This window comes from Mesorhizobium japonicum MAFF 303099 (assembly GCF_000009625.1).
Classification (GTDB): domain Bacteria; phylum Pseudomonadota; class Alphaproteobacteria; order Rhizobiales; family Rhizobiaceae; genus Mesorhizobium; species Mesorhizobium japonicum.
In genome coordinates, this window is sequence record NC_002678.2 from 6,388,230 (window position 1) to 6,444,495 (window position 56,266).

At 62.1% G+C, this 56,266-nt stretch carries 52 protein-coding genes, 1 tRNA gene and 2 pseudogenes (1 of these 55 running past the window's edge); 29 read left to right on the forward strand and 26 right to left on the reverse strand.

From position 1 onward, the window contains the following. Window positions 1–24: 24 nt before the first annotated feature. From MAFF_RS31420 to MAFF_RS31435, 5 genes are all read right to left on the reverse strand, one after another. A complete protein-coding gene (locus MAFF_RS31420; protein WP_010915065.1) occupies window positions 25–1,101 on the reverse strand; it encodes an endonuclease/exonuclease/phosphatase family protein in 1,077 nt (358 codons plus the stop codon). Window positions 1,102–1,167: 66 nt separating this feature from the next. After that, on the reverse strand, window positions 1,168–2,631 hold the full coding sequence (locus tag MAFF_RS31425; RefSeq protein WP_244420658.1) for an AMP nucleosidase: 1,464 nt from the start codon (window positions 2,629–2,631) through the stop codon (window positions 1,168–1,170). Between the two features lie 116 nt (window positions 2,632–2,747). Continuing rightward, a complete protein-coding gene (locus tag MAFF_RS31430) occupies window positions 2,748–2,942 on the reverse strand; it encodes a hypothetical protein (RefSeq protein ID WP_010915067.1) in 195 nt (64 codons plus the stop codon). Between the two features lie 39 nt (window positions 2,943–2,981). Next, complete coding sequence (locus MAFF_RS40155; protein ID WP_010915068.1) at window positions 2,982–3,137, reverse strand: hypothetical protein; 156 nt, start codon at window positions 3,135–3,137, stop codon at window positions 2,982–2,984. Window positions 3,138–3,360: 223 nt separating this feature from the next. Further along, window positions 3,361–3,702: a DUF2147 domain-containing protein gene (locus MAFF_RS31435; protein ID WP_010915069.1), complete on the reverse strand. Its 342-nt coding sequence runs from the start codon at window positions 3,700–3,702 to the stop codon at window positions 3,361–3,363. Between the two features lie 438 nt (window positions 3,703–4,140). On the opposite strand from MAFF_RS31435, the gene MAFF_RS31440 reads away from it, so the two are divergent. After that, window positions 4,141–4,407 (forward strand): sel1 repeat family protein, encoded by a 267-nt coding sequence (locus MAFF_RS31440; protein WP_010915070.1) that lies wholly within the window; start codon window positions 4,141–4,143, stop codon window positions 4,405–4,407. A 422-nt stretch (window positions 4,408–4,829) separates the two neighbouring features. After that, entirely contained in the window at window positions 4,830–5,951 is a 1,122-nt protein-coding gene (locus MAFF_RS31445; protein WP_032929495.1) for an ABC transporter substrate-binding protein, read from the forward strand. A gap of 71 nt (window positions 5,952–6,022) precedes the next feature. Here the strand turns inward: MAFF_RS31445 and MAFF_RS31450 are convergent, their stop codons facing one another. The 11 genes from MAFF_RS31450 to MAFF_RS31500 all read right to left on the reverse strand — a co-directional run bounded on the left by MAFF_RS31450 (window position 6,023) and on the right by MAFF_RS31500 (window position 18,078). Next, window positions 6,023–6,961, reverse strand: a complete 939-nt coding sequence (locus MAFF_RS31450) for a Csu type fimbrial protein (RefSeq protein WP_032929497.1) — start codon at window positions 6,959–6,961, stop codon at window positions 6,023–6,025. A 14-nt stretch (window positions 6,962–6,975) separates the two neighbouring features. After that, entirely contained in the window at window positions 6,976–9,399 is a 2,424-nt protein-coding gene (locus tag MAFF_RS31455; protein WP_010915073.1) for a fimbria/pilus outer membrane usher protein, read from the reverse strand. Further along, a complete protein-coding gene (locus tag MAFF_RS31460) occupies window positions 9,371–10,087 on the reverse strand; it encodes a fimbrial biogenesis chaperone (RefSeq protein ID WP_044551566.1) in 717 nt (238 codons plus the stop codon). Before MAFF_RS31460 ends, MAFF_RS31455 begins: the two co-directional genes overlap by 29 nt. Before the next feature lie 25 nt (window positions 10,088–10,112). Further along, the gene (locus MAFF_RS31465) at window positions 10,113–10,610 is read right to left on the reverse strand and encodes a Csu type fimbrial protein (RefSeq protein ID WP_010915075.1); all 498 of its coding nucleotides are present in this window, start codon (window positions 10,608–10,610) and stop codon (window positions 10,113–10,115) included. A 448-nt stretch (window positions 10,611–11,058) separates the two neighbouring features. Further along, complete coding sequence (locus MAFF_RS31470; protein WP_044549809.1) at window positions 11,059–13,023, reverse strand: acetyl/propionyl/methylcrotonyl-CoA carboxylase subunit alpha; 1,965 nt, start codon at window positions 13,021–13,023, stop codon at window positions 11,059–11,061. Between the two features lie 175 nt (window positions 13,024–13,198). Continuing rightward, the gene (locus MAFF_RS31475) at window positions 13,199–13,567 is read right to left on the reverse strand and encodes a hypothetical protein (protein WP_044549811.1); all 369 of its coding nucleotides are present in this window, start codon (window positions 13,565–13,567) and stop codon (window positions 13,199–13,201) included. A 122-nt stretch (window positions 13,568–13,689) separates the two neighbouring features. Then, on the reverse strand, window positions 13,690–14,220 hold the full coding sequence (locus MAFF_RS31480; protein WP_010915078.1) for an O-acetyl-ADP-ribose deacetylase: 531 nt from the start codon (window positions 14,218–14,220) through the stop codon (window positions 13,690–13,692). 1 nt (window position 14,221) lies between these two features. Beyond that, window positions 14,222–15,829, reverse strand: coding sequence for a carboxyl transferase domain-containing protein (locus MAFF_RS31485; protein ID WP_044549814.1), 1,608 nt, complete (start codon window positions 15,827–15,829; stop codon window positions 14,222–14,224). A 2-nt stretch (window positions 15,830–15,831) separates the two neighbouring features. Continuing rightward, a complete protein-coding gene (locus tag MAFF_RS31490) occupies window positions 15,832–16,995 on the reverse strand; it encodes an isovaleryl-CoA dehydrogenase (RefSeq protein ID WP_010915080.1) in 1,164 nt (387 codons plus the stop codon). Window positions 16,996–17,067: 72 nt separating this feature from the next. After that, window positions 17,068–17,709: a TetR/AcrR family transcriptional regulator gene (locus MAFF_RS31495; RefSeq protein WP_010915081.1), complete on the reverse strand. Its 642-nt coding sequence runs from the start codon at window positions 17,707–17,709 to the stop codon at window positions 17,068–17,070. Between the two features lie 84 nt (window positions 17,710–17,793). Continuing rightward, window positions 17,794–18,078 carry an acylphosphatase gene (locus tag MAFF_RS31500; protein ID WP_010915082.1) on the reverse strand — a complete coding sequence of 95 codons (285 nt, stop codon included), beginning with the start codon at window positions 18,076–18,078 and terminating at the stop codon, window positions 17,794–17,796. A gap of 179 nt (window positions 18,079–18,257) precedes the next feature. On the opposite strand from MAFF_RS31500, the gene MAFF_RS31505 reads away from it, so the two are divergent. After that, window positions 18,258–18,788 carry a MarR family winged helix-turn-helix transcriptional regulator gene (locus MAFF_RS31505; RefSeq protein ID WP_010915083.1) on the forward strand — a complete coding sequence of 177 codons (531 nt, stop codon included), beginning with the start codon at window positions 18,258–18,260 and terminating at the stop codon, window positions 18,786–18,788. Here the strand turns inward: MAFF_RS31505 and MAFF_RS31510 are convergent. Together MAFF_RS31510 and MAFF_RS31515 are read right to left on the reverse strand one after the other, a co-directional pair. Then, the gene (locus MAFF_RS31510) at window positions 18,785–19,897 is read right to left on the reverse strand and encodes a pyridoxal phosphate-dependent aminotransferase (RefSeq protein ID WP_010915084.1); all 1,113 of its coding nucleotides are present in this window, start codon (window positions 19,895–19,897) and stop codon (window positions 18,785–18,787) included. The two genes, MAFF_RS31505 and MAFF_RS31510, sit on opposite strands and share 4 nt — an antisense overlap. 399 nt (window positions 19,898–20,296) lie before the next feature. After that, a complete protein-coding gene (locus MAFF_RS31515) occupies window positions 20,297–21,448 on the reverse strand; it encodes a porin (RefSeq protein ID WP_010915085.1) in 1,152 nt (383 codons plus the stop codon). 471 nt (window positions 21,449–21,919) lie between these two features. On the opposite strand from MAFF_RS31515, the gene MAFF_RS31520 reads away from it, so the two are divergent. From MAFF_RS31520 to MAFF_RS31530, 3 genes are all read left to right on the forward strand, one after another. Then, a tRNA-Ser gene (locus MAFF_RS31520) sits at window positions 21,920–22,010 on the forward strand. A gap of 256 nt (window positions 22,011–22,266) precedes the next feature. Then, window positions 22,267–23,421 carry a porin gene (locus MAFF_RS31525; protein WP_010915087.1) on the forward strand — a complete coding sequence of 385 codons (1,155 nt, stop codon included), beginning with the start codon at window positions 22,267–22,269 and terminating at the stop codon, window positions 23,419–23,421. A 240-nt stretch (window positions 23,422–23,661) separates the two neighbouring features. After that, the gene (locus tag MAFF_RS31530; RefSeq protein ID WP_156315037.1) at window positions 23,662–24,729 is read left to right on the forward strand and encodes a tyrosine-type recombinase/integrase; all 1,068 of its coding nucleotides are present in this window, start codon (window positions 23,662–23,664) and stop codon (window positions 24,727–24,729) included. 451 nt (window positions 24,730–25,180) lie between these two features. On the opposite strand, the gene MAFF_RS31535 is transcribed toward MAFF_RS31530, so the two are convergent. Continuing rightward, a complete protein-coding gene (locus tag MAFF_RS31535) occupies window positions 25,181–26,080 on the reverse strand; it encodes an alpha/beta fold hydrolase (RefSeq protein ID WP_010915089.1) in 900 nt (299 codons plus the stop codon). 269 nt (window positions 26,081–26,349) lie between these two features. Beyond that, on the reverse strand, window positions 26,350–28,380 hold the full coding sequence (locus MAFF_RS31540; protein WP_010915090.1) for a lytic transglycosylase domain-containing protein: 2,031 nt from the start codon (window positions 28,378–28,380) through the stop codon (window positions 26,350–26,352). A 303-nt stretch (window positions 28,381–28,683) separates the two neighbouring features. Here MAFF_RS31540 and dapA point away from each other — a divergent pair, with 303 nt between their 5' ends. The 3 genes from dapA to MAFF_RS31555 all read left to right on the forward strand — a co-directional run bounded on the left by dapA (window position 28,684) and on the right by MAFF_RS31555 (window position 31,122). Next, window positions 28,684–29,565 (forward strand): 4-hydroxy-tetrahydrodipicolinate synthase, encoded by an 882-nt coding sequence (dapA, locus tag MAFF_RS31545; protein WP_044551576.1) that lies wholly within the window; start codon window positions 28,684–28,686, stop codon window positions 29,563–29,565. A gap of 246 nt (window positions 29,566–29,811) precedes the next feature. Then, window positions 29,812–30,291, forward strand: a complete 480-nt coding sequence (gene smpB, locus MAFF_RS31550) for an SsrA-binding protein SmpB (protein ID WP_006202221.1) — start codon at window positions 29,812–29,814, stop codon at window positions 30,289–30,291. 87 nt (window positions 30,292–30,378) lie between these two features. After that, complete coding sequence (locus MAFF_RS31555; RefSeq protein WP_044549817.1) at window positions 30,379–31,122, forward strand: glycoside hydrolase family 25 protein; 744 nt, start codon at window positions 30,379–30,381, stop codon at window positions 31,120–31,122. Between the two features lie 31 nt (window positions 31,123–31,153). Here MAFF_RS31555 and MAFF_RS31560 read toward each other — a convergent pair whose 3' ends face one another. Beyond that, window positions 31,154–31,516, reverse strand: a complete 363-nt coding sequence (locus tag MAFF_RS31560; protein ID WP_010915093.1) for a winged helix-turn-helix transcriptional regulator — start codon at window positions 31,514–31,516, stop codon at window positions 31,154–31,156. A 110-nt stretch (window positions 31,517–31,626) separates the two neighbouring features. Between MAFF_RS31560 and MAFF_RS31565 the strand changes: the two genes are divergently transcribed. Further along, window positions 31,627–32,640, forward strand: coding sequence for a zinc-binding alcohol dehydrogenase family protein (locus MAFF_RS31565; RefSeq protein WP_032929513.1), 1,014 nt, complete (start codon window positions 31,627–31,629; stop codon window positions 32,638–32,640). A gap of 7 nt (window positions 32,641–32,647) precedes the next feature. Here the strand turns inward: MAFF_RS31565 and MAFF_RS31570 are convergent, their stop codons facing one another. Further along, on the reverse strand, window positions 32,648–33,304 hold the full coding sequence (locus MAFF_RS31570) for a uracil-DNA glycosylase (RefSeq protein WP_010915095.1): 657 nt from the start codon (window positions 33,302–33,304) through the stop codon (window positions 32,648–32,650). A gap of 11 nt (window positions 33,305–33,315) precedes the next feature. Then, window positions 33,316–33,897: an NYN domain-containing protein gene (locus tag MAFF_RS31575; protein ID WP_010915096.1), complete on the reverse strand. Its 582-nt coding sequence runs from the start codon at window positions 33,895–33,897 to the stop codon at window positions 33,316–33,318. 322 nt (window positions 33,898–34,219) lie between these two features. Here MAFF_RS31575 and rpoZ point away from each other — a divergent pair, with 322 nt between their 5' ends. From rpoZ to MAFF_RS31660, 17 genes and pseudogenes are all read left to right on the forward strand, one after another. Then, entirely contained in the window at window positions 34,220–34,621 is a 402-nt protein-coding gene (gene rpoZ, locus MAFF_RS31580; RefSeq protein WP_010915097.1) for a DNA-directed RNA polymerase subunit omega, read from the forward strand. Between the two features lie 128 nt (window positions 34,622–34,749). After that, window positions 34,750–36,978, forward strand: coding sequence for a RelA/SpoT family protein (locus tag MAFF_RS31585; RefSeq protein WP_010915098.1), 2,229 nt, complete (start codon window positions 34,750–34,752; stop codon window positions 36,976–36,978). A 30-nt stretch (window positions 36,979–37,008) separates the two neighbouring features. Continuing rightward, a complete protein-coding gene (gene pyrE / locus MAFF_RS31590) occupies window positions 37,009–37,587 on the forward strand; it encodes an orotate phosphoribosyltransferase (RefSeq protein WP_010915099.1) in 579 nt (192 codons plus the stop codon). A gap of 46 nt (window positions 37,588–37,633) precedes the next feature. Beyond that, window positions 37,634–38,035 (forward strand): VOC family protein, encoded by a 402-nt coding sequence (locus tag MAFF_RS31595; protein WP_010915100.1) that lies wholly within the window; start codon window positions 37,634–37,636, stop codon window positions 38,033–38,035. Between the two features lie 262 nt (window positions 38,036–38,297). After that, the gene (locus MAFF_RS31600) at window positions 38,298–38,897 is read left to right on the forward strand and encodes a DUF2062 domain-containing protein (RefSeq protein WP_010915101.1); all 600 of its coding nucleotides are present in this window, start codon (window positions 38,298–38,300) and stop codon (window positions 38,895–38,897) included. Then, window positions 38,894–39,307, forward strand: coding sequence for a holo-ACP synthase (gene acpS / locus MAFF_RS31605; RefSeq protein ID WP_010915102.1), 414 nt, complete (start codon window positions 38,894–38,896; stop codon window positions 39,305–39,307). The genes MAFF_RS31600 and acpS overlap by 4 nt, the downstream gene beginning before the upstream one ends. A gap of 77 nt (window positions 39,308–39,384) precedes the next feature. Continuing rightward, window positions 39,385–40,134 (forward strand): signal peptidase I, encoded by a 750-nt coding sequence (gene lepB, locus MAFF_RS31610; protein ID WP_010915103.1) that lies wholly within the window; start codon window positions 39,385–39,387, stop codon window positions 40,132–40,134. Window positions 40,135–40,138: 4 nt separating this feature from the next. After that, on the forward strand, window positions 40,139–40,852 hold the full coding sequence (rnc, locus tag MAFF_RS31615) for a ribonuclease III (RefSeq protein WP_010915104.1): 714 nt from the start codon (window positions 40,139–40,141) through the stop codon (window positions 40,850–40,852). Then, on the forward strand, window positions 40,837–41,769 hold the full coding sequence (gene era / locus MAFF_RS31620; RefSeq protein ID WP_010915105.1) for a GTPase Era: 933 nt from the start codon (window positions 40,837–40,839) through the stop codon (window positions 41,767–41,769). Before rnc ends, era begins: the two co-directional genes overlap by 16 nt. Before the next feature lie 667 nt (window positions 41,770–42,436). After that, entirely contained in the window at window positions 42,437–43,594 is a 1,158-nt protein-coding gene (locus tag MAFF_RS31625; protein WP_010915106.1) for a porin, read from the forward strand. Window positions 43,595–43,728: 134 nt separating this feature from the next. Next, the gene (recO, locus tag MAFF_RS31630; protein WP_010915107.1) at window positions 43,729–44,490 is read left to right on the forward strand and encodes a DNA repair protein RecO; all 762 of its coding nucleotides are present in this window, start codon (window positions 43,729–43,731) and stop codon (window positions 44,488–44,490) included. 192 nt (window positions 44,491–44,682) lie between these two features. Then, window positions 44,683–47,425, forward strand: a pseudogene (locus MAFF_RS31635) (DUF2339 domain-containing protein). A gap of 161 nt (window positions 47,426–47,586) precedes the next feature. After that, complete coding sequence (locus tag MAFF_RS31640) at window positions 47,587–48,105, forward strand: RNA polymerase sigma factor (RefSeq protein ID WP_044549821.1); 519 nt, start codon at window positions 47,587–47,589, stop codon at window positions 48,103–48,105. After that, complete coding sequence (locus MAFF_RS31645; RefSeq protein WP_010915111.1) at window positions 48,102–48,893, forward strand: anti-sigma factor family protein; 792 nt, start codon at window positions 48,102–48,104, stop codon at window positions 48,891–48,893. Before MAFF_RS31640 ends, MAFF_RS31645 begins: the two co-directional genes overlap by 4 nt. Before the next feature lie 208 nt (window positions 48,894–49,101). Beyond that, window positions 49,102–50,208 carry a peptidase C39 family protein gene (locus MAFF_RS31650; protein WP_044551583.1) on the forward strand — a complete coding sequence of 369 codons (1,107 nt, stop codon included), beginning with the start codon at window positions 49,102–49,104 and terminating at the stop codon, window positions 50,206–50,208. Beyond that, on the forward strand, window positions 50,205–51,668 hold the full coding sequence (locus tag MAFF_RS31655; protein ID WP_010915113.1) for a RimK family alpha-L-glutamate ligase: 1,464 nt from the start codon (window positions 50,205–50,207) through the stop codon (window positions 51,666–51,668). The genes MAFF_RS31650 and MAFF_RS31655 overlap by 4 nt, the downstream gene beginning before the upstream one ends. A gap of 86 nt (window positions 51,669–51,754) precedes the next feature. Then, window positions 51,755–52,027, forward strand: coding sequence for a DUF3303 domain-containing protein (locus MAFF_RS31660; protein WP_032929525.1), 273 nt, complete (start codon window positions 51,755–51,757; stop codon window positions 52,025–52,027). A gap of 18 nt (window positions 52,028–52,045) precedes the next feature. On the opposite strand, the gene MAFF_RS31665 is transcribed toward MAFF_RS31660, so the two are convergent. Continuing rightward, window positions 52,046–52,963: a LysR substrate-binding domain-containing protein gene (locus MAFF_RS31665; protein ID WP_010915115.1), complete on the reverse strand. Its 918-nt coding sequence runs from the start codon at window positions 52,961–52,963 to the stop codon at window positions 52,046–52,048. A 113-nt stretch (window positions 52,964–53,076) separates the two neighbouring features. Between MAFF_RS31665 and MAFF_RS31670 the strand changes: the two genes are divergently transcribed. Continuing rightward, on the forward strand, window positions 53,077–53,967 hold the full coding sequence (locus tag MAFF_RS31670; RefSeq protein WP_010915116.1) for a fatty acid desaturase family protein: 891 nt from the start codon (window positions 53,077–53,079) through the stop codon (window positions 53,965–53,967). Between the two features lie 58 nt (window positions 53,968–54,025). Here MAFF_RS31670 and MAFF_RS31675 read toward each other — a convergent pair. Next, window positions 54,026–54,780, reverse strand: a pseudogene (locus MAFF_RS31675) (SDR family oxidoreductase). Window positions 54,781–54,873: 93 nt separating this feature from the next. On the opposite strand from MAFF_RS31675, the gene MAFF_RS31680 reads away from it, so the two are divergent. After that, on the forward strand, window positions 54,874–55,794 hold the full coding sequence (locus MAFF_RS31680) for a LysR family transcriptional regulator (RefSeq protein ID WP_010915118.1): 921 nt from the start codon (window positions 54,874–54,876) through the stop codon (window positions 55,792–55,794). A 28-nt stretch (window positions 55,795–55,822) separates the two neighbouring features. On the opposite strand, the gene MAFF_RS31685 is transcribed toward MAFF_RS31680, so the two are convergent. Further along, window positions 55,823–56,266: the 3' portion of a putative bifunctional diguanylate cyclase/phosphodiesterase gene (locus MAFF_RS31685; protein WP_044551585.1), read on the reverse strand. It continues 1,698 nt past the right edge of the window; the window shows 444 of its 2,142 coding nt (coding positions 1,699–2,142); its start codon lies beyond the right edge, outside the window; it ends in the stop codon at window positions 55,823–55,825.

Genomic DNA, 56,266 nt, shown 5'->3' on the forward strand with positions numbered 1-56,266 from the left:
AGCGCCGTGGCGCGCGAGCTTCGCTCAGCCGCGCGGCTTGGCCGACAAGTCGCTCGCCGCGAGCGCTGTGGCGTGGCCATTCTCGGGCTGCTTGTCGTCAGAGCGCAGCGTGAACTCGACCAGCACCGGCAGATGGTCGGAGCCGGTGTCCTCCAGCCGCTGCGAAGACAGGATCGTCAGCCCGCCCTTGCTGAACACCTGGTCGATCGGCAGGCCCGCATAGCGGCGCAGGACGTCGGGCAGCGTCCGGTGAATCCAGGTCGGGCCGGCCGATGGCATAAGTGTCAGCCCGCCGAGAGCCGCGACCCGCCGCACCGCCGCACTCCACGGCACGGCGTTGCAATCGCCTGCCATGATCGCGGTCTGGCCCAGCCCGGCCAATGTCTGCGCCAGTTCGCCGATCTGCCAGTATTGCTCCTTCGGCCACGGCCAGCTCAAATGAATCGCGGCGACATCGACCTCGATCCCGCCGAAGTCGATGGTGGCGGTCGCCATCGCACCGCGCGGCTCGCAGCGTGGCGCGGTGCCGGCCACGAACGGCCTGCGCGATAGCAACGCAACCCCGAACATGCCGTTCGGGTAGGGGCAAAGGATGCGATACGGATAGGCGCTGGCGATGAAGCCAAGCTCTGTCGTCCACATCTGCGACACCTCATCGAGGGTGATCACGTCCGGGTTGGTGCGACCGATCAGGGAGAGCACTTTCTTCGGTGTCGGGTTGTTGAAGCGCAAATTCATCTGCAGCAGGCTGTAGACGGCTTGATCGGCGGGCTTGGCAACCGCCGGCTGCGGCCAAAGCCTCGGCAGGGCGCTTGCCGTCGTGGCCAGGCAGGCGATGGCAAAGAGCAGCCCCGCTGCAGCTTGCAGCCGAAACGAGCTGGCAAGCAGCGGCAGTGCCAGAAGCGCCATGAGCACGCTGAAGTGAATGCGGAAATGCGAGAAGGAATCGAAAGCCGGATGCAGCGTGCCGAAGAACCCGGCCAACAGCGCGGCCGACAATGCCGTCATCGCCAGGAATGCCAACCCAGCCGTCATTTTCAAGCGCGCGCCTGTCATCATCGAGGTCGTGTCTGCCGAATGCCGCCTGACGATCCGTTCCATCTGCTTATCGGCCGAATTGCGGCCTGGGCAAGACGACGAAATGCCTCGCCCAGGCGCTGCGGCCGCCTATTGGAACGCTGTCTCCGAAAAGCTCCGGAGCTTGCGCGAATGCAGCCGCTCCATCGGCATCTCGGCCAGCTTCTCCATCGCCCTGATGCCGATGGTCAGGTGCTGCGCCACCTGCCGCTTGTAGAACTCCGTCGCCATGCCCGGCAGTTTCAACTCGCCATGCAGCGGCTTGTCGGAAACGCACAGCAGCGTGCCGTAGGGCACGCGGAAGCGGAAGCCATTGGCGGCGATCGTCGCCGATTCCATGTCGAGCGCGATGGCGCGCGACTGCGACAGGCGCTGCACCGGTCCGCGCTGGTCGCGCAGTTCCCAGTTGCGGTTGTCGATGGTGGCGACCGTGCCGGTGCGCATGATGCGCTTCAGATCGTAGCCGGACAGGCCGGTGACTTCGGCGACCGCTTCCTGCAGCGCAACCTGGATTTCCGCCAGCGGCGGGATCGGCACCCAGACCGGAAGGTCGTCGTCCAGCACATGGTCCTCGCGCACATAGGCATGCGCCAGCACATAGTCGCCGAGCGCCTGGGTGTTGCGCAGCCCGGCGCAATGGCCAAGCATCACCCAGGCATGCGGCCTCAGCACGGCGATATGGTCGGTGATCGTCTTGGCATTGGAAGGGCCAACACCAATGTTGACCATTGTGATGCCGCCATGGTTCGGCTTTTTCAGGTGATAGGCCGGCATCTGCGGAAGGCGCTGCGGCCCAACGCCTTCGCTAGGCGAACTCTGCCCGGCTTTGGTCACGACATTGCCCGGCTCTACGAATTCCGCGTAACCGCCACCGCCCTTCTCCATCAGGTCGCGGGCGCGGGCGACGAATTCGTCGATGTAGAACTGGTAGTTGGTGAACAGCACGAAGTTCTGGAAATGCTGCGGGCTGGTTGCCGTATAATGCGTCATGCGGTGCAGCGAATAGTCGATGCGCTGCGCCGTGAACGGCGCCAGCGGCCTTGGTTCGCCGAAGGCCACCTCGAACGTGCCGTTGGCGATCTGGTCGTCGGTGCCGTCGAGATCCGGCACGTCGAACAGGTCGCGGATCGGCCGCTTGATGCGCTCCGCGGCGGCCCCGTCGACGTAAGTTCCCTCCAAGAAGGCGAAATGCAGCGGAATGGGCGTGGTCGATTCCGAAACCGTGACCGAGACACCGTGGTTGCGCATGATGAGGCGCAGCTGTTCGATCAGGTAGCGCTCGAACAGCTGCGGCTGTGTGATCGTGGTGGCGAAATGGCCGGGTGTCGGCATATGGCCGTAGGCTTGGCGCGAGTCGACCTGGGTGAACGAACTCGTGGTGACGCCGATCTCGGGGTAGAAGGCGCGGTAGCGCTTGCTGCTGTCTCCGCCGGCCGACGCCAGGGCCGCGAAGGCGTCGCGCAGGAACTTGGTGTTGCGATCGTAAAGCCGCTGCAGTGCGGCGACGGCTTTTTCGGCGCTGTCGAAGCTTTGCCGGCCAAAAGGCTCGGGCATGACGACGGATTCGATGGCTTGAGGGTAGATTCGCTTTTCCATGGCTCAATATAGAGACTTGGACGGGCGGTTGGGAGGGGGCTCGCCGCCGAAGGCGCCCAAAGCGCCATTTTTCTTTATCCCCGCTGCAGGCTGACCAGCAGCACAAAACCCACGCCGGACTTCCTCAGGGCCGGCGCCTCGATCGTCGAGCCGGTATCGGCGCGCATCATCGGCACCGCCAGGACCGGAGCGGCCAGAAGCACCAGGATAAGCGCCGCCCGCGGCAGCAGCCGGAGGGTCTTGAGGGTGTTGGCGGCGATGCGGTCCATGATCTCTGAGCTTTTCTTTTCGAGGTCCGGTTCGTTGTTTCAGTGGCGAAGATTGGTCGGGCAGGCGAGGCGGCATATTCTGGTGGCTTCGTCCCAGGAGCGGGGCGAACGGCCCGCTTCGGCGACGAGGATGGCGAAGAACATTCCAAACAGGCTCATCAGCAGGCAGACGATGGTGAAGCGGCGAGCAAGCATTGGGTCGTGTCTCCTTCAACACGCTGGAGAATGCCCCAATGCCTCTGAACCGGCTCTGATGCCGGCGTTCATCTGGGGTTCAAATTGATTGACGGGATCTGGGCCGGTCGTCGTCGCCAGCGCGGCCACCGGCAGCGGGGGCAAGAGCCCCAAGGCTTGACATACCGATGAAACGAAAACGGGGCCCGTCGGGCCCCGTCAGGATGTCACAAGGATAGGCCGATCAGAGCTTGTGCCAGGTCTGGCTCTTGCAGATCAGTCCGCCCAGCACGCAGCCGCTCATCTTGAGCGCGGTGCCCGACAACGTCGCCTTGCCCGAATAGGTCTTGTCGTTTGCAGGATCGGTGATGCTGCCGGCATATTTGTTGTCGCCCGCCGCCTTGAGCGAGCCGATCGTCTTGCCGGCATATTTGCCCGATTTGAGCGTGATGGAAAACGAGTCGCTGCCTGATATGGCCGCTGTATCGCCGGCTTGCGTTTTCCAATTGCCCTCGATCGGATCGGCCCACGCCGCACCCGCCATGATCAATGTGGCTGCAAGAGCCAGGCTCACTTTTCGAAACATGTCTTGCTCCCTTTGGATGGCCGGCCGAATTCTCCGCCTCGCCGGTCTGCCGCTTACGCAAACGTAAGCTAATCCAGCTCCCGGCAAAACAAAAGCGGTGCCGCAACGGAAGACTTTGGGATTTTGAAGCCGCCTGAATTGGCGCCGTCGGCGGGGAAATGAAAACGACCGGCACGTGCTGTTTGTTTCCCGTGGTTAGCGGAGTGTTGATCGAGGCTCGGAAAGTTTTCGTCAAATTTGACGAAAATCGGCTGAATTGCTGGCTTCGTATCCTTAACGAATTTCCGCGTTTACCTCTTGTTTTAGCTTTGTTTTCCTCAAATTAAGCACGCCATTTAACGACGGATTCAAGCCTGATCGGCATTCTCGAAAGCATCGAAAGAGCGGCCCGGACAAGACGAACGGAGGCAGCTCTCGGGAGCCAGACAGGGGACTAAAATGGCACGTTTTGAAATGCTTGAAGCAGGTTTCGGCGCCATGGGGGCAACTGCCCAGGCCGACATTCTTTTCGAACTGGGCATGATGTATGCGACCGGCCGCGATTGCGAGACCGACGTCGTTGCCGCCCACAAATGGTTCAACATCGCCGCCATCAAGGGCTCGGCCCGCGCCGCGGAACTGCGCTCGGAACTGTCGGCCGCCATGTCGAAGGTCGAGATCGCCAAGGCGCTGCGCGAAGCCCGCGAATGGATGACCATGCACTAAAGTTCCGGCAGACGGGGACGCTCCGGCCAAGACCGCTTCAAGACGGTCGGGCCAAACAGGGATAAGGCTGCGCAGACAGCCAGGCCACAGGCTATCAACACCAAGAATGCGGCAGCCGGACAGGTCCAAGCCGTACGACGGACCATCATCCGAAAGCATCGGTTTTCGGATCAGGGCAGGGAAGACAGGGAAAGCAAAGTTGGGGTTCGCGGCGCGGGGGCGCTGGGGAAACAGCCCGATAGGCAAAAAGCCACGACCAGCCGGAACAAGGCTGGCGTGGCTTTTTGCGTAGATGACGGCTCGCAGGCCCAATCGAGTGGCGCCAATGCGCCTAGACAGGCCCAATGAAGGATGAAATTGTCCCGCCTCTCTGGAAGAAGCGCGGCCGGGCGGCCGCGCGTGAGTGGAGGAGTTCTATTGCCATGAAAAAAATGAGTATTTTGAGCGCGGCCATTTTCGGCCTGATGATGAGTGCGCCGGTCGCATTTGCCGACGACATCACCGTTTCGGTGGTCGGTCCGATGACCGGACAGCTCGCCACTATCGGTGACCAGTTCAAGCAGGGCGCACAGGCCGCGGCAGACGCCATCAACGCCGCGGGCGGCGTCAACGGCTCGATGATCAAGCTCGACATCGAGGACGACCAGTGCGATCCCAAGCAGGCCGTGTCGGTCGCCAACCGCATCATCGCCAACGGCGTCAAGTTCATCGACGGCCATGCCTGCTCGGGCTCGAGCATTCCCGCCTCGGCCGTCTATGCCGAAGCCGGCGCGCTGATGATGAGCCCGGCTTCCTCGAACCCGGTGCTGACCGATGCGGCCGCCAAGGCCGGCTGGCCGACCATCATGCGCCTCTATACGCGTGACGATGCACAGGGCGCCTTCATCGGCCCGTGGATCGCCAAGAAATATGCCGGCAAGAACGTCGTCATCCTGCACGACAAGAGCGCTTACGGGCAGGGCGTGGCTGATGCCGTCAGGGCAACCATGAACACCGGCGGCCTCAAGGAAGTCTATTATGACGCCATCAATCCCGGCGAGAAGGACTATTCGGCGCTCGTCACCAAGCTGAAGGATCTCAAGGCCGACGTCGTCTATTTCGGCGGCTACCATCCTGAAGCCGGCCTGATTCTGCGTCAGTCGGCCGAACAGAACCTGAAGTTCCAGCTGATCATGCCGGACTCCATCGCCTCGCCGGAATTCTGGCAGGTTGCCGGCCCGGCTGGCGAAGGCACCATGTTCGTCTTCCCGTCGGACCCGCAGGCAAAGCCGGAAGCCAAGGCCGCCGTCGAGAAGATCAAGGCCGGCGGCTTCGTGCCGGAAGGCTTCACGCTGTTCTCTTACGCCGTGGTCCAGGCTTTCGCCGAAGGCATCAAGCGTGCCGGCAGCGACGATCCGGCCAAGGTTGCCGAAGCGTTGAAGAACGGCACGCCGATCAGCACCGTTGTCGGCGACGTCACCTTCGACGAAAAGGGCGACCTCAAAAACGCCAGCTACGACATCAACCAGTGGCATGACGGCAAATACGCGCCGATCGCGCAGTAGTCGCTGACATCACCTAGTGGCATTGCAGCGCCGCGCGTTCTTCTGGACGCGCGGCGCTCTGATGCAGCGGCCTAATAGGTCACGGTAACGACAACGGTATCGGTATAGACGCCGGCCGAAGGTGTCGTTTGAGCGGGAACACGGCCGTAGATGGTGAGATTTTGCGCCGCACCGCTGCCGCTTCCCGCAACAGTACTGCCTGGCATCGCCGCGTCGCCCCACACCTGGCTGCGTGCGTTATCCTTGTAGAGGCCGTAGGTTACGGTTTCCACGCCCTTGGACATCTTGCGCGCGGTTGGGGCCGAACCAGTCGTTCCGTTGCTGAGCGACACTGTGTAGGGCGTGCCCGGGGTGCAGGTGATGGAAACCCCGCCAGTTGCATCGACATTGGCGCCCAGAATGCCGTTTGATCCGAAATCGATGTTCTGGATTGCCAGCAGACAATTGGCCGGAACGATCGCGTTGATCGTGAATGTGGGTCTGTCGACGGAGCCTGCGCCGGTGCTGCAATCGTTGCCGGGAGTGGCTCGATAGCGGAACTCGACGTGGCTCCCAGAAAATGTGGAGAGGTAGGTCGACGGCACCGCGGTCGCCTGTCCACCCAATATGGCGCCATAGATCGTCTGGCTGGCCGAACCGCTGCCGAGCACGTTCAGCGTCAGCGCAAAGCCCGGCGCTGTCGGCGGATACGGCCACGCATAGGAGCCCCACACCACCGAGCGCGCGGAATCCGAATAAAGCTGGTAGTTGAGATCATTGGCGCCGCTCAGCATCTGACGGGCCGAAGCCGTGGCACCGCCGCTGCCCGTACCCAGATTTGGGCAGACGAGGATGCGCTGCAACAACAATCCAGTGCAGTTTACGCTGAGTGTGGCGGTTGAATTGCTTGACGAACCGGAAAGCGTATCGACCAGCCCGAAATTCATCGCCGATACGCCAAAGCTGCAGCTTTGGGCCCAGGCAACGGTCGGCAACAGCAGGGCGGCCGACAGCATAGCGAAACGGAGCATGGTTCGTCCTCGCCTCAAGAACAGATGACCTGCTTGATGACCACCTGCTGGCCGGGTATCGCTCGATAGGCGAATTCTGCTCGACACGAGGTGCCGTCCGGCAATTCAATGGCCACGGCATTTTGTCGGTGGAGGGTGCGGATGTAGGCCTCGCCGTCATAGCCGATCACGAATTCCTCGTCGGCACCCTCGACACGACCTTTGGCGCCGACGGCGATCGGCGTGCCTTTGCCGTCGACCAGGGAGACAAGCGCCGCATCGGCAGCCTTTGAAACGCCGAAATCAAGGACGACGCCACTTCGACCGGCCGGCACGACGATTTTGCGGGTCTCCGGCACGTCGGCATCGACCGGCAAGTTCCTTGGATCAATGGAAATGGTATTGTCTTCGTAGGAGTTCAGGTCGGGAACCAGGATCCTTCCCTGCCGGTTGCTGACGCCGACCGGCCTGTTCTGGTGCTGGACCTCCACGCCAGCAACGCCGACATCGACAACAGCAAACGCGTCGTCGATGCGGTTGGTGGCAAAAATGCCGCCGCCGGCGACGGCGATTGCCCCATCGACCTCTGCGGTTCCACGAACGCTCTTGTCGAATTGCTGGATGCCGGTCTCAACTCGTGCCCGTGGTGAACGGTAGCTGACGGCTGCCGACCGGTTGGGCGTGCCGCCCTCGGACGTCCTCGCACGCCAGCCGATGCTGCCGTTCTCCAGCCGTTCGGACTTGGCGATGTCGGCGACCACCGACACGCCGTCAGGGCCGTCTGCGACCCCGGTCGAGGCGGTGACATCACCGCCGAGTGGCACGGAGATGCCCGCAAACACTCCAAAGCTGTTTTTGTCGTCAAGGTCGGTGAAGGCGGTGGCATAGAAGCTGCTGTCCTTGAACACTGTCTGGCTGTACGAAACGCCGACGATCTGGCTGCTCTCTCCCTCGGCGCTCGTAAGATGCGCGTAGGAGAGGTTGAGGTTTGAAAAATCAAGCGGCATCGGCACGCTCAGCGTTACCTGGTCGAGCGCGCGAGGAACGCCGGCTGTGAAGATCGGGAACTCGTTCGGACCCGGTACAGCATTGATCTCGGCGGTGACCGATGCAATGTCCTCGTAGTCCGCGAACGCGCGCTGCATGCGGCCATAGAGCGACCACCCATCGTAGCTCAGCTCAAGCGAGGCGTTGACGAGCGCGCCCGTCTGGCCATTGTGACGACTGCCGGCCGCAGCAATGGAGGCTGCGCCGAAATAGCTGAGCGGAAACGCTATGCCGGCGCCGCCATTCACAAGATCTTCGCCGCCTTCGACGTGGCCTTCCAGTGTCAGCCGGTTGGTCAGCCCATAGCGTGCACTTGCCGAGCCATAGATGCCGCCGTCATAATCATACGATTCGACACCGAAATTGCGCCGCGGAGAGCCGACCTCGGCGGAGAAATCGAGCAGGCCTCGTTTCAAAAGCATGCTGGAATTGTAGAACGGCAACGTCACGGTGGTTTCGCGGCCGAGGCTATCGCGCAGGACAATTTGGGCTTGGCCAGCTCCGGTGAATATTGGCAGGTTTGTCACCTGGAACGGCCCGGCCGGGACGTCGCTGGTATAGGTCCGCACATTCTGTGTATAGACTTCGAGCGTGGAGGGGACAGCAGCTGTTCCCGAGAAGTTCGGAAGCGGCAAGGTGACGAGATCGGAACGCAAGGAAAAATTGCGCTGGACCTGAAAGCCGCCGAGATACACGGACCTTGTCCATGCCAGCCCACCCGAGACGAAGTCACCCGCCTTGTAGGTCAGCAACCGCTCGGGATCGGAATAACTCCAGGTCGTGTTCAGCCGGGTGAAGCCGTCAAGTTCGCCGTCGGACAGGCTGACGATAAAGCCTTGGCTCAACGTTCCGTAAGGGCTGAAAAGCCGCGCATCGAAACCGCCTGAGACGCCACTAAAGAGCTGCGAGGTACGATCCTTCAGATCGTTGATGCTGGCGAACAGGGAATAGTTCAGCACGCCGCCAAAGCCGGATTGCGGCTTGAGCCTGTCCTGCTTACCCTGCGGAGCGATGTCGATGACGTGGGCGGAGCGTGCCGCATTGGTGGCCGTCACATAGAGACGTTGGGTCGCTTCATCGATACGATAGGAGACGTCCGGGAGCCGATCGACCCGCACCAGGTGATCGGCACCCATCGCACCCTCGACAGGTTGCAGCCCAACCTGCTGCAATTCGTCTGGCGTGGAAGCCAGGCCGCCATCCGACAGCTGCCTGAAAGCGCCGATCAGCCCGGTGGAGACGTCGTTGACGAAGACTTCCAGATACAGATCGCGGCCGTCGGCTGGAGCCGCCGCGGAATCCGTTGCCGCGGGGGCCGGCAACACATCTTGTGCTTTGACCTGCATGGTGGAAAATGCGGTCACGACAGCGGTGATCGCGACCCTACTGGCCCTTGATCGAAACGTTGGCATCGAACGGTCCAAAATCGCTCTGGGCCGACAGCAAAACCGCCCCACCCGAAAGCGTCTTCCCCGCGATCGGCCATTGCATGGTCGCACCGCCGAGCACATAGCCGACAAGACCGTTGCGATTGCCGAGTTTTCGCCCGCTCTGCGTCAGCGTCAAATCGGACAATCTCAAGCGGCTTTCACCGGTGTTTTTTGCTGTCAGGAGCAGCCCGCGCCCCTTGCCTGAGAGGCTCCAGGAAACATCTGGAGCAGCCGCGTCGGGATTGCGAAAGAACACCGGAACCGAATAGCGCAGGACCAGACTGACGGTACCGGCCTTCTTTCTAGACGGATCAGGAAGTTCGTCGATGATCACGCGATAGCTTTCCTCGCCTGCAACGGCTGATTTCGATACCCGCACAACCCGCACCAGATAGTCGGCGCCGGGGCCGAGCTTCGCAGCTGGGGGACTGGCAACAACATCACTGGTCGGCTCGAGCCGTTCGATGCCGCCCTCTTGAGTCCAGCGAAACACTCTTATCTGTACGTTGATGGGCTGTTTCGCGTCGTTGCGCAGGGTCAAGGCCGCCGCGCTGTCCGGCGCGATCATCTCGATGTTGGTCGGTGCCACCCGAAGCGACGCTGCTTGCGCCAAACCGGCCGCGAGGAGCAAAAGCGCGATCGCGCTAATGCTTTTGAGCATGGAACGCATGGCGTTCTCCCTGTTTGACAGCACCTTAGTAGGTGACGGTGATCGCAACCGTGTCTGTGTAGACACCCGCACCAGGCGTTGTTTGCGGCGGCACGCGGCCATAAACCGTAAGTGGTTGCGCGGCGCCATTGCCGGTGCCTGCCACCGTGTCGGTGCCTATGGTGGTGCCCCATAGCTGGGCACGCGCCACGTCGCGATAAAGCGAGTAGTTGAGGACCGCGGCTGCTGGGCCGGTCATCTTGCGGACGGCGACCGTTGCCCCGGCGCCGACACCGGCGCTCAGGCCGACATTGTAGGGCGTACTGTTGGTGCATTGCACTGAAATGGTGCTGGTCTGGTCGACATTGGCGTCAATGACACCATTCGTGCCGAAATCCATATCGGTCGCGGTCTGAACCTTGCACTCCGCCTGAATGGTGATCCGGACTGTCATATTGCCGGTGGCGGTCGCTCCTTGTGCAGGACTGAACCACTGCAGTGGCAACGCGGCGGTCAAAGCGAGCGCTTTGATGAAAGTCTTCATGGGTTTTCCCTCGAAAAGGCCGCGTAAGGAAATCCGCCCGATCCCGTTAACGCCAACCCATCGTCTGCAGATATCAAACCCAGAGTGGGTATAGGCTATAAATAAATCTAAAGCAAATTTCAGGACGTCGGATTGTAAGAATGTCTTTAAGTAAAATATTATATTATGCGTTTTGCCATCCGATTGACCCTGAATCAGCCAAGAGCGAAATTGATAATATCGACACATAAAAAGGAGCTGTGTTTTATATTTTGTCGATTGAGCATTGCCGGCGGCCATCTCGTCGCGGCCATTTTCATTTTGGCAGGGCGTCTCCAATGCGCCTTGGGATGTAGCGATAGAACACGTCATTGTCCTGAGCCTGTCCATCCCGATAGAGCGGGATCGGCTCTGTCCTTCTTGGGCATGATCTTTTCCGAAAACCGGATCCAGTTTTCGGGATCGCGCTCTACGCGTTCTGCTCCTCTACGAACCGCACCAGCACTGTCCCGTCCGTGACCTGCGCGCCTTCCGTGGCGATCTCGGCAACCACCCCGTCATGCGGGGCGGCGATAGTGTGCTCCATCTTCATTGCCTCGAGGATCAGCAACGGTTGCCCCTTGATCACCGCATCGCCCTTCGCCACGCGCACCAGCTTGACCAGGCCCGGCATCGGCGCGCGCAGGCTGCCGGAGGCGGCGGCCGCTTCATCGCTCCGTGCCAACGGGTCCGGTACCGCGAATGTGTAGCCGACGGCGCCTTCGAACACCGTGATGTGGCCAGGCCAGCGGGCGAGGCGGGGAGCGGCGCGAAAATCATGCGAATTGGTGCTGTCATAGGGCGCATCGAACGCCACCTGGAAGCGCCCGTCCGGCCGCACCGAAACCTTTGCCAGTATATCGGTCTCCCCGAACTTCAGCCGCGTGCGCCGCGCCACGCCGTGGAAATGCGCGTAGCCGGAAAGTGACGACCATGGGTCGTTCGATAGCGGCAAGGCTGCGGCACCGGAGGCGGCAAGGGCTGCTGCCGAGACGATTTCGCCGGTCGGCGGCGCGACCCCGGTCAGTGCCGCCTGATGTCTGCCGATCAGGCCGGTGTCGACATCACCAGCACAAAAGTCGGGATCGGCGGCAAGGGCGGCAAGAAAGCCGGTGTTGACGGTGGAACCCGCGATTTCGGTCCGCGCCAGCGCCGCGCCGAGAGCTTCCAGCGCTGCTAGCCTGTCCTTTGCATGGACCACCAGCTTGGCGATCATCGGATCATAATAGGGTGAGATGGCATCACCGGTCCGCACGCCGGTCTCGACGCGCATCGTGGCGCCCTCGGGTGCCGCCTCAGGGAACTTCAGATGATGGAGCGTGCCCGTTGCGGGCAGGAAGCCCTTTGACGCATCCTCGGCATAGATTCGCGCCTCCAGGGCATGGCCGGTCAGCGCGATCTCGCTCTGCGTATTCGGCAGCTTTTCGCCGCTGGCAACGCGCAACTGCCACTCGACGAGGTCGGTGCCGGTGACCATCTCGGTGACCGGATGCTCGACCTGCAGGCGGGTGTTCATCTCCATGAACCAGAAGCGGTCGGGCTTGAGGCCTTGCGAGGCATCGACGATGAATTCGATGGTGCCGGCGCCTGAGTAGCCGATCGCCTTGGCGGCCTTCACAGCCGCTTCCGTCATCGCCTTGCGCAGCGCCGGCGTCATGCCGGGGGCGGGGGCTTCCTCGATCACTTTCTGGTGGCGGCGCTGCGCCGAGCAGTCGCGTTCGTAGAGATGCACGGCATTGCCGAAATTGTCGCCGAACACCTGCACTTCGATGTGCCGCGGCTTGTCGACATATTTTTCGACGAGAACGCGGTCGTCGCCGAAAGCAGCCTTTGCCTCGCGCCGGGCGCTGGACAGCGCCTCGGAGAAATCATCGGGATGCTCGACGCGCCGCATGCCCTTGCCGCCGCCGCCGGCGCGCGCCTTGATCAGCACGGGATAGCCAATCTCGCGTGCCTTGGAGGCAAGCAGCACGATCTCCTGCGCTTCGCCATGATAGCCCGGAACGACGGGAACGCCGGCTTTCTCCATCAGCCGCTTGGCGGCGTCCTTCAGCCCCATGGCGCGGATCGAGGCCGCCGACGGGCCGATGAAGGTAAGCCCCGCCGCCACCACCTGGTCGACGAAATCAGGATTTTCCGACAGGAAGCCGTAACCGGGATGGATGGCCTGCGCCCCCGTCGAAAGCGCAGCCGCGACAATCCGGTCACCGCGCAGATAGCTTTCGCCAACCGACGGGGGGCCGATATGAACGGCCTCGTCGGCCATCTCGACATGCAGGGATTTCGCGTCGGCGTCCGAATAGACAGCGACGGTGCGCACACCCATCTTGCGGGCCGTGCGGATGACACGGCAAGCGATCTCGCCGCGATTGGCGATCAGGATTTTGCTGAACATGGAGCCTCCGTAGCGAGGGCTTGCTGAAAGCGACGCAGGCGTTCCTTCGCGCCCCCTCTGTCTCGCAAGCCTATATGGATAGGCTTTCGCTTCGCCGGATGCTGCCTTGCAGTTCGGCACTTGATGTAGAGCGCTCCCTTACCGGGGGAGTGCTCTACCAGCAAAGCGCACGCGCCTATTTCGATGCCGAGATCGCGCAGCCGCCACTCGCGGTCTTTAGTTTCCACCGCGTCAATCCGGCCTGGCAGTTGCGCAGCGCGATCTCTTCCGCGGCCTTCTGGGACGTCGCGTTGAACTTCGTGCCGCAGATGATGTAAAGGTCGACGACGCGCGAATAAAAGGTCGTGGCGTAGGCCGAATGACCGCTCGCCGCGACGTAACCCTTGTAGGCGACGTTGCATTCGCCCGAGCCTAGGGTCGGCGGAAAACGCACGTCTCCCTTGCTGCCTGCGAGCGATCCGGCCTGGCCGGCGCCGGCTGTTGAGAATATTAGTAGTCCTGCAAGTATCGAGGCAGCCGTCCGCCGGCAATATTTCAGTTCCATTTCCACCCTGTCCCCATTGCATTGTGCGGGACAAGCAGTAGCGAATATTTTTCCTCGCCGCCAGTTCGTTGTCGGGGATTCGAGTTTGCATGTGCTGATGAATCGGTTGGTCCATATACAGTTCAACCTTTCCGGAGTGCAGCAACGGCTCGTAGGTATAGTTGCGCCGTTTGCTCGTCGAAGCAGCAGAAAATGACGGTTTCAGGCATGGCTTTCTCTTCGATGACCATGCTGACCGTGCCGACAGCGATCCCGGTCGCCTCATCCTTGGGATAGCGGTAAACGCCGGTCGAGATCGCCGGAAACGCCACCGAACGGCAATCATTGGCGGCCGCAAGTTCCAGCGAACTGCGATAGCAGGAGGCCAGTAGCTCGGCTTCGCCCTTGCCGCCGCCCTGCCAGACCGGCCCGACCGTGTGGATGATATGTCGAGCCGGCAGTTTGTAGCCCTTGGTGATCTTGGCGTCGCCGACCTTGCATCCATTCAGCATCCGGCATTCGACCTCGAGCTCGCGGCCGGCGGCGCGATGGATGGCGCCATCGACCCCACCGCCGCCGAGAAGCAAGGTGTTGGCGGCATTGACGATGGCGTCAACATCCAGCTTCGTGATGTCGCCGGTGTGGATGCGGATCCTGTCCAGCGCCTTGCTCACCTCACATCCTGAACACGCCGAAGCGCGTGTCCTCGATTTCGGCGTTGAGCGACGCGGACAGGCTGAGCGCCAGCACTTCGCGCGTCTTCGCCGGATCGATGATGCCGTCATCCCAGAGGCGGGCGGACGAGTAGAGCGGATGGCCCTCATGCTCGTATTTCATCAGGATCGGCTTCTTGAATTTCGCTTCTTCTTCGGCGCTCCATTCGCCGCCCTTGCGCTCGATGCCTTCGCGCTTGACCATGGCGAGCACGGTTGCCGCCTGTTCGCCGCCCATCACCGAGATGCGGGCGTTCGGCCACATCCACAGGAAGCGCGGGGAATAGGCGCGGCCGCACATGCCGTAATTGCCGGCGCCGAACGAACCGCCGATGATGACGGTCACCTTCGGCACCCTGGCGGTGGCAACCGCCATCACCAGCTTGGCGCCGTCCTTGGCGATGCCGCCTGCCTCGTATTTCCGGCCGACCATGAAGCCGGTGATGTTCTGCAGAAAGACCAGCGGGATCCTGCGCTGGCAGCACAGCTCGATGAAATGCGCGCCCTTCAGCGCGCTTTCGGAAAACAGCACACCATTGTTGGCGATGAGGCCGACCGGCATGCCGTGGAGGTGGGCAAAACCGGTGATCAGCGTTGTGCCGTAGTTCTGCTTGAACTCGTCGAATTCGGAGCCGTCGACGAGGCGCGCGATCACCTCGCGCACATCATAGGGCTGGCGCAGATCGGTCGGCACGACGCCGTAGAGTTCATCCGCCGGATGAAGCGGCGGAATCGATCTCTGTAAGCTCAGGCTTACGGTCTTGTTCCGATTCAGGTTTTTGACGATGCGCCGGCAGATGGCAAGCGCATGTTCGTCGTCCATCGCATAATGGTCGGCGACGCCGGAAAGCCGCGTATGCACATCCGCGCCCCCCAGATCCTCGGCGCTGACATCCTCACCGGTGGCCGCCTTCACCAGCGGCGGGCCTCCGAGAAAAATGGTCGCCTGGTTGCGCACCATGATCGTCTCGTCCGACATTGCCGGCACATAGGCGCCTCCGGCCGTGCAGGACCCCATGACGCAGGCGATCTGCGGGATGCCGGCAGCCGACATGTTGGCCTGGTTGTAGAAGATGCGGCCGAAATGCTCGCGGTCGGGAAACACCTCGTCCTGGTTGGGCAGGTTGGCGCCGCCACTATCGACCAGATAGATGCAGGGCAGATTGTTCTGCAGCGCGATCTCCTGCGCCCGCAAATGCTTTTTCACCGTCAGCGGATAGTAGGTGCCGCCCTTCACCGTGGCATCGTTGACGACGACCATCACCTCGGTGCCCTCGACACGGCCGACGCCGGCGATCATGCCGGCTGAGCAAATCTCCTCGCCATACATCGACCACGCAGCGAACTGGCCGATCTCGAGGAATGGGGAGCCGGTGTCGAGCAATTGCGCGAGGCGTTCGCGCGGCAGCAGCTTGCCGCGCGAAATATGGCGCTCGCGCGCCTCCTCCGAGCCGCCACGCTCGACGGTCGCGGCCTTGTCGGCGATATCGGTGACCAGCGCGCGCATGCGTTCGGCATTGGCGCGGAAAGTGTCGGAGGAGGGGGAGATCTGAGTCTCTAGGACGGCCATGCTCACACCCCCTCCGCCATGATCTCGCGGCCGATCAGCCAGCGCCGGATTTCGCTGGTGCCGGCGCCGATCTCGTAGAGTTTGGCGTCGCGCAGCAGCCGACCGGTCGGATAGTCGTTGATATAGCCGTTGCCGCCCAGAAGTTGGATGGCGTCCAGCGCCATCTGCGTCGCCTTCTCTGCTGCGAACAAAACGCAGCCGGCGGCGTCTTTGCGGGTGGTCTGGCCGCGATCGCAGCCGGCCGCGACGGCATAGACGTAAGCGCGCGCGGCGTTCATCACCGTATACATGTCGGCCAGCTTGCCTTGCACCAGCTGGAACTCGCCGATCGGCTGGCCGAACTGCTTGCGTTCGTGCACATAAGGGATCGCCACATCGAGACAGGCTGCCATCAGGCCGATCGGGCCGCCGGCAAGCACGGTGCGTTCATAGTCGAGGCCCGACATCAGCACCTCGACGCCGCGTCCTTCTTCGTGCAGCACATTGTCGAATGGCACCTCGACATTCTCGAACACCAGCTCCCCGGTGCTGGAGCCGCGCATGCCGAGCTTGTCGAGTTTCTGCGCCACGGAAAACCCCGTCATCGCCTTCTCGACGATGAAGGCGGTGATGCCGCGCGATTTCCGCTCCGGATCGGTCTTGGCATAGACGACCAGCGTATCGGCGTCCGGGCCGTTGGTGATCCACATCTTGGTGCCGTTGAGCACATAGCGGTCATTGCGCTTTTCAGCACGCAGCTTAAGTGAGACGACGTCGGAGCCGGCGCCGGATTCAGACATCGCCAGCGCGCCGACACGCTCGCCCGAACACAGCGGCGGCAGGAATTTTTCCTTCTGCGCCGGCGTCGCCCAGCGGTTGATCTGGTTGACGCAGAGGTTGGAATGGGCGCCATAGGAGAGACCGACCGAAGCCGAGGCGCGGGAAATTTCTTCCACCGCAATCACATGGGCGAGATAACCCATGCCGCTGCCGCCGAAATCGGGATCGGCGGTGATGCCGAGCAGGCCGAGCGCGCCGAGCTCGCGCCACAGATGCGCCGGAAATTCGTTCTGGCGGTCGATATCGCCGGCGATCGGCGCGATCCTGTCCTGGGCGAAGCGCCGCACCATGTCGCGCAGCGCCTCGATGTCCTCGTCATGCCCGAAGCTGAGCGTGTTCGTGTACATGGCGTTCCTCCTGCCGCATGACCCCGAAAATCGACTTCGATTTTCGGAAAGGATCATGCGCAAATTCAAGTGCTACAGCGTCCTTTGCACGTCCAAGGGACGTGCGGCGCTGTAGGTATCCATCCTCGCGCCAACCAGGCGCATTGTCATTGAAAGATATGTCGCCGTCACTTCAGGGACTGACAGCCGCTCGCCCGGGCGAAACCAGACGATGACGCCGGTCATCATCTGGATCAGCGCCATGGCCGTCAGGCCGGTGTCCTCGATGCTGAAGTCGCCGGCCTCGGCGCCTTCGCGCAGGATGCTGCGGAGTTCCTTTTCGTAGGCTGTGCGCATGCGCAAGATCTGTGTCAGCCTGTCGGGCGACAGGCTGCGCAGTTCCATGTTCGACACATGCGTGGAATGCCGGCGCTCGATGTGGAAAGCGATGTGGTTGCGCACATAGGCCGCAAGCTGCTCCGCCGGATCTGCATCGATTGGCCTGACGTGTTCCCAGGCCGCCCGAAGCCCCTCCATGTGTTCGCGCATGAGCGTGAACAGCAGGTCTTCCTTGGTCGGAAAATAGCGATAGAGCGCGGCCGCCTGCACGCCGACCTCGGCCGCCAGCTGGCGCATCGACATCGCCTCGTAGCCGTAGCGTGCGATCAGGTTGACCGCCGCTTCGCGGACTGCCGCCTCTGTTCGCTCGCCGTCGGATCCTGTGGTGCGCGCCATGATCGCCTCGTTGATCTGACAATAATAAAACGAACGTTCAATTAATTCAAGTGTGTCAGACCGGGTCCCGTGGCGCGCATGCGCCTATGCGACGATCCTGAAATCTCCAGGCGCGGTCCAGGTCTCGATCTCCTCCACCTCGACCCGCGAGACTGAGGCGCCCGCAGGACCTTGCCGAAGCCGTTCGATCATGGCCGAAACCGCCGCGTCGGCGCCGGCAAGCCATGCCGTTACCGAGCCGTCTCTTTCGTTGCGCACCCAGCCCACCAGCCCAAGCCCTGCCGCTTCGCTTCTCGTCCAGATCCTGTAGCCGACGCCTTGCACTCTGCCGTATACGCGGGCCTGAACTGCTCTTTTCCGATCGTTCATCGCGCGCTCCCTTGCATAGAGTCTGGCGCAGGAGCTGGCGAAGGCAACTGGCTCGAAGGGGTTATCGAATAGAGAGCCGAGGCTGCTCGCAAGATGGATGACTTGGCCCAATAAATAGTTGACTTAGTCAATTTTTTGCAATGATCTACCGATGTGAAATCTCAGGGAAGGCGCATGACATGCCAGCCGATCGGAGTGCCTTGGTCAGCGATCTCAGATGCTTCAACCGGTTCTATACCGGCCTGATCGGGCTGCTCGACGAAACCTTGGCGCACAGCGCCTTTACGCTGACCGAGGCGCGGGTGCTGTTCGAACTGGGCTGTCGACCTGGCCGTATTGCCGCCAATCCTGGCGGCACGCCAGGTTTTCTGGCACGGGTGCTTCAAATCGACTTCGGACCGGCAGCGTCCGACATTGCCAGGGAACTCCAGCTGGATCCTGCCTATGTCACGAGAATCCTTCGAAAATTCTCTGCCGCCGGCCTGATCGAAACGCGCACCGGCCTTGAGGCCCTGCGCGGTCGCATCCTCTCGCTCACCGTCCACGGCCGGGCCGCGCTTGCCACACTCCAGGCAGCCGCGGATCGCGATGCCGCCCGCCTGACCGCGGACCTGGGCGATGAGGAAGCCGCCGAATTGTCGGACATATTGGCACGCGCCAGGAATCTGCTCAGCGGCGCGCCAACATCCGAACGCAGCGAAATTGCCTAGTTCCCCCGCGCCGCCGCCAGCGCACCCGGCAATTCCTCGGCAAAAATATCCAGTTCGTGGTCGAGGCCGACGCTGACGCGAATGCAGCGGTCGAGCTTTGGCGCCATCGGCTTGCGGATGAAGACGTCGCGCGACAGCAGCCCTTGCAGCACTTTCAGCGCGAAGGCGCCGTCATGGCCGCAATCGATAGTGACGAAATTGGTCGCCGAGGCCAGCGGCTTCAACCCGTTCTGCTCGGCGATCGCCGCGATGCGCCGGCGCCCTGCTGCCACCCGCGCCACCACCGTCTCGAGATAGGGCTGGTCGGCGAGCGCCGCGACGCCGGCGATCTGCGCCATGCGGCTGACGCCATAGTGGTTGCGGATCTTCTCGAAGTCGCGAATCACCTGGGCCTCGGCAATCGCATAGCCGCAGCGTATCCCAGCGAGCCCGTAAGCCTTTGAAAAGGTTCGCATGCGGATGACATTCGGTCGCGAGATATCGATCGGCGGCAGGGCCGAGGCCGGCCCCAATTCGCCATAGGCCTCGTCGAGCACCAGCATGGTGGTCTCCGGCAGCGCTTCGATGAAGCGGATCACCTCGTCCGCATCCCACCAGCTGCCCATCGGATTGTCCGGATTGGACAGATAGACCAGCGGTGCCTTCTCCTTGACGACCGCCTTAAGCAAATCATCCAGGCTTTCGCGGTCGTTCTCGTAGGGGACTGTGACCAGCCGCCCGCCGACGCCGGCAACATGGAAGTTGAAGGTCGGATAGGCGCCGAGCGAGGTGACCACGGCATCGCCAGGCGCCACATACATGCGCGCCACCAAGCTGAGCAGCCCGTCTATGCCTTCGCCGACAACGACATTCTCGACCGCCACGTCGTGATGCGCGGCAGCCGCGACCTTCAGATCGAAATTGTCGGGATCGCAGTACATCCACATGTCGCGGGCAATCCCGGACATGCGGGCGATGACGCGCGGCGACGGACCAAAACTGCTCTCATTGGCGCCGATACGGGCACGAAAAGCCCGCCCGCGCTCACGCTCCTGCGCTTCCGGGCCGACAAAAGGCACGGTCGAGGGAAGTGCTTCAATGATCGGCGAGAGGGCAGGGCGCTGACGCATGGCGGGAACTCGCTTGGAAAAGGGACTTCTTGCTAGCGTGGCCAGCCGGGCCGTGCAAGCGCTCCGCGGTCTGCAGCCGTAACGCTGGATTCCGTCACCTCTTTTGGAGGCGCGATCCAGGAGCTGCCTGCCGGCTTAGTCGCTAGACGAAACTGTCAGAGGCGCGCCGTTGGCTCGTCGGCCCAGCCAACTTTCAAAAGAACAGGGCCATTGCATGCGCCCCAAAAGTGACCTCGGTTTTGGGAGCACGGCATGCATAGAGCAAAGGCGTAAAGCGCGTCGCATGAATCCGTTTCGACGCGCTTTGGGCCTCGCGGCAGCATAACCGCATTTTTATGAGCATCATGAAAAAACCCGGCGGTTGCCCGCCGGGTTCCGATTTCGACAAGGCGAAATCTATTAGAACGAGCGCTGGAAGCGGAGGAGACCGCCGACGCTGCTCTTCTTGCTGGCCCCGGTCCAGTTGGAGAAGTCGGCGTCACCGAACTTGCCTGCATTGAGGTAGTCGACTTCGGCCGTGATCGTCATGCCGGGAACGATGTCGTAGGCGATGTTCGCCGCGACGCCGAGATTCTTCCACTCGTCATAGGAAATCTGAGCGTTGAACGAGGTCTTCTCGTTGAACTTGTAGGTGCCACCGCCCCACACTGCCCAGTTGCCGCCCCACTGCTTGTAGAAGCCGCGACCGCCAGCCGGGAAGGCATAGGTGCCGTCGCTGAGGTTGCTGTCGGAGCCGTAACCGCCCATGACCCACAACTGGATGGCGTCATTGACGTTCACGTCCAAGCGAACCTTGCCGGCCACTTCTTCGTAGTTGCTGTCATACGACACAACGCCGGTGATCGCGCCCCAGCCCTGAGTCCACTTCACGCCGCCGACGACATGCGGAACGTAGCTGTCGATCGTATCGAAGCCAGCGCCTTCTTCGAGCGAGACCACGGCCGAGAAGCCGTTGCCAGCGTCGAAATAGTACTGGACGACGTTGGTGTCGAAATCGCCGTAGGGAACCAGCGTATCCTGGATGACGTTGCCGGCGTAACCGATGAACGTGTTGAAGGCCGATTCGTCCTTACCGACGCGCAGGCCGCCGAGCTGGATCCAGGCGAAGTTCAACGAAACGCCCTTCATGCCGGCACTGTTGAGTTCGTCAGCAGCGCCCAGATCGGATTGGTGATTGCCGAAGTTCCAGCGGGTCTCGGTGTAGGTCTTCAACGTGCCGAGTTCGGTTTCCTGGCCGGTCCAGGTCTTCAGCGTGAAGCGGGCGTTCTTGTACCAGGTGTCGTTGCTTTTACCAATATCCTTGTGATCGGCGCTTGTCGCACCGTCGAACGAACCGACGTCGCCGCCGCCGATGTCGTAACGGACATAGCCGCCGATGCGCAGGCAGGTTTCGGTGCCGGGGATGTAGAAGTAGCCAGCGCCGTAGACGTCGCAAATCTTGACGTATTCAGCGGGTTCCGGCTCGGCGACGACGACGGCGTCGGCGGCGCGCGCACCGGAAACTGCGATCAGGGCCGCAGCGGAGCCGAGAAGAAGGCTCTTGATGTTCATTTTCTGACCTCCAGTCAAAAGTTAAAAAACGGGTCTGGGTATTCTTTGCTGAAGGACAGCGTTCCCTGCCCCATCCCCACTACCGAAAAAGATGCGCACCGCGCCGCTCCTTCGAATTCGACATTACCCATGAGGCGGCGGCGTTCAACAACGATCGTACCGACGAAAGGGCTGTTCGGCTGCTATCCCCCAGCGTTGTTGCACAAATGACACGATTTGGCCTCACTCAGAAAGCTCTCGTTAACCATCTGGCCGGTCGCAGCCGCCCATTTCCAGCCGAATCCGGCAACCGGCTGACGGAATCAAGGCAAGGCCGCGAGTCACTAGCCAGGGATTTGCCGCAGAACCGCCGCAGCTGGGAAAGCCACGGCGCAGCATGCGGTTATTTTTCGACATAATGATTTCTTTTTCCGAGATAATGGTCGGGGCTTGTTGATTGTGCCGGCGCTTTTCTTTATCCAGCGGCGCAACGGAGAGGTGGCCGAGTGGTCGAAGGCGCTCCCCTGCTAAGGGAGTAGAGGTCAAAAGCTTCTCGTGGGTTCGAATCCCATCCTCTCCGCCACCCCACGCCCTGCGGGCTTGGAATCACATCAATCAGGCTATTGACTTCGGCCAGGCTCATCTGCCTGTCGCCTTGAAGGCGCAGTTGGAACGGTATTTGAAGGCCGGATCGGGCAAGGCTTTTGCGAGCAAGCGATTTTGGCGAACTGAGCGCCCCTGACGGCCTATGAGGCTATCTATCTGAGATAAAACGGAAAATGGCCATTCGAGCTGCTTTTAGCTGACCTCCGCTCTCGATTCTGACTGGAGGTCAGAAAATGAACATCAAGAGCCTTCTTCTCGGCTCCGCTGCGGCCCTGATCGCAGTTTCCGGTGCGCGCGCCGCCGACGCCGTCGTCGTCGCCGAGCCGGAACCCGCTGAATACGTCAAGATTTGCGACGTCTACGGCGCTGGCTACTTCTACATCCCCGGCACCGAAACCTGCCTGCGCATCGGCGGCTATATCCGTTACGACATCGGCGTGGGCGACCGCGAAGGCGTGCAGAACGTTCAGGATCATCTGGATGGCGGCACCAACGACACCTACTACAAGCAGGCTCGTTTCGCGCTGAAGACCTGGACCGGCCAGGAAACCGAGCTCGGCACGTTGAAGACCTACACCGAGACCCGCTTCAACTATGGCAACAGCAGCGGTGACTATACCGGCGTGCCGACGGACGTCGACAACAATCCGGCTACCCCGGACGTGCTGGTTTACCCTACCGGTTGGCAGGCGGGCAACAAGACCGTCTCGCTTAACTTCGCCTGGATCCAGCTCGGTGGGCTGCGTGTCGGTAAGGACGAATCGGCCTTCAACACGTTCAGCGGTTACGCTGGCGAGGTGATCGACGATACGCTCGTTCCCTACGGCAATTTCGACACCAACGTCATTCAGTACTATTTCGATGCTGGCAACGGTTTCTCGGCCGTGGTCTCGCTCGAAGAAGGCGCTGGCACTGACACGATCGACAGCTATGTTCCGCATGTCGTCGGTGGCGTGAAGTGGACCCAGGGCTGGGGTGGCATTTCGGGCGTCGTTGCATACGACAGCAACTATGAGGCTGTCTCGGGCAAGGTTCGCCTGGACGTCACTGCGACCAACGAGCTCACGCTGTGGGTCATGGCCGGCTATGGCAACAAGTCTGACGTCGGCGACCCGAATTCCGGTCACAACTTCTATAAGAACTGGGATGGAAGCTGGGCTGTTTGGGGCGGTGGCACCTACAAGTTCAACGAGAAGACCTCGTTCAACGTCCAGGCGTCGTATGACGACGGCAAGACTTTCGGTCTGGCGGCCAACGTTGCCTATGAGGCCGCTCCGGGCTTCAAGGTCGTGGCCGAAGTCGACTACTTCAACAAGGCGTCAGGCGATTTCCGTCCTGTCAAGGATGACGGTGTCGGCGGTATCCTCCGCTTCCAGCGCTCCTTCTAAGGGCTGGTTCCTTACAGGTGAAATCCAGCCCGGGCGAACAAACGCCCGGGCTGTTTTTGTTTCGTGACTGGGCTTTGGGAAACAGAAGGAACAGGGGGGGAACTCGGTAGCTGAAAAGTCTGCGGAACGATTTCGTGGGATTCGCCGTCAGGTGGATGAAATTGTTTGTCGGACAAAAACTCTTGAAAGGACGCTTCCAAGTGGCTAGGTCTGACCATCCACTCGGGGGTGTGGTCAATAATGACAAACGAAACGATTCAAGAGGGGTATCCCTCTGATCATTTTGCTGTGTTCTCTTCTCAAAATTCGAAGTTTAAATATACGTACAACAAGATCCGAGAAGTAACGTCGCATAGGGTTGGAGAGCTTTTTCTAGCGTATCGAGATATATTGTGGGATGATGGGCGGCATAAATACAATGTCAGCTCTTTTATCGGCGAAATAGACGAGATCCTCCTCGGGGAGCGTTTCAGCGCCTTTGACCAGAGTACCCTTGATAACCTTATCGGCACCTTGCGCCAGCGCGGCAACAGCAACGCAACCATCAATCGAAAGATGGCTGCCCTCAGCAAACTGCTGCGCAAGGCTCACAAGATGGGGGATATCCACAGCCTGCCCGAGTTCCGCCGCCAGAAGGAGCGGGCGGGACGGATTCGTTTCCTCGAGAGGGACGAAGAGGCAAGGCTGTTCGCCGCCATCAGGGGCCGCAGCGAGGATGCCTACAGGCTTTCCGTCTTCCTTGTCGATAGCGGCTGCCGTCTTGGCGAAGCCCTCGGTTTGATCTGGAACGACATCCAGGAACATCGCGTCTCCTTCTGGATCACCAAATCCGGCCGCAGCCGCACCATTCCGATGACCGAGCGGGTCAAGGAGGTCATCAAGCTGCCTCCCACCGAGGGCCGCCGGCCCAAAGGTCCGTTCACCAAGCTCAGCCAGGCGCAATATCGTGCCATCTGGAACGACGCGAAGGCTGAAGTCGGTCTTGGCGCCGACGATCAGGTGGTCCCGCACATATTGCGCCACACCTGTGCCTCGCGTCTTGTCCAGGGCGGCATCGACATCAGGCGCGTGCAGATGTGGCTCGGTCATCAGACCTTGTCGATGACCATGCGCTATGCGCATCTGGCCACCAATGATCTCGACGGCTGTGTCACCGTGCTCGAGACGCCTCGGGGGTGCGGAGCGGCCAATGGCATTGAAAACTCTGCATTCTCGTCGCCGCTGACCACGCCTTCGGCCTCGAAGCCGGCGCGCAAGCCGAAGAGCGAAGCGGTAAAGGCCCAAGGTAAAGGCTCCAAGGCAAACTAGCTCCGCGCCGAGCTTGCCAATTGGCCGCGTGAGTCGGCGCTCCTGCTGGCGGCATCCTTTCCTCTATAGTGTTGGGGAGAGGGGCGCTCTCATCGCCGGTCGCGCAATCGCCGGCGTTACAAGACGAGTTGAGACGTCGCGGCAAGTCCCTTGTTCAACTCGGCACACAGGCTGAGCTCATCATCGATGATTCGCCAATTGTCGGCGATGCAAAGAGGGTGCCGGCGTTGCGACTAGCTGGTTTCTTCTCGACTCCGTTGGGGGGGCGATCCGCGAAGCAGGCAGAAAAGCCAATTGCCTGGCTCGTCGAGTGACGAACGGCCGGCGTGGCAATGAGGGTTGCGCCAACGGCTAGGAATTGCTGCGCACGGCAAGAATAATGGCGAAATGGAACTAAGAGGCCGCTCAGTCTACAAAGTGATGGTTGTTTGAATATTCAACTTCCTGAAGTTTACTCTGAGCAGCTCTGCTGTTCCGCCCTGTCGAGAAAAGCACCAATCGAGCCTGGCAAGCTGCCGGTTTCAAGGAACGGCGCATGGCCCTGGCCCTCGACGGTGATCGTTTCCATCGTCGGATGGCGCTGGCGCATTTGTTGCAGTGCTTCAGCCGACAAGAGCCCCGAATTGGCGCCGCGGATAGCGAGCAAGGGAATGGCGGCCAGTGCCTCGAACTGCGGCCACAACGCCGGCAATGGCTGTGACAGGTCGAGATTGGCAACTGTATCGACCAGTTTCGGATCAAAGTCCGGCATCAGCCCTTGATCTGTCTCGCGGTAGAGCGCCCCCACCATCCGCGTCCAGTCGGCATCGGTGAGTGCATGAAAATCCTTGCCGTGAACGCTGCGCTGGGCATCCATCGCCTCGGCGAAGGTTTTCGGCTTCGGCGCGCGTTCGAGATAGGACTGGATGTGGGCGAGGCCGGCCGTTTCTATCAGCGGTCCGATGTCGTTGAGAACAATCGCCTTCAGCACGGCCGGCTGCAGCGCGCCAAGCACATGGATGATCAGCCCGCCGCGTGAGGTGCCGATGAAAGCGGCTTCCTCGATGTCGAGTGCGGTCAGTCCGGCAAGGACGTCGCCGGCCTCGACGCCGACATTGTAGTGGCTGACATCGAGATCGTAGGCCGATTGTCCGCGTCCGCGATAGTCGAAGGCGACCACCTTGCGCGCCACCCGGGATCGCGCCGAAAGGTTAAGCGCCAGCTCGTGAAAATCCCGCGCGTTGCGGGTCAGGCCGGGCAGGCAGACGACCGGCCAGTGTCCGGAATTCGCACCGCCATAGACGCGCGCATGGAGTCTCAGCCCATCTGGCGCGGCGTAGAAGAAGTCGGAAAAGCCTTCGGTGCTCGACATCTGGACACGCCACCTTCTCGCTGCGGGATCGTCTCGGACTGCTACAGGTGAGAACAGGAGTGGTCAAACAGAGGCGCGACACCGAAGCTACGACCCTCTCCTTGCGGCAGATGCCTGTCAAGGCAGACAGGTGCTATGCCTCGGACTACCGGCCTATTTGCGGGTTCATTGCCGGTGACGTGACATGAGCCATGCAAAGGTTGGAAATCCCACTCCGCCTGGACTGCCGGCCATCAGTGAGATCGGCAGCGGAGCTGCTATCGAGCCTCTCAACTGCGCCCGTTCACGAGGTCGCCGATGATATCGTATTTGCCGGAAATACGCATCTTGTAGACTTCGTAATTCTCCATCACGCGCTGCACGTAACTTCTTGTTTCCGTGTAGGGAATCCGTTCGATCCAGTCCACCACCGCATCGATGTCCTTGCCGCGCGGATCGCCGTATTTCGCCACCCACTGGCTGGCCCGGTTGGGGCCGGCATTGTAGCCGGCGAAGGTCAGCACGTAGGAGCCGTTGAAGCGATCGAGCTGCTCGCCGAGGAAGGCCGAACCGAGTGTCGCGTTATAGCCGGCGTCGGTGGTCAGCCGCGCCTGCGAAAACTGCAATCCGGCCCTCTTCGCCAGCTGTTTGGCGGTTCCCGGCATCAGCTGCAGCAGCCCGCGCGCGCCGGCGCTGGATACGGCGCCGACGTTGAATTCGCTCTCCTGACGGGCAATCGCATAGGCCAACGCCTTGCCCGAACCGGAAATATTGGCCGAATCAGGGATGACGCCGAGCGGGTGCGACAGCGCACCGACATCGATGCCGCGCGCGCCGGCGATCTTGCCGACCTTCAGCGCCATGAAGTGGTTGTCCTGTTTTTCGGCAAGGACAGCAAGCAGCGCCAGTTCGCCCGGGCTGGTCAACTGGCCGGCAAGGTCGCGATAGAGCGTTTCGGCATAGCGATCATAGCCTGCCTCCTGCAGCCGCTTGATCGCGCTGACAGCTTCGCGGCCGGCAAAATTCTGCCGGTCGGCGGCACTTGGCGTGGGATAGACGATGTTGAGCGCCTGGCGACCGACGCGTTCGGCGGCAAGCTGGCCGTAAAAGGTCGTGCCGTAAGTGGCGGCGCGCCCAAAATAGTCCTTGGCATTGCCGGGGCCGCCGACTTCCGCGGCGCGGCCGAGCCAGTAATAGGCGCGCGACAGGGTCATCGGCCCTTGGGCAAGGTCGGCGATGCGCGAAAAATGCGTCGCGGCAAGCTTGGGGTCGTTCAGGCCCCGCAGCGCATACCAGCCGGCATGGAACTCGGCCTCGGCCGCATTGGCAGCGCTTTCGGCGGCATGCGTGGCGACAATCTTGTACGCCGTCTTCATGTCGCCCTGGTCGACCAGTTCGCGCGACAGCACCCGGCGCTCGACCCACCAGGCGTCCGGATCGACCAGAGCCTCACGGTCCGTCGGCGCCTTCATCACGATGGCGGCGGCGCCGGCAAAATCCTCCTGCTTGCGCAGATACTCGGCCTGCGCGAAGAAATAGCCGGCAGAACGCTGGGACGCCGGGACGGCCTTCAGCAGTTTCAGCGCATTCTTGTCGCCTCTGTCGGCCGCGGCCCAGGCCTCGGCAAACTGCTGGGCGCCGGCAAGGCCGGCAATGCGCAGCGCGGAATTCACCCGGTCGGCATAGAACATGCGGTCCATGCGAAAACGGTGGTCGGCGGCAGGGATCAGACTGCCGAATTCCTTGATCAGCGCCGTCTCGTCCTTGGCTTCCAGGATCGTGGTGCGCCAGAACGGCGACAGCACCGAACGCGCCGCCTTGACATTGCCCGTCGCCACATAGGCGCGGGCGAGAACCATGACGCCTTCGAATGTTTGCGGCTGGCTGCCATCGAATGCCGCAATGACGATGTCGGGAGCCGGGTTTTCTCGATAGAGCGCCCGCTCGCTGTTCTTGCGCAAGGCAATGGTGCCCGGCCAGTTGGGCAGCATTTTCGCGGCGGCGGCGATGTCGCCGCTTGGAACCTTGTCGCCTCCGTAAAGTGCGATCGCCCAGGCCAGTATGTGCTGGTCGAGCGATTGAGCGGGAAGCGCATCGCGCACACCCCGAGCGCCGGCAATGTCGCCGGCGGCCAGTGCGTCGAGCCCAGTTTTCAACAGCGCGACGCTGGGTGAGGGGGCCTGCTGCGCGCTGTCCTGCGGGCTCGGCATCGGGATCGCCGAGGTGGCCCGCGCATCCACGCTGCCGCTGATCGCCACACCGGGCATCAGCGCGGCGATCGCGCCAAGCAGCGCGAAGAGGTGAGGCCGACGGGTCGGCATGATCTCGTGTCTTTCCCTAGTCCCGCATTCTACCAGCAGGCGAAGATGCCTCGAAGCCTAAACTTAGGTCGTGAAGGGCTCGTAAACAAAGAGTTATCGAGGCCGCTCGAATTGCGCTTGCTGGCACCATGGCAATGCTTGCCGCGCAACCATGTCGAGACTATGGTGCGCCGCTTCGCTTTCAGTTAGAAGGCGCGCACGACAAACTGATCGACAAAACACCGATGCATGTCGCCCAAAGGTGGATACCGGTTTTGGGACAACGACATGCATAAACAAACAAGTCCCAAGGAGTTGGACGACATGCTGAGAGGCTCGCTTACTGCGCTCGTGACACCGTTCGAAAAGAGCGGGCGTTTCGACGAGAAAGCCTTTCGCGCCTTTGTCGAATGGCAGCTCGGGGAAGGCACGACGGGTCTGGTCCCGGTGGGCACGACCGGCGAGTCGCCGACGCTGTCGCATGACGAGCACCGCCATGTCGTCAAGGTCTGCATCGAGGTGGCCAATGGGCGCGCTCCGGTCGTCGCCGGCGCCGGCTCCAACAACACCGCGGAAGCGGTCGGGCTTGTGCAATATGCCGAAAAGGCCGGCGCCGATGCCGCCCTGGTCGTCACGCCCTATTACAACAAGCCGACACAGCGCGGCCTCTACGAGCATTTCGCCGCCGTCGCCAGGGCGACCAAGCTGCCGATCATCATCTACAACATCCCGCCGCGCTCGGTGATCGACATGATGCCGGAGACGATGGGCCGGCTGGCGCACGACTTCAAGAACATCGTCGGCGTCAAGGATGCGACCGGCAAGGTCGAGCGTGTGTCCGAGCAGCGCATGACCTGCGGCAAGGATTTCATCCAGCTTTCCGGCGAGGATGCCTCGGCGCTCGGCTTCAACGCCCATGGCGGTGTCGGCTGCATCTCGGTGACCTCGAACGTCGCCCCGCGGCTGTGCGCCGAATTCCAGGAAGCCACGCTGTCCGGCGACAGTGTGAAGGCGCTGGAATTGCAGGACCGTCTCTTGCCGCTGCATAAGGCGATCTTCCTGGAGCCCGGCGTGTCCGGCGCCAAATACGCGCTGTCGAAGCTGGGCAAGGTCGAGAACGTGCTACGGTCGCCGTTGGTCACGGTCGAGGAGTCGACCGCGGCGAAGATCGATGCGGCCATGAAGCACGCCGGCTTGATCAATTAGCGAGCCCGTTTGGAAACTCTACTCCTGCGGCATCTGAAGGCGCCACCTGCGCTTCCGGTGCTCACGTACTATATGTACGCTCCGCTCCGGTTTCGCGCATGGCTTCGAAAGCACTTTGCTTTCGGAAAAGGCCATGCGCAAAGTCGGATTTCTAGAGCGTCCTTTGCGCGTTTGATAACGCGCGGCGCTCTAGTGGCACCATCATCTGACTCGCAGGGGCGAGTTTCGAAACGGACTCTAGACGTTATGAATCAAGTCAGAAAAGCCGATCCCAACAACAAGACCGTTGCGGAAAATCGCAAGGCGCGGTTTTCCTATGAGGTGCTCGACACGATCGAGGCCGGCTTGGTGCTGACCGGCACCGAGGTCAAGTCGCTGCGCCAGGGCCAGGCCAATATCCAGGACAGCTATGCCTCGGTCGAAGGCGGCGAAATTTGGCTGATCAATTCCTATCTGCCCGAATATCTGCAGGCCAACCGCTTCAACCATGAGCCCAGGCGGCGGCGCAAGCTCCTGCTCAACAAGCGCGAGATGGCCAAGCTGTCGCAGAGCGTCGACCGTGAAGGCATGACGCTGGTGCCGCTAAAAATCTATTTCAACGACCAGGGCCGCGCCAAGCTGCTGCTCGCCGTCGGCCGCGGCAAGAAATTGCACGACAAGCGCGAAACCGAAAAGCAGCGCGACTGGTCGCGTGAGAAGGGCCGGCTCTTGAAGGAGCGTGGGTGAGAGACGTCAGGCGGTAGCCCTCGAAAAGCCAGGTTGGCTTCCAAGTTTCGGGCAAGCGCAACCGGCAGATACCAGAGGGGATAGCCTTTGAAGAACCGGATCATCCTATGGGGATCGGTCTGCCTGGTTTTTGCAGCGCTGGGCGTGGCAGGCGGCTTCATCTACTTCCACACCTATTCTCCCGACCGTAGCAAATATCCGGTCAGAGGCATCGACGTCTCGCATCATCAGGGCCAGATCGACTGGCGGCGCGTTGCCGCCGACGATGTCGCCTTCGCCATCATCAAGGCGACCGAGGGCGGCGATCATGTCGACCGCGCCTTTGCCACCAATCTGCGTGAGGCCCGCGCGGCTGGCATCGCCGTCGGCGCCTATCATTTCTTCACCTTCTGCCGGCCCGGCGCCGACCAGGCGAAGAATTTCATCTCGGTGGTACCGCACGATCAGCCTCTGCTGCCGCCGGTGGTCGATGTCGAGTTCGGCGGCAATTGTCCGCAGCGTCCGTCGCCTGAACAGTTGAATGCTGAACTCCAGGCTTTCCTCGGACCCGTCGAGGCGGCGTTCGGCAAGACGGCGATCGTCTATCTGACCGATGAGGCGGAGGCCGCCTATGCCCGGCAGATCGCTGCTCGCCCGCTCTGGCTTCGCTCGCTGCTCATGGAGCCGGACCGCCACGACTGGGTCTATTGGCAGTACCACAACCAGGGGCGCGTGGATGGCATCCAGGGCAACGTCGACCTGAACGTTCTGCAGGGCGGGCCGGTCGTGCTAGCCGCGCTGTTTTCAGCATCACCGGGATCGATCCCTCCGGACGCTCCGCCGTCCCCGTGAACCCATTCAGGGAACAGCGCTCACTGCCGCTTTATGCTGCAACCTGCGAAACCTCCGGCGCCAGCGTCACATTCGCATCGCCCCATTCTTTCAAGGCGGTGATCACCGGCGCCAGGCTTCTGCCACGCGGTGTCAGGCTGTATTCCACCTTCGGCGGCACTTCCGGATAGATCTTGCGATCAATCAGCCCATCGGCTTCCAGTTCGCGCAACTGATTGGTCAGCATGCGCTGCGTGCAGTTCGGAATGCGCCGGCGGATTTCGTTGAAGCGCAGCGTACCCTCGAACAGATGGTAGAGCACGACGCCTTTCCACTTTCCGTCGATATAGCGCAGCGTTCCCTCCACGGTGCAGCCGGGGCTGCAATCGAATCGTTCATGACGAATGCGCGGCATCACGGTATCCTTTTCGACACTATGTGCTTTATATGTGCATTCTTGCGCTTGACGCACATAATCCGCATCTCTGCCCCAGACAAAGCTCAACAGCAATCGCGGAGACCAGAATGCGCGCCGTCGGCTATCAAATCCCAGCCCCGATCACCGATGAAGCCTCCCTTGTCGATATCGACCTGCCCAAGCCGGAGCCGAAAGGCCGTCAACTGCTGGTCGAGGTAAAGGCGATCTCGGTCAATCCCGTTGACACCAAGATAAGGCGAAGTGCCAAACCCGAAGCCGGAAGCTGGCGTGTGCTTGGCTGGGACGCTGCCGGCCGGGTCGTTGCAACGGGGCAGGATGCCAGCCTGTTCAAGCCCGGAGACGACGTCTTCTATTCCGGTGCGCTCGCGCCGCAAGGCACCAATGCCGAGTTCCACCTTGTCGATGAGCGCCTCGTCGGCCGCAAGCCCAGTTCGCTCGACTATGCGCAGGCTGCCGCGCTGCCGCTGACGGCGATCACCGCTTTTGAGGCGCTGTTCGATCGCCTTGACGTGAAGAAGCCTGTCGTGGGTGCCGCGAATGCCATCCTGATCATCGGCGGCGCCGGCGGCGTCGGCTCGATCGCGGTTCAGCTTGCACGCCAACTGACCGATCTGACGGTAATCGCCACCGCATCAAGGCCAGAGACACGCGACTGGGTGCTTGGGCTTGGCGCCCATCATGTCATCGATCATTCCAAGCCGCTGGCTGCCGAAGTCGCGGCACTCGGTATCGGCGCACCAGCCTTCGTGTTCTCGACAACCAACACCGACCGGCACCTGGCCGAGATTGCCGAATTGATCGCACCGCAAGGCCGGTTCGGGGTGATCGACGATCCCCAGACGCTGGATATCAGTCCGTTCAAACGCAAGAGCGTTTCGGTCCATTGGGAACTGATGTTCACCCGCTCGCTGTTCGAGACGCAGGACATGGCCGCGCAGGGCGGGCATCTGAACGAGTTGTCGCGCCTTGTCGACGCAGGCACCGTCCGCACCACCTTGGGCGAAACCTTCGGTCGGATCAATGCCGCCAATCTGAAGCGCGCCCATGCACTGATCGAGACCGGCAAGGCCAAGGGCAAGATCGTGCTGGAGGGGTTCTGAAAGGGCGTTATTTCCGCAGGAACGCCGCGATCTCGCTGAACACGTTGACGAACATTTCTTCCGTCAGGACACCGGTGTTGGTGTTGTAGCGCGAGCAATGATAGCTGGAAAACAGCGCGATGCCGCCGGCCGGCAACTGCCCGCCATGCTTGAACGGATAGGCGGCAACGCGCCCGCCGAGCGCCCGCACGGTCGACTGGTGCGCGATCGATCCAAGCGCCAGCACCGCGCGTAGCTTGGGAAAGCGCGCGATCGTCGGCACCAGGAATGTTCGGCAGGTGGCGATCTCGGCGCCGACAGGCTTGTTCTCCGGCGGCACGCAGCGCACCGCATTGGTGATCGCCGTGCCGACAAGCTCCAGCCCGTCATCGGGCCGCGCCTTGAACTCACCCCGTGCAAAGCCGTGCGCGATCAGCGTCGAGTAGAGCAGGTCGCCGGCATAGTCGCCGGTGAAGGGGCGTCCGGTGCGGTTGGCGCCGCGCAGGCCGGGCGCCAGCCCGACGATCAGAAGCTGGACCGTGTCCTCGCCCTGCGGCGGCAGGAAGGTCGGCACCGGCGCGTTGAACCAGGACGGCTCGCGCTGCCGCCACTCGGCTATGAAATCATGCAGCCGCGGGCAGAGCGGGCAGTCGCGACCCGGTTCGGCTTGGGAGAGGGCGGTCAAGGCGACCGGCCTCAGTAGTCATCCTCATCGACTTCAGCCGGTTCGGGACGGCGCACGGGCCTCTCCGAGGGATCGCGGCCGACTTCGTTCTTCAGCGTCGTCAGGTCGATGAAGTGGTCGGCCTGGCGGCGCAGATCGTCCGAGATCATCGGCGGTTGCGAGGCCATGGTCGAGACGATCGACACCTTGCGGCCGCGCCGTTGCAGCGCTTCGACCAGCGTGCGGAAATCGCCGTCGCCGGAGAAAATGACATAGTGGTCGACGACATCGGCGAGCTCCAGCGCATCGACGGTGAGTTCGATGTCCATATTGCCCTTGATCTTGCGGCGGCCGGTCGAGTCGGTGAATTCCTTGGCGGGCTTGGTCACCACCTTGAAGCCGTTGTAGTCGAGCCAGTCGATCAGCGGGCGGATCGAGGAATATTCCTGATCCTCGACCAGCGCCGTGTAATAATAGGCGCGCAAGAGATAGCCGCGCTTCTGGAAACTCGACAAGAGCTTGCGATAGTCGATGTCGAAGCCGAGCGCCCGCGAGGTGGCGTAGAGATTGGCACCGTCGATGAACAGGGCGATTTTTTCACGTGGGTCGAACATGGAAAATATTCCTTTTCGAAAAATGCGGCCGTCTAAACGAAATGCGATAGCGACTATCGGTCAGCCTCTTAATAAACGGCTGACCTTGTCCATCCGAGATAACGCCAGTTTGGTGGCAATCCAAGGCATGATGGGGCAATGCAAGCAATTGTGATCGCGGCGTCGAACGAACGACGCGGCCGGTTTTGCCAAATCCGTCGTCCGGGCAGGGGGACTGAGCGCCCAATAGCCCCGCCAATGCCATGATGCTTGTATTTTGGCGGCGTTCGGGTTATGGACCGCGCCTGTTTTCCATCAAATCCAGGCATGAAAGGGGCAGTCCATGGCCCGCGTAACCGTTGAAGATTGCATCGACAAGGTCGACAACCGCTTCGAGCTGGTGCTTTTGGCCGGCCACCGTGCTCGCCAGATCAGCCAGGGCGCACAGATCACCGTTCCTCGCGACAACGACAAGAACCCGGTCATCGCCTTGCGCGAGATCGCCGACGAGACGCTGTCGCCCGACGACCTCAAGGAAGATCTGATCCATTCGCTGCAGAAGCATGTCGAGGTCGACGAGCCCGAGGCCGATGGCGAGGTGATCGCCGATCAGACCGGCGCCGCTGTCGCGGCCACCGAAACCGACGACGCCGAGGACAACATCACCTTCGATCGCATGACTGAGGAAGACCTGCTGGCCGGCATCGAAGGTCTGGTACCGCCGGAAAAGAGCGACGACTACTAAGAGAGTTTTCTGGACCTGCCCGGAACACGTTTCCGGCACTTCCGTCCCGGCAGTTTCGTGGCTATCTATGACATGCGCCGTACAGCAGTGCGGCGCATGATTCATTTCATCGCTGAGAGATTCCGCCCATGATGCGTCAGTATGAGCTTGTCGAGCGCGTCCAGCGCTACAAGCCTGACGTCAATGAGGCGTTGCTCAACAAGGCCTATGTCTATGCCATGCAGAAGCATGGCCACCAGAAGCGCGCTTCCGGCGATCCCTATTTCTCGCATCCGCTCGAAGTCGCTGCCATCCTCACCGAAATGCATATGGACGAGGCAACGATCGCTGTCGCTTTGCTGCACGACACCATCGAAGACACAACCGCGACGCGGGCCGAGATCGACGATCTGTTCGGCCCCGAAATGGGCAAGCTGGTCGAGGGCCTGACCAAGCTGAAGAAGCTTGATCTCGTCTCCAAGAAGGCCGAGCAGGCGGAGAACCTGCGCAAGCTGCTGCTGGCGATCTCGGAAGACGTCCGCGTGCTGCTGGTCAAGCTCGCCGACCGCCTGCACAACATGCGCACCCTCGACCACATGCCGGAGGCCAAGCGCCTGCGCATCGCCGAGGAGACGATGGACATCTATGCGCCGCTGGCCGGGCGCATGGGCATGCAAGGCATGCGCGAGGAGCTGGAGGAGATCGCCTTCCGCTACATCAATCCGGAAGCCTACCGTGCCGTCACCGCGCGGCTTGCCGAGATCTTCGAACGCAACAAGGGCGTGCTGACCGACATCGAAAAGGCGCTGTCGGCGCTGTTTGAAAAGCATGCCATCAACGCCGGCGTGAAGAGCCGCCAGAAGAAGCCGTGGTCGGTGTTCCGCAAGATGGAGGCCAAGGCGCTTTCCTTCGAGCAACTGTCCGACATTTTCGGCTTTCGTGTCGTCGTCGATACGGTCGAGGACTGCTATCGCGCGCTCGGCGCCATCCACACCACCTGGTCGATGGTGCCCGGCCGCTTCAAGGACTACATCTCGACGCCGAAGCAGAACGACTATCGCTCGATCCACACCACCATCGTCGGCCCCTCGCGCCAGCGCGTCGAACTGCAGATCCGCACCCGCGAGATGAACAAGATCGCCGAATACGGCGTCGCGGCGCACTCGATCTACAAGGACACCGGCGGCAAGACGAACGGTGCCGGCCATGCGATCTCGAAGGAGACCAACGCCTATGCCTGGCTGCGGCGCACCATCGAGCAGCTTGCCGAAGGTGACAATCCCGAGGATTTTCTCGAAAACACCAAGCTGGAACTGTTCCAGGACCAGGTGTTCTGCTTCACTCCGAAAGGCATGCTGATTGCCTTGCCGCGCGGTGCCACGCCCATCGATTTCGCCTATGCGGTGCACACCGATGTCGGCGACACCTGTGTCGGCGCCAAGGTCAACGGCCGCATCATGCCGTTGATGACGGAACTGAAGAATGGCGACGAGGTCGAGATCATCCGCTCCAAGGCGCAAGTGCCGCCGGCGGCGTGGGAATCGGTCGTCGTCACCGGCAAGGCGCGCGCCGCCATCCGCCGGGCCACCAAGAACGCCATTCGCAAGCAGTATTCCGGCCTCGGCGCGCGTATTCTCGAACGCGCCTTCGAACGCGCCGGCAAGAATTTCACCAAGGAAAGCCTGAAGCCGGTGCTGCACCGGCTGGCGCGCAAGGATATCGAGGACGTGCTGGCGTCCGTCGGCCGTGGCGAACTCGCCTCCACCGACGTTATGAAGGCGGTCTTCCCCGACTACAAGGACGAGCGTGTCACGCCGGCAGCGCCCAAGCAGCGCGAGGAGGGCTGGTCGAAGATCCGCAACGCCGCCGGCATGCTGTTCCAGATTCCGGGCCGCGCCGCGCGCAAGGACAAGGACCAGCCGCGCGACGGCGCCGTGCCGATCCGCGGCGTACGCGGCGACCTGCCGGTGCGCTTCGCGCCGGAGGGTGCTGTGCCCGGCGATCGCATCGTTGGCATCGTCCAGCCGGGCACCGGCATCACCATCTATCCGATCCAGTCGCCGGCGCTGCAGGCTTTCGATGACCAGCCCGAGCGCTGGATCGATGTGCGCTGGGACATTGACGAGCGCACCAAGGAGCGCTTCCCCGCGCGTGTCTCGGTCACCGCCATCAATGCGCCGGGCTCGCTCGCCGATATCGCCCAGGTCGTTGCGTCCAACGACGCCAACATCCATACGCTGTCGATGGTGCGCACCGCGCCCGACTTCACCGAAATGCTGATCGATCTCGAAGTCTGGGATCTGAAGCATCTCAACCGGCTGCTGTCGCAGCTCAAGGACAATTCGAGCGTCAGCGATGCACGGCGCGTGAATGGCTGACATGGCTGATCTATTTGGGGGCAGGCGCAGATGAAGACCGATGAAGTGCTGGGCATTTTCCGCGAGGCGGGTGCTGTTCTGGAGGGGCATTTCATCCTGACGTCGGGCCTGCGCAGCCCGGTCTTCCTGCAGAAGGCACGGGTGTTCATGCATGCCGACAAGACCGAGCGGCTTTGCAGGGCGCTGGCCGAAAAGATCCGGGCAGCGGTGCCAGGCAAGATCGACTATGTCGTCGGCCCTGCGATCGGCGGCCTGATCCCGGCCTACGAAACCTCGCGCCATCTCGGCGTGCCGGCGATCTGGGTCGAGCGGGAAGGGGGCGAGTTCCGCCTGCGCCGCTTCGAGATCGCCAGGGGTGCGCGCGTCGTCATCGTCGAGGATATCGTCACCACCGGCCTGTCGATCCGCGAAACCATCGAGTGCCTGCGCGAGCTTGGCGCCGAGGTGGTGGCGGCCGCCTGCATCATCGACCGTTCGGCCGGCAAGACCCATGTCGGCGTGCCGCTGATCGCGCTCGCCGAATACGAGGTTCCGGCCTATCCGCCGGACCGGCTGCCGCCGGAGCTTGCCGCGATACCTGCGGTCAAGCCTGGCAGCCGCAACATCTGACCGTGGATGTCGCCCAAAAGTGTGCAGCGGTTTTGGGAGTAACGACATGCATGAAAACAAATTCGAAACGATCGTCGGGATCGATCATTTCGTGCTGACGGTGGCGTCGCTCGAAGCGACCTGCGCCTTTTACCAGCGCGTGCTGGGTTTCGAGCGCATCGACACGCCGGGCCGGCCAACAGCGCTGGCTTTTGGCAGCCAGAAGATCAATGTCCATGAAATCCGCCGCACTTTCGAGCCGAAGGCGAAGGTGGCGACGCCAGGGTCGGGCGATTTCTGCCTGGTTACCGGACGACCGCTCGACGAAATCCGTGCCCGTCTCGAAGCCAATGGCGTTGCGCTCGAACTGGGACCGGTCGAGCGCATTGGGGCGCGCGGTCCGATGATGTCTGTCTATTTCCGCGATCCGGACGGCAATCTTGTCGAAGTCAGCCAGTACTTGCGGTAGTGTCTCAGGCATCCGGCTGCGACAATAAGCCGAAGCCATTCTCAAATTCGCCGCGATTGTCGGGTGTTGGAGACGTGAACCTTACCAAAGATTATGGCGGCGCGGCCGCTGTGCAGGTAGCCTTCGGTTGTTGTCGGGGCTGCGGATCGCTATATCAAAGTGGCGATTGCCTTCGGGCGACCGTAAAGCGCAAGATATGGCGGTTGAAGCCCGGCTGAAGACGGCCGGCATGCAAGCTGTAAAGTATCGGGAATAGAAAAGAGTGCTTTTTCGTCGCCGCAAGCCTGATGGTCTTTTGGAGCGGGTGCGCACCTATCTGTGGCCGCGCCGTTCGTTTTCGCGCTCGCTGCAGTATTTCTCGAAACGCATCCTGCGCCTGAAGGCCACGCCGCACGCAGTGGCCGCCGGGGTCGCGGCCGGTGTTTTCGCGTCGTTCTTTCCCGTGGGCTTCCACTTCATCATTGCCGCCGTTCTGTGTTGGGTGATTGCCGGCAATCTGGTGGCGGCGGCACTGGGTGCTGTTTTCTTCGGCAATCCACTGACTTTTCCCATTCTGTGGGGCGCATCCTGGGAAACCGGCAAGCTCATCCTGCACGATCGCCTGCCGGCGCATGGTCCGCCGGCGCATCTGGGCGAGATGCTGCACACGCTTTCCTTCGCAAAACTGTGGCATCCGGTGCTGGAACCCATGCTGATCGGCGCGGTGCCGCTCGGGCTGGTGTTCGGTCTCCTGTTCTACGGTGTCACGCGCTGGGGGATGAATGTCTTTCGCGAGCAGAGGCGCAAGCGGCTGGCCGAGCGCGCAAGCCGCGGTGAGCAGCCGCCCCATCCCGGTGCAAGCATCGGTTCCGCTACGCGATGATCATCGGCATCGGCAGCGATCTGATCGATATCAGGCGCATTGAGAACTCGCTGGAGCGTCACGGCCAGCGCTTCGTCCAGAGGATCTATACCGAGGTCGAGCAGGCACGTTCGGAAAACCGACGAGCCCGCGCCGCTTCCTATGCCAAGCGCTTCGCCGCCAAGGAGGCCTGCGCCAAGGCACTGGGCACCGGTCTGGCGCAAGGCGTGTTCTGGCGCGACATGGGCGTCGTCAACCTGCCCAGCGGCGCGCCGACCATGGCGCTGACCGGCGGCGCGCTGGCACGGCTCGAAAAAATCCTGCCCCCGGGGCACAAGGCGGCGATCCACCTCACCATCACCGATGATTTCCCGCTCGCTCAAGCCTTTGTGATCATCGAGGCGTTGCCCGTCGAACAAGCGCCACATTGATTGCATTTGACGACCGGCATTGACGTTGCCCAGCGCGCGCCGAGACTCTATACATCCAACGCACAATCGAGGACGACATGAGCGTGGCTGAAAAATCCCAGAAGAAATCCGGCGGGCTTGGCGAAACCGTCAGCGTCATCGTCCAGGCGCTTTTGCTCGCGCTGGTCATCCGCACGCTGTTGTTCCAGCCCTTTTCGATCCCGTCGGGATCGATGCGGCCGACGCTTCTGGAAGGCGACTATCTGTTCGTCACCAAATGGTCCTACGGCTATTCGCGCTATTCGCTGCCGTTCGGGCCTGACCTCTTCTCGGGCCGCATCTGGGGCTCCGAGCCCAAGCGCGGCGACGTTGTGGTGTTCAAGTTCCCGCCGGATCCGTCCGTCGACTACATCAAGCGCGTGGTTGGCCTGCCCGGTGACAAGATCCAGATGAAGAATGGCCAGTTGTTCATCAACGGCGTCGGCGTGCCGCGCGTGAAGACCGGCCAGATAGACAATCCCGATATCACCGAAATGCCTCAGCCGATCGACGTCTACCGGGAAACCCTGCCGAACGGCGTCAGCTACGACACGCTCGACCTCAATCCGAATTCGATCGGCGACAACACGCGTGAATTCGACGTGCCGCCCGGCCACTATTTCATGATGGGCGACAACCGGGACAATTCCGCCGACAGCCGGTTCACCGTCGGCTATGTTCCCGCCGAGAACCTGGTTGGCCGCGCCAACCTTGTCTTCTTCTCGATCGCCGGCAAGGCAAGCCCTCTCGAAATCTGGAAATGGCCGTCGCTGATGCGCGTTTCGCGCCTGTTCCATTTCGTCAATTAGGGTCATGGCGGCAACAAAGCGGTTGACCGCCGATGCGCTCGCCGAAGCGCTGGTGGAACGGACGGGCCATGCCTTTGCCGATCGCCAGCGCCTGCAGCGCGCGCTCACCCATGCCAGCGCCCGCGGCGCCAATGCCGGCACCGATTACGAGCGTTTCGAATTTCTCGGTGACCGGGTTCTCGGCCTGGTCGTCGCCGACATGCTGCTGGCGGCGTTTCCCGACGCGGCGGAAGGCGAATTGTCGCTGCGGCTCAATGCGCTGGTCAATGCCGAGGCACTTTCCGAGATCGCCGAACATATCGGGCTGCCGGACCTGATCCGCGCCGGATCGGATGTGCGCGGGCTCGAGGGGCGCAAGCGCGTCAATCTGCGCGCCGACGCCTTGGAATCGCTGATCGCCGTGCTCTATCTCGACGGCGGGCTGGAGGCGGCACGCGCCTTCATCCACAAATACTGGCAGCCGCGTTCGCAGGCTTCCGGTGCGGCGCGCCGCGACGCCAAGACCGAATTGCAGGAATGGGCGCATCAGGCGGCCAGTGCCGTTCCGGCCTACCAGATCGACAGCCGCGAGGGGCCGGACCACGATCCGTTGTTCACCGTCAGTGTGAGGGTCGGTGCATTTCAGCCGGCGACCGGCAGCGGTCGTTCTAAACGTGAAGCGGAGCAGGCAGCCGCGGCTGCCCTTCTGCTGCGCGAAGGTGTATGGAACGCGGCATGACCGATATTGAAACTGCAGAAACCCCCGCCACGCATTCCGGCTTCGTCGCGCTGATCGGCGCGCCGAATGCCGGCAAGTCGACGCTGGTCAACCAGTTGGTCGGCGCCAAGGTGTCGATCGTCACCCACAAGGTGCAGACGACGCGTGCCATCGTGCGCGGCATCGCCACGCATGACAATGCGCAGATCGTCTTCGTCGACACGCCGGGCATCTTCAAGCCCAAGCGGCGCCTCGACACCGCGATGGTGACCACCGCCTGGGGCGGCGCCAAGGATGCCGATATCGTGCTTTTGCTGATCGATGCCGAACGCGGCATCCGGGGTGATGCCGATGCCATTCTCGAACGGCTGAAGGATGTGCGCCAGCCGATGGCGCTGATCCTCAACAAGGTCGATCGGGTCAAGCACGAGACGCTTCTGGCCCTGTCCGCGGCGGCGAACGAGAAAGTGCCGTTCAAGCGCACCTTCATGGTCTCGGCGCTGACCGGCTCCGGCTGCAAGGACCTGCTCGACTATCTGGCGCAGGCGCTGCCGGCCGGCCCCTGGTACTATCCGGAGGACCAGATTTCCGACCTGCCGATGCGGCAACTGGCGGCCGAGATCACCCGCGAAAAGCTGTATCTGCGGCTGCATCAGGAACTGCCCTATTCCTCGCATATCGAGACAGAGAAATGGGAAGAGAAGCCGGATGGCTCGGTGCGCATCGACCAGACCATCTATGTCGAGCGCGACAGCCAGAAGAAGATCGTGCTCGGCCACAAGGGCGAAACCATCCGTGCCATCGGCCAGGCGGCGCGCATGGAGATCGCAGGCATCCTCGAGCAGAAAGTGCACCTCTTCCTGTTCGTCAAGGTGCGCGAGAACTGGGGCGACGATCCAGAGCGTTACCGCGAGATGGGGCTCGAATTCCCGCACTAGCGGCCTGGCGTGTCATCGATGCGGTGCTGGCTGACCGCAGGCGCTGGACATGATGTGATTCTCGACCGTCATTGTTCTCGTTCGCGCACCTGTCGCACTGGGCTCCCTAAAGCCTGTCCGGTGGCACGCACCGGCATGTGACTGTCACGGAGCGAGAGGCCCGCCGTCACAAATCAGGAATGCGACAGCGTGCGTCGGTGCGTTTCGATTGCTTTGGCAGATATGGCCAACCCAGCGACCAGCTTGGCTATCCGTCGCAACCTCGAAGTGGATTGGATGCCAGTCCACGATAGATGGAACGAAAAATAACCACTGATTGTTGTCGTAAATAGTCAAAAAGGTCCTATTTAATGGGATATTTGTGGAATGGTAACTTGTTTAAAATATCGTTAGCCGAGAAATTATTAGGAAATATATTGATTTTATGACGCTGTTCCGATTGTGCCATTTGCTATACGGCGAGTGTTATTTGTGCAACACGGTATTAATCTGTTCGAAGAATCGCCGTTATTTTCAAAACCGTCATTGAAGGCGGAAGATTGATGGGTATGTTCGCCGCGAAAAGGGGACGCGGTGCGCGCCTTTTTCGTTGTGGGTGAGGCGGGAAAACATATCCGCCAGCCACAAATCCGAAGCCATTTAAAACTATGACTGGAGAGGTCAGAAAATGAACATCAAGAGCCTCCTTCTCGGCTCAGCCGCGGCCCTGATCGCGGTCTCCGGCGCTCGCGCCGCGGACGCTGTCGTCGTCGCCGAACCGGAACCGGCCGAATACGTCAAGATCTGCGACGTCTACGGCGCCGGCTACTTCTATATCCCGGGCACCGAAACCTGCCTGCGCATCGGCGGCTACCTCCGCTATGACATCGGCGTGGGCGATTCCGGTACGTTCGATGGCGTCAATAACGTCGCGGATCACAAGGACGGCGGTACCAACGACACCTGGTACAAGAACATGCGTTTCACGCTGCGGACCTATACCGGCCAAGAGACCGAGCTCGGCACGTTGAAGACCTTTACCGAGACCCGCTGGCAGTTCGGCAACAAGTCGGGCGACTATGACGGAAGCGCCTCCACCGACTGGCAGGGTGTCAACAAGGGGACTACCCTCAATTTCGCCTGGATCCAGCTCGGTGGCCTACGCGTCGGTAAGGATGAAACCGTATACGACCAGTTCATCGGCTATGCCGGCAATGTTATCCAGGACACGATCATCCCGTACGGCATCAAGGATACCAACGTCGTCAGCTACTACTTCGACGCTGGCAGCGGCTTCTCGGGCGTCGTCTCGCTCGAAGAAGGCACCGGCGCCAACACGATCGACAGCTATGTTCCGCATGTCGTCGGCGGCTTGAAGTACAAGGCCGACTGGGGTGCGATCACCGGCGTCGTCGCCTATGACAGCAACTATGAAGAAGTGGCCGGCAAGGTTCGGTTGGACGTCAACGTCACCAAGGAACTGTCGCTGTTCGTGATGGGCGGCTACGGCACCGACGACAATCTCAAGGACCCCAGCAATTTCGTCAACGCTCATGGCCGTAGCCAATACAAGCCGTGGGGCGGCAATTGGGCTGTCTGGGGCGGTGGTACCTACAAGTTCAACGACAAGACGGCGTTCAACGTCCAGGCATCTGCCGACGACGACAAGAATTACGCTCTTGCGGCGAACGTCGCTTACACCATCGTTCCCGGCTTCACGATCACGACCGAAGTCGACTGGGATCACTACGGCAACTACGGCAACCCCTCGCTCTACGGCAACTGGACCAAGGCCAACAAGAAGGACAGCGTCGGCGGTATCGTCCGCTTCCAGCGCAACTTCTAACCGCTCGACTGACCTTACCAGGCCGCCCGCAGCATCTTGCTGCGGGCGGTTTTTTTATGCGTTGGTGCAAGAGCCGGCCCAGGCGCCAGGCCCATACCTTGATTTCGCCATCCAACCGGTGAAAAGCTCCGGAAATGGAATGGCGCGACGAGGGAATCATTCTCGGCACCCGCAAGCATGGCGAAACCAGCGCCATCCTCGAGGTGATGACCCGCGCGCATGGCCGCCATCTCGGTCTTGTGCGCGGCGGCCGTTCGCGCAAGCAGCAGCCCGTTCTCCAGCCAGGCAATCGCGTCGATCTGTTGTGGCGGGCGCGCCTTGACGAGCATCTCGGCACGTTCCAGGCCGAGGCCATCGAGATGAATGCCGCCCGGCTGATGGACAGCGCCGTCGCCGTCTACGGCCTGCAGACCATGGCCGCGCATTTGCGCCTCTTGCCCGAGCGTGACGCGCATGGCGGCCTTTACGAAGCGCTTTCCGTGATGATCGTCCATCTCGACGATGCCGATGCCGCCGGCGAACTGGTGGCGCGCTTCGAACTTCTGATCCTTGATGAACTTGGCTTCGGCCTCGACCTCAGCCAGTGCGCCGCCACCGGCACAAGGCAGGATCTGGCCTATGTCTCGCCGAAGTCGGGCCGCGCGGTGTCGCGCGAGGCCGGCGCGCCGTGGCGTGACAAGATGCTGGCGCTGCCGGCCTTTCTGCAGCGCGGTTCCGGCCTGCGCGCCGATCCTGCGGCGGTCGAGGACGCCTTCCGGCTGACCGGGTTTTTCTTCACGCGCCACGTCTATGAGCCGCGTGCCATCGAACAGCCCGATGCCCGCGCCGGCTTTCTCGCCGCCTTGCGCAAGCATCACGCGACGCGCAAGGCCATTGCCGGAGACAATGCCGCATGAGAGAGGTCGAACGTTATCCGGACCTGGTTCGTCGCGCGGCGGCAAGGTCTTGGCTTTCGGCACCGAGACATGTTCGATATTTCCAGCCGCAAATCTGGCGGCACGTTGAGTTTTCCAGCCGTTTAGCCGCCGCATTTGGATGTCAGTGAAATGAAACGTCAGTGAAAACTGGCCTGGTTTGGGGGAACCGCCATGTTTGAAAGCCTGATCGGCCTTGTCGCCATCATCGCCTTGTTCGTCATTATTTCGCGTCAGCAGAGCCGCATCGGTCTGATCGAACGCGAACTTGGCGCGCTGCGCAGTCTCGTCCTGTCGGGCGCCGTGCCGCCGGTGGCCAAGCCGGCAGAACAGATGGCGGCCGATGGCAAGGCCGAAGCGGCGCCGGTGCCCGCGGCCGCGGCCGATATTGCCTCGCCGGCGGTGAGCGAACCGGTCGTACAGGCGTCGGCTACAGAAACGGAAGCTCCGGCTGGCGAGGCTGTGTCCGGTCCCTGGTCCACGAGCGAGGCTCCGAAGGCAGCGGAACCTGCCGAGCCGGTTGCAGGGGCCAACCCCCCCGGCAAGCCGGATATTGAGACGGCACTCGGCACGCGCTGGGCGGTCTGGGTCGGCGGCATCGCGCTGGCGCTGGGTGGTCTGTTCCTGATCCGCTACACAATCGAAGCCGGCATCTTCGGCCCCGGCGTGCGGCTCACCATGGCGGCGGTGCTCGGGCTGGTGTTGGTCGCCGGCGGCGAGTTCATTCGCCGCACCGGCTTCAAGGTGCCCGTGCAAGGCGTTGCCGGCGCCTATATTCCGGCGATCCTGACGGCGGCAGGTGCCTTCATCCTGTTCGGCACCGTCTATGCCGCCCATGGCATTTACGGCTTCATCGGCCCGGCGCTTGCCTTCACGCTGCTCGGTGCCATTGGCGTGGCGACAATCGCGGCGGCCCTGGTCCATGGCCTAGCACTGGCCGGCATCGGCCTCGTCGGCGCCATGGTGACGCCGGTGCTGGTCGCCTCGCAGGCGCCCAATCCCTGGGCGTTGTTCGGCTACCTCGCCATCGTGCTCGCCACCACCGCTGTCATCGCCCGCATGCGCGACTGGAAAGCGCTGATGGCGGCGGCCTTTTTCGGCACCGGCATCTGGACTATCCTTTACATGACCGACGCGCCGGGCGTGAACCTCCCCGCCATCCTGTTCATCGATGCCGTCACCCTGGCCGTGCTCGCTTTTGTCTGGCTCGGCGGCCATCGCGACGAAACCGCCAGGACCTTCGACTGGCCGTCCATCGTGCCTGGCCTGTTCGTTGCCTTCTCGGCGCTGGGCCTGTCGGTCGACCCGACCTTCGCCGCGGCCGGCTACGCCTTGCCGGGTGCCGCGATCCTCGCGGCGATGGTGGCTGTCGCCCTTTATCGCCCGCTGGCGCTGCCGCTGCTTTACGCCGCCGGACTGGCGACGGTCATGATCTATCTTGGCATCATCCCGCCAACCTCGATCGCGTCCGACTTTTCGGCCGGCGCTCTCGGTGTCGATGGTTTGCCCGTGGCGACGTCCAATGCCTTGACCTTGCGCATCGGCATCGCGCTGGGCCTGGTCTTCATCGGCGCGGGCCTGTGGGCCGCCCGCAAATTCGCGGCATCTTCCCCGCTTCGATCCGCTTCATGGGCGGCATCGGGTGCCGTCGTGCCACTGGTCATCCTGCTGGCACTCTGGTTCACCTTCGGCAATCTCGACCGCGACTTTGTCTACGCCGCCGTCGCAGCGCTGATGGTCGTGGTTTTCGCCGGAGGCGGCGAGTGGATCGCGCGCGCCGAAGAGCCTTCGCTCAAGGGCGGGATAGCAGTTTCGTTTGCCCTGGTCGGTGCGGCGCTCGCCGGTCTCTTGATGCTGCACATGGCTTTCAGTTCCGGCTGGACCACCATTCTGCTTGGTGCAGCAGCCATCGTGCCGGCGCTGGCGACGCGCTGGCGCTCGTACCCGGTGCTCGGCTGGATTTCGGTTGGCGCCGTGATCGCCGTGCTTGGCCGCGTCGCCTTCGATCCGACCATCGTCGGCGCCGAGTTCCTGTCGACGACACCGGTGTTCAACTGGCTGCTGCCGGGCTATGGCGTCCCGGCGCTCGCCTTCGGCTTCGCCGCCTGGCAACTCGCCCGCACCACCAATGGCCGGCCGCGCCTCGCCATGGAAGCGGCCGCGGCGCTGTTTGCGCTGCTTGCCGTTGCCATGCTGGTGCGTCACGCCATGCATGGCGGCGTCATCGACACGGGTCCGATGACGCTCGCCGAACAGGCGATCTACACGCTGATCGCCATCGGCGCCGGCGCCATCCTGGTCGCCATCGACATGCGCTCGCCAAGCTCGGTATGGTTCGATGGCGGCCGGCGTGGTTTCGGTCGCCTTGATCGTCGTCCGGCATTTCGGGGTGCTCAATCCGCTGTTTACGGACGAATCGACCGGCCGGATCCCGGTCTTCAACCTGTTGTTCCTTGCCTATCTCTTGCCGGCCGTAGCCGCCGGCGGACTGGCGCTCTATGTCAGGGGCAAGCGGCCGAAATGGTATTCGGCAATGCTGGCACTGGTCGCGGCGCTGCTTGCCTTTGCGTATGCCACCCTGTCGGTCAGGCGGCTGTTCAAGGGTGAGTTCATCGGCCTGTGGAGTAGGCTTGGCCAGTTGGAGACCTACACCTATTCGGCGCTCTGGCTGGTGATCGGCGTGGCGCTGCTCACCGCCGGCGTCTGGCTGAAGTCGCAGGTGCTGCGCATTGCCTCGGCCGCGTTGATCGCTATCGCCGTGCTGAAGGTCTTCCTCTTCGACATGTCGGAACTGGAAGGCGTACTCAGGGCGATGTCCTTCATCGGTCTCGGCGCCGTGCTGATCGGCATCGGCCTGTTCTACCAGCGGCTTTTGACCAGCGCGGCGAAGGAGAAGATACCGGTCGTCGAACAATGACGGCAGGAATTCAATCAAGCCGGGAATAAACCGGCACCCGCCAGCGTTATCTCATTGCTTGGGTGACCGGGGCGGCGGACCGCTTCGCGCTGGCCGCTTGCGCCGCGCCGGGAAGGCGCGTTGAATCGGGATCAACAAGGGCGATTTCAGAACCAGCGGTCATGGACGAAAAGAAGGCAGCAATCCTTGGCGAAATACCGCGACTGCGCCGCTACGCACGCTCGCTGTTGCGCGACCGGGATTCTGCCGACGACCTCGTCCAGGACTGCCTCGAGCGCGCACTCATGCGGCTCGACAACTGGCAGACGGGAGAAAGCCCCAGGAGGTGGCTGTTTACGATCATGCATCATTTGTTCATCGACCAGATGCGTAAGGTGAACCGTCGCGGCGAAGCGGCGATGCTGCCGCTGGAAGCAGGCGAGGCGGTTGCCCAGCCGGCCGAGCAGTTGGAGGGCATCGCCTCGCGTGAGATCATCCACGCGCTGCAGGCGATCAGCCCCGATCGCCGCGCGGCCCTTGTCATGGTCGCCATCGAGGGCTTTTCCTATGCCGAGGCCGCCAACATGCTGGGCGTTCCCGCCGGCACGCTGATGTCGCGCATCGCGCGCGGGCGTGAGGAACTGCGCGGGTTGCTGGATGACACGGCGCGTCGCCGCGCGATAAGGATCGTCGAGAAATGATCCGCCGCGATTTTTCAGAACGTGACATCCATATGGCGCTCGACGGCGAACTGCCTGCCGACGAGCGCGCCGCCTATGATGCCTGGCTCGACGCCAATCCCGAGATGAAGGCCAGGAGCGCCCGCTTCACAGCCGACCGGGAGGCGCTGCGCTCGGCTTTTGCCGGCGTGCTGGATGAACCTGTTCCCGCGCGCTTGCGCAAGGTGGTGCTCGGCGAAGCGCCGGTTAAGGCTGCGGTGCCGCGATCGCGCTGGTGGCTTGCCGCAGCAGCTGCCGTGCTTTTGGCCACGGGCGGATTTGGCGGCTACTTTGCCGGCATGGACGGCGTCGGACAGGAGGATCCGGCGGAGGATCGGCTCGCCGAACAGGCGATTGCCGCCCATGTTATCTACGCTGCCGAGAAGCGGCATGCCGTGGAAGTGCCGGCCAGCGACAAGGATCATTTGCAGACCTGGCTGTCCAACCGGGTCGGGCTGAAGCTGGTGGCGCCGGACCTGACCGCGAACGGCTTCCAACTGGTTGGCGGCCGCTTGCTGCCCGCCGGCGAAGCTAAGGCCGCGATGCTGCTCTACGAGGACGACAAGGGCGAGCGCATATCCCTCTTCGTCACCGCGGAATCGGTGGAGAATGCCAAGGGCACTTATGCTTCGGCGCAGGACGGCCCGCAGGCCGTCTACTGGCTGGACAAGGGCTATGGCTGCGCCGTCGTCGGCTCGCTGCCGCGCGAGCAATTGGCGGTCGTGGCTAAGAATGCCTATGGCCAGCTTCTGGCAGGCCTCGCAAGCTGAGTTGGCCGCAATTGTTCGCAGCCAATGGCCTGTCAGAATGGCGATCCTGTTCAAAGCCCACGGGCTTCCTTGCCGCCGCGGAAACTGTCACAATTCGGCCCTAATCAAGGAGCGATAGCGCTTGATGAATACCGGCGCTTCGGCCGGTGTTTGCGACGCTTTTGACCGGGGCCGTTTCCGCAACGCAATCGAGGTTTTCTCAAGTCGCATGCCTGCCGAGATCCGTACGGCCCGCGCGTCTGATGTCGATGATCTCGCCGCTATCGAGAAAGCCGTTTTCTCGAGCGATCGCATTTCCCGTCGCTCCTTTCGCCTGTTCATCGAGCGGGAGACCGCCGAGACGCTGGTCGCCGAAGTCGACGGCCGCGTCGCCGGCTATGCAATCGTGCTGTTTCGCAAGGGCAGTGGGGTGGCGCGTCTCTATTCCATAGCCGTCGGCCCATTTTTCGGCGCGCTTGGCATCGGGCGCCAGCTTTTGACCGCGGCGGAGGAGGCAGCCTTCGAGCACGACCGCATGATGCTGCGTCTCGAAGTGCGCGAGGACAACAGCCGGGCCATCCGCATCTACGAGCAGGCCGGCTACCGCAAGATTGGCCGCGAGCCTGGCTATTACGAGGACGGCGCGACCGCGCTTCGTTATGAGAAAACCCTGCGCGGCGACCTTCCGGTCGCCACCAGGGTGCCGTTCTACCAGCAGACCTGCGAGTTCACCTGCGGCCCATGCTGCCTGATGATGGCCATGGCGAATTTCGACCGCGGCTTCGTGCCCGACCCGGTGATGGAAATCCGCCTGTGGCGCGAGGCGACGACCGTCTTCATGATGTCGGGGCCGGGTGGCTGCGAACCATTCGGCCTGGCTGTCTCGGGATATGAAAGCGGGCTCGCGGCGGAGATCTTCGTTTCCTTCTATGGCGCGCTGTTCCTGCAATCGGTGCGCAGCGAGGACAAGCGCCGGGTGATGGAACTGGCCCAGGTCGACTTTCGCCGCCGCGCGGAACTTTATGGCATCCCGGTGAATTGCCGCCCGTTCACCCTCGATGACATCCGCACCGCGATCGCTGCGGGAAAACTGGTGCTGGTGCTGATCAGCGGTTTCCTGATGTTCGGCAAGAAGGTGCCGCATTGGGTGCTGGCCATCGGCGACGATGGCGATCATATTCTGATCCACGATCCCTGGGTCGAGGACGAAAGGCAGGAAACCATCCTTGATGCCGCCAACATTCCCGTGCCCTACGGCATCTTCATGAACATGGCGCAGTTCGGCCGCGACGGACTGCGTGCCGCCATCACTCTAGGGAAGCGCGACACACAATGACCTGGGTCATCCTTACCGGCCGGCAGAGCGATCTCGACCAGGTGGCGACACCACACAAGATCATCACCAATCGCGACTATCTCGCGCATCCGTCGCTGTTTCGCGGCCAGCGGCCTAAGGTCATCAACCTGTCGAACAATTACGGCTACCAGAGCCGTGGCTACTATGCCTCGCTGCTGGCGAGTTCACGCGGCCACAAGGTCATTCCGACGGTCGAGACGATGATCGACCTGTCCGAACGCAAGCTCTACGAACATGCGCTGCCGGAACTGGAGCTGGCACTCAACAAATGCCGCAAGGATCTCGGCGGTGTCTTTCCTGCCAAGGTGTGCATCTTCTTTGGCATCGGCCCCTCCAAGGTCTGGGACCGCTTCGCCAAGCTGTTGTTCGACTGGTTCCGGGCGCCGGCGCTCGAGGTCCACATCAAGGACAGCGCGGAATGGGCTTCAATCCGCAAGATCGGTTTCCATCCGCTGGCGCGCATGACCGAGGACGAGGAAAAAAGCTTCATCCAGTGCCTGGAGACCTACACCAACCGTGAATGGCGCGACACCAAGGGGCGCACGCCGGCGCGCTACACCTTCGCCACGCTGGTCGATCCGCACGAGGAACTGCCGCCGTCGGAAATCTCCTCGCTGCGCTACTGGGCCAAGATCGCCGAAAAGATGGGCGTCGAAATCGAGCCCATCACCAGGAAGGACCTCGCCAAGCTCGCGAACTACGATGCGCTGTTCATCCGCGAGACCACCTCGATCTCCAACCATACCTATCGTTTCGCCCGCCGCGCCCAACAGGAAGGCATGCCCGTCATCGACGATCCGCTGTCGATGATCCGCTGCACCAACAAGGTCTATCTCAACGAGCTGATGGCCTACAACAAGGTGCCGGTGCCGCCGACCGTGATGATCGCCGGCACCTCCGACTTCGAACTGGCCGCGCAGACGCTGGGCTTTCCGCTGGTGCTGAAGATCCCGGATTCGTCCTTCTCGCGCGGCGTCAAGAAATGCGAGAATATAGAGGAACTGACACGGCTCGCGACCGAGTGGCTGGAGGATTCCGACCTTCTCATCGCGCAGAAATTCATCCCGACCGAATATGACTGGCGCGTCGGCGTGCTCGGCGGCCAGCCGCTGTTTGCCGTGCACTACCTGATGGCCAAGAAGCATTGGCAGATCGTCAACCACAAGGCCAATGGCAAGCCCGACCAAGGTGGCATCAAGACCTTCACGCTGAAGGAGACGCCGGCCCATGTCGTCGAGACGGCGGTCAAGGCGGCGCGCTGCATCGGCGACGGCCTCTACGGCGTCGACCTCAAGGAGACCAAGGACGGCGTCTTCGTCATCGAGGTCAACGACAACCCAAATCTCGACCATGGCTGGGAGGATTCCGGCGAGAAGGACGAGGTCTGGGTGCGGCTGACGCAGTGGTTCCTGGAGCGCCTCGACCGGCCGGGGCGGTAACGGTTCAACTCTATCTCTTTGTTTTAAAGCAATTCCGGACGGAAAACCGCTTCACGCTTTTCCAAGAATTACACTGGGGGGAAAACATGCAGTTCATCGTGATCGAGGATTTCACCGGCTGCGACCGCAAGGATATCTACCGCCGTTTCCGCGATCGGGGCCGCCTGAAGCCGGAGGAGCTTGTCGTTCACCACAGCTGGATCGCCGCGGACATGAGCCGCTGCTTCCTGCTGGTGGAGACGGACGACGTCACGCTGCTGCAGCGCTGGGTGATCGAATGGGCCGATCTGGTTGAGTTCGAGATCATTCCGGTGGCGACCAGCAAGGACATGGTGGCGGCCTTGAGCGGGCACCTCTGACCACGCGAGCCTGACGGGTCAACGCAGCGCCGGCGAGCCCACAGCGCGACGGCATTCCTCGATCAGCCAGTCGCGGAACGCCGCCACGACATCGCGCCTGGCGCTGCGCTCCGGAATGGTCAGGCAATAGGGCTGGCGCAGCGCGATCACCCTGGCGGCGGGCCGGACCAGCCTGCCGTCTTCCAGCGCCTCGGCACAATAGACCCCTTGCGCCAGTGTGACGCCGAGCCCCGAAATGGCAAGGTCGAGGGCGGCGCGCGACGAGTTGGCGGACAGGCCCCGCTGCGCTGCCCGGCCAGGCTGGACACCTTCAGCCTCGAACCAGTTGCGCCAGGACGGAAACGAGGCGCCGGTCGGTCCCCAGTCGGTGTGGATCAGCGGCAGCCCGGCGAGCGGACCGCCGTCCGCCTTGATCGCGCTGGCAAGCCCCGGTGCGCAGACGGGATAGACGGCGTCCCGGGCGATGTCCTCGGTAGGGTGCTCGCGATAGTGCGGACCATAGGAGAGCCTGATATCGATCAGTTCGCGATCGAACGGCACCGGGTCGTCGTCGCCGCGCAGCGAGATGTCGGCGGCGCCGTGGCTTGCGACGAAGCCCGCCAGACGCTGCGAAAGCCAGCCCATCGCCATCGAAGGCGGCACCGATACAACCAGGCGCGGGCGGAAGGCATCGCCGTCCAATTCGCGCGAGACACTGCCGATTTCCTGGAAGGCCATGGTCAACCGTGGCAGTATTTCCACTCCGGCCTCGGTCAGCACAACCTTGCGGTTGACCCGATGAAACAGCTTGCGGCCCATCTGTTCCTCGACGGTGCGGATAAGCTGGCTGACAGCAGCCGCCGAGACCGAAAGCTCTTCCGCCGCCGCGGCAAAGCTGCCCGCGCGCGCCGCGGCCTCGAAAGCCTGAAGTCCTTTGAGCGATGGAGATGTGACCATAATCGCCAGATAGATAAGATGGACTTATCAAAATCGCAGGAATCGTCGTTTTTGAAAAGTTTTTTCACCAACTAGAATAGGCCTTATCAAGTCGCCAGCCCGGATCGAAACCGATGGACCATCGCGACATCATCGCGTCACTTGCTCCCGAAGAGCGCAGTCGCCTGACCGCCAAGTCCAACGCTGCGGGTCTCGTTCAGCTCGGCGCTCATTGGGGGGCGATTGCGATCATCGGATCGCTGATCGCCGCGAAAGTACCATTCTGGCCGCTCCTGATGCTGCCGCAAGGCATCCTGATCGTCTTCCTGTTCACGCTGCTGCATGAGACGGTTCATCGCACGGCCTTCGACACGCAGTGGCTGAACGATTTCGTGGCGCGGGTGTGCAGCCTGGCGCTGGCGCTGCCGGCCGACTGGTTCCGCTATTTCCATTTCGCCCATCACCGCTTCACGCAGGACCCCGAGAACGATCCGGAGCTGGCGTTTCCCAAGCCGGAAACGCTGCGGCAGTACCTCGTGCATGTTTCCGGCATCCCGCTGTGGTGGGGCCATCTCAAGACGCTCTACGCCAATGCGGTTGGCGGCAGCCAGGAGAGCTATGTGCCGCCGAAAGGCCGGCCCAAGGTGCGGGCCGAAGCGTGCGCCATGATTGCCTTCTACGCCGTCGTCCTTCTGCTCGCCGTCTATTTTCGGCTCTCCGTGCTTGTCTATGTCTGGATCATTCCCGCTCTGTTGGGACAGCCGTTTCTGCGCCTCTATCTGCTCGCCGAACACGGCCGCTGCCCGTTCGTGGCCAACATGCTGGAGAATACGAGAACCACGCTGACCAACTGGGTAGTGCGCAAGCTCGCCTGGAACATGCCGTTCCATGCCGAGCATCACGCCTATCCCGGCGTGCCGTTTCACCAATTGCCGCAGTTTCACGCACTGATCGAGCGGCATCTGAAGGTGGTCGAGCCCGGCTATGTCAGCTTCCACGAGAAATATGTGGAAACGTTGCGTTGATGAAGATGCGCGGTCGGCAACCGGTCGCACCCGCTGAGGACGCGACCGGCGTGAGGGGCTAGACCTGTGCGGTGCCGCCGTCGACGAACAGCTCAGCCCCGGTGACAAAGCTGGAATCATCGGAGGCCAGGAACACTGCCGCCTTGCCGATCTCGTCAGGGTCGCCGAGCCGGCCCATCGGCACCTGGGTAGCAAGGAAATCAAGCAAACCCTTCTGCTGTTCGGCTTCGGGTCCGGCAAGTTCGGCGAGGCCTGTCGTACGGGTCGGACCGGGGCTGAGGATGTTGACGCGGATCTGCCGTTCCTTCAGGTCGATTATCCAGCTGCGGGCAAAATTACGCAGCGCCGCCTTCGACGCGCCATAGACGCTAAACGCCGCGGCGCCGGTTGAGCCGGCGGTCGAACCGGTCAGGATTACCGAGGCGCCGTCGGCCAACAGTGTGAGCGCCTTCTGCACCGTGAACAGCACGGCCTAGACGTTGCGGTCGAAGGTTTCGTCAAAGTGCTGCTCGGTTATCTGGCCGAGCGGCAGCATGGAGCCGCCGCCGGCATTGACCGAGAGCACATCGATGCGGCCGCTTCGCGCTTTCACCTGCGCGTAAGCCGATCGAGATCGGTGAAACTGGTCGAGTCGGCCTGGATGCCGGTGGCGTGCTTGCCGATTGCCGCGACAGCCTTGTCGATCTCCGCCTGTCGCCGCCCGGTGATGTAGACGTGCGCGCCTTCGGCGGCGAAGCGCTTGGCAATGCCAAGGCCGATACCGCTGCTGCCGCCGGTAACCACGGCGATCTTTCCTTCGAGTTTGTTTGTCATTTTCGTCACTCCTGTTGTGGGTGACAGAGACATATGGACAGGTTGATCATTTCGAAATAGCAATGCTTGCAAACAATCATTGCAGGATTGGCGATGTCGAAAGCTCCGGATTTTGAAGGTTTGGCCATGTTCGCCAAGGTCGCGGAGGAGCGTTCCTTTGCCGCCGCCGCGCGCGTGCTCGGCCTGTCGGTGGCGACCGTGTCACGCGGTGTCAGCCGTCTGGAGGAGCGGCTTGGCGCCCGGCTTTTCAACCGGACGTCGCGGCGTCTGGCACTAACGGATTTCGGTCATCGGCTCGCCGAGCGTGCGTCCCGTCTCTACCGCGATGCGGAGGACGCCGAGAACGCGGCCCGCGAACTGTCGGCCAGTCCGCGCGGTCTTGTACGTCTGGCCGTTCCAATGTCGTTCGGGCTGAGGTGGGTGGCGCCGCTGCTCCCTGATTTCTTCAAGCTCTATCCCGACGTGTCGATTGACATGCATCTAAGCGATGCAGTCGTCGATCTGATCGGCGAGGGGTTCGACGCAGCCTTGCGGATTGCCGTGTTGCCGGATTCTTCGCTGGTTGCCCGGCGCCTGTGTAGTATTGCGCCGTTCATCGTTGCTGCACCATCCTATCTCGCCAGGCATGGCCGGCCGAGCACGCCACGCGACCTCGACGCACATCACTGTCTTGGCTATGCCTATCGGCCGCGACAGGATGTCTGGCATTTCAGCAATGCCGCGGGCGATGAAGAGGTTGTCACCCCGTCAGGACCATTGCGGGTCACCAATTCCGACGCCCTTGTTCCGACCGTGCTGGCCGGAATCGCGATCGCCGAGCTGCCGGAATTCATTGCCAGCGAGTATCTTGCCGATGGGCGCCTGCAAGCGATCCTGACCGACTGGACTTTGCCGAGGGGAGCGCTGTATTTCGTAACGCCGTCGGCTCGCGCGCGCCCGGCGAAGGTCGAAGCCGTCGCGGGTTTTATGGCTGCCCACCTGTCAAGACCGAGCTGGCAGCCGATCAATCCATAGAGGGCACGGCGTCTGCCTCCCGAATGGATCAGCCGGTCTGGCTGTGTAGCGCACGCGCCTTCAACAGACGCTGGATGTCCGCCGCCTTCGACGGCACGCCGATCAAATAGCCTTGCGCCTCTTCACAACCATTGTCGCGCAGCATGTCGAGTTGCACCTCGGTCTCGACGCCCTCGGCGGTGACGACAATACCAAGCTCGTTGCCGAGCCCGATGATGGTGCGGACGATCGCCGCCGTGTCGCGATTGCCCATATCGCGGATGAAGGAGCGATCGATCTTGATCTTGTCGACCGGGAAACGCCTGAGATAGGCGAGCGAGGAATAGCCGGTGCCGAAATCATCCAGCGCGATGCGGATGCCGAGATCGCGCAGCTGCCGCAGCGTCTTCAGCACGGCTTTGCTCTCGTCCATCAGCACGGTTTCGGTGATTTCCAGCTCCAGCTGTCCGGCCGGCACGCCGGAAAAAGCCAA

What these genes read in the sequence shown, in the direction of transcription:
- MAFF_RS31595 (WP_010915100.1), top strand. Translation starts at nt 37,634, where the DNA reads ATGCATGAAAACAAATTCGAAACGATCGTCGGGATCGATCATTTCGTG.
- MAFF_RS31510 (WP_010915084.1), bottom strand. Translation starts at nt 19,897, where the DNA reads ATGCGTCAGCGCCCTGCCCTCTCGCCGATCATTGAAGCACTTCCCTCG.
- dapA (WP_044551576.1), top strand. Translation starts at nt 28,684, where the DNA reads ATGCTGAGAGGCTCGCTTACTGCGCTCGTGACACCGTTCGAAAAGAGC.
- MAFF_RS31680 (WP_010915118.1), top strand. Translation starts at nt 54,874, where the DNA reads ATGTCGAAAGCTCCGGATTTTGAAGGTTTGGCCATGTTCGCCAAGGTC.
- rpoZ (WP_010915097.1), top strand. Translation starts at nt 34,220, where the DNA reads ATGGCCCGCGTAACCGTTGAAGATTGCATCGACAAGGTCGACAACCGC.
- MAFF_RS31440 (WP_010915070.1), top strand. Translation starts at nt 4,141, where the DNA reads ATGGCACGTTTTGAAATGCTTGAAGCAGGTTTCGGCGCCATGGGGGCA.
- MAFF_RS31645 (WP_010915111.1), top strand. Translation starts at nt 48,102, where the DNA reads ATGATCCGCCGCGATTTTTCAGAACGTGACATCCATATGGCGCTCGAC.
- MAFF_RS31485 (WP_044549814.1), bottom strand. Translation starts at nt 15,829, where the DNA reads ATGGCCGTCCTAGAGACTCAGATCTCCCCCTCCTCCGACACTTTCCGC.
- MAFF_RS31640 (WP_044549821.1), top strand. Translation starts at nt 47,587, where the DNA reads ATGGACGAAAAGAAGGCAGCAATCCTTGGCGAAATACCGCGACTGCGC.
- acpS (WP_010915102.1), top strand. Translation starts at nt 38,894, where the DNA reads ATGATCATCGGCATCGGCAGCGATCTGATCGATATCAGGCGCATTGAG.
- MAFF_RS31525 (WP_010915087.1), top strand. Translation starts at nt 22,267, where the DNA reads ATGAACATCAAGAGCCTTCTTCTCGGCTCCGCTGCGGCCCTGATCGCA.
- MAFF_RS31460 (WP_044551566.1), bottom strand. Translation starts at nt 10,087, where the DNA reads ATGCGTTCCATGCTCAAAAGCATTAGCGCGATCGCGCTTTTGCTCCTC.
- rnc (WP_010915104.1), top strand. Translation starts at nt 40,139, where the DNA reads ATGGCGGCAACAAAGCGGTTGACCGCCGATGCGCTCGCCGAAGCGCTG.
- MAFF_RS31660 (WP_032929525.1), top strand. Translation starts at nt 51,755, where the DNA reads ATGCAGTTCATCGTGATCGAGGATTTCACCGGCTGCGACCGCAAGGAT.
- MAFF_RS31540 (WP_010915090.1), bottom strand. Translation starts at nt 28,380, where the DNA reads ATGCCGACCCGTCGGCCTCACCTCTTCGCGCTGCTTGGCGCGATCGCC.
- MAFF_RS31420 (WP_010915065.1), bottom strand. Translation starts at nt 1,101, where the DNA reads ATGGAACGGATCGTCAGGCGGCATTCGGCAGACACGACCTCGATGATG.
- MAFF_RS31465 (WP_010915075.1), bottom strand. Translation starts at nt 10,610, where the DNA reads ATGAAGACTTTCATCAAAGCGCTCGCTTTGACCGCCGCGTTGCCACTG.
- MAFF_RS31655 (WP_010915113.1), top strand. Translation starts at nt 50,205, where the DNA reads ATGACCTGGGTCATCCTTACCGGCCGGCAGAGCGATCTCGACCAGGTG.
- lepB (WP_010915103.1), top strand. Translation starts at nt 39,385, where the DNA reads ATGAGCGTGGCTGAAAAATCCCAGAAGAAATCCGGCGGGCTTGGCGAA.
- MAFF_RS31530 (WP_156315037.1), top strand. Translation starts at nt 23,662, where the DNA reads ATGACAAACGAAACGATTCAAGAGGGGTATCCCTCTGATCATTTTGCT.
- MAFF_RS31455 (WP_010915073.1), bottom strand. Translation starts at nt 9,399, where the DNA reads ATGCCAACGTTTCGATCAAGGGCCAGTAGGGTCGCGATCACCGCTGTC.
- pyrE (WP_010915099.1), top strand. Translation starts at nt 37,009, where the DNA reads ATGAAGACCGATGAAGTGCTGGGCATTTTCCGCGAGGCGGGTGCTGTT.
- MAFF_RS31560 (WP_010915093.1), bottom strand. Translation starts at nt 31,516, where the DNA reads ATGCCGCGCATTCGTCATGAACGATTCGATTGCAGCCCCGGCTGCACC.
- MAFF_RS31425 (WP_244420658.1), bottom strand. Translation starts at nt 2,631, where the DNA reads ATGCCCGAGCCTTTTGGCCGGCAAAGCTTCGACAGCGCCGAAAAAGCC.
- MAFF_RS31565 (WP_032929513.1), top strand. Translation starts at nt 31,627, where the DNA reads ATGCGCGCCGTCGGCTATCAAATCCCAGCCCCGATCACCGATGAAGCC.
- MAFF_RS31475 (WP_044549811.1), bottom strand. Translation starts at nt 13,567, where the DNA reads ATGGAACTGAAATATTGCCGGCGGACGGCTGCCTCGATACTTGCAGGA.
- MAFF_RS31650 (WP_044551583.1), top strand. Translation starts at nt 49,102, where the DNA reads ATGCCTGCCGAGATCCGTACGGCCCGCGCGTCTGATGTCGATGATCTC.
- MAFF_RS31670 (WP_010915116.1), top strand. Translation starts at nt 53,077, where the DNA reads ATGGACCATCGCGACATCATCGCGTCACTTGCTCCCGAAGAGCGCAGT.
- MAFF_RS31585 (WP_010915098.1), top strand. Translation starts at nt 34,750, where the DNA reads ATGATGCGTCAGTATGAGCTTGTCGAGCGCGTCCAGCGCTACAAGCCT.
- MAFF_RS31505 (WP_010915083.1), top strand. Translation starts at nt 18,258, where the DNA reads ATGCCAGCCGATCGGAGTGCCTTGGTCAGCGATCTCAGATGCTTCAAC.
- MAFF_RS31515 (WP_010915085.1), bottom strand. Translation starts at nt 21,448, where the DNA reads ATGAACATCAAGAGCCTTCTTCTCGGCTCCGCTGCGGCCCTGATCGCA.
- MAFF_RS31490 (WP_010915080.1), bottom strand. Translation starts at nt 16,995, where the DNA reads ATGTACACGAACACGCTCAGCTTCGGGCATGACGAGGACATCGAGGCG.
- MAFF_RS31535 (WP_010915089.1), bottom strand. Translation starts at nt 26,080, where the DNA reads ATGTCGAGCACCGAAGGCTTTTCCGACTTCTTCTACGCCGCGCCAGAT.
- recO (WP_010915107.1), top strand. Translation starts at nt 43,729, where the DNA reads ATGGAATGGCGCGACGAGGGAATCATTCTCGGCACCCGCAAGCATGGC.
- MAFF_RS31625 (WP_010915106.1), top strand. Translation starts at nt 42,437, where the DNA reads ATGAACATCAAGAGCCTCCTTCTCGGCTCAGCCGCGGCCCTGATCGCG.
- MAFF_RS31500 (WP_010915082.1), bottom strand. Translation starts at nt 18,078, where the DNA reads ATGAACGATCGGAAAAGAGCAGTTCAGGCCCGCGTATACGGCAGAGTG.
- MAFF_RS31435 (WP_010915069.1), bottom strand. Translation starts at nt 3,702, where the DNA reads ATGTTTCGAAAAGTGAGCCTGGCTCTTGCAGCCACATTGATCATGGCG.
- smpB (WP_006202221.1), top strand. Translation starts at nt 29,812, where the DNA reads ATGAATCAAGTCAGAAAAGCCGATCCCAACAACAAGACCGTTGCGGAA.
- MAFF_RS31450 (WP_032929497.1), bottom strand. Translation starts at nt 6,961, where the DNA reads ATGCTCCGTTTCGCTATGCTGTCGGCCGCCCTGCTGTTGCCGACCGTT.
- MAFF_RS31445 (WP_032929495.1), top strand. Translation starts at nt 4,830, where the DNA reads ATGAAAAAAATGAGTATTTTGAGCGCGGCCATTTTCGGCCTGATGATG.
- MAFF_RS31575 (WP_010915096.1), bottom strand. Translation starts at nt 33,897, where the DNA reads ATGTTCGACCCACGTGAAAAAATCGCCCTGTTCATCGACGGTGCCAAT.
- era (WP_010915105.1), top strand. Translation starts at nt 40,837, where the DNA reads ATGGAACGCGGCATGACCGATATTGAAACTGCAGAAACCCCCGCCACG.
- MAFF_RS40155 (WP_010915068.1), bottom strand. Translation starts at nt 3,137, where the DNA reads ATGCTTGCTCGCCGCTTCACCATCGTCTGCCTGCTGATGAGCCTGTTT.
- MAFF_RS31665 (WP_010915115.1), bottom strand. Translation starts at nt 52,963, where the DNA reads ATGGTCACATCTCCATCGCTCAAAGGACTTCAGGCTTTCGAGGCCGCG.
- MAFF_RS31430 (WP_010915067.1), bottom strand. Translation starts at nt 2,942, where the DNA reads ATGGACCGCATCGCCGCCAACACCCTCAAGACCCTCCGGCTGCTGCCG.
- MAFF_RS31470 (WP_044549809.1), bottom strand. Translation starts at nt 13,023, where the DNA reads ATGTTCAGCAAAATCCTGATCGCCAATCGCGGCGAGATCGCTTGCCGT.
- MAFF_RS31495 (WP_010915081.1), bottom strand. Translation starts at nt 17,709, where the DNA reads ATGGCGCGCACCACAGGATCCGACGGCGAGCGAACAGAGGCGGCAGTC.